This window comes from Thalassobacillus sp. B23F22_16, assembly GCF_043496955.1.
In the GTDB taxonomy this organism is placed as follows: Bacteria; Bacillota; Bacilli; order Bacillales; family Halobacillaceae; genus Thalassobacillus; species Thalassobacillus devorans_A.
The window spans coordinates 343,599-401,269 of record NZ_JBIEKD010000001.1 but is presented as its reverse complement, the minus strand read 5'-3'; the positions used below and the strand labels follow the sequence as shown (position 1 = coordinate 401,269).

The window sequence follows — 57,671 nt, the reverse complement described above, 5'->3', positions numbered from 1 at the left end:
TTTGAGGGAAGCTTTCGTTCGGTTAGGGCTTCCTCGAGAATCAGGTCCTTCAGGTGTGTATAAATCTGTTTGTAGATAGCGGGGTATGCATCCCCCTTTTTAATCTGGAAAAACAAGCGTCTCCCCTCCTTCTTTGTTTCTGGTACCATTAAATTTAAAAAACTGGTCCTTTTAATTATACCAGATAATTGTCATAATAATCTACAAATTACAGGGAGGGTTACACATGACGGATCAAACGCTAACAAGAGATGATTTACAAAAGAAAAGAAAGAAATATATACCTAAAGGATTAGGAAACGGAAATACCAATATAGCTGACTATGCCAAGGGTGCAACAGTGATTGATAACGAAGGTGGCAAATGGATTGATTTTGCAGGAGCGATTGGGACGCTGAATGTCGGGCACACACATCCCAAAGTAACGGAAGCTGTGAAAAAACAGGCCGACCGCTATCTTCATCCCGGATTCAACGTCATTATGTATGACAGCTACATCAACCTGGCTGAAAAGCTATGTACCATTACACCTGGTTCTTTCGATAAGATGGCAATTCTGTTCAACTCGGGAGCAGAAGCCGTTGAGAATGCAGTGAAAATCGCTAGAAAATATACCAATCGTCAGGCAGTTGTTTCATTTGAAAGGGCTTTCCACGGACGTACGAACCTGACAATGGGAATGACCAGTAAGGTGAAGCCATATAAATTCAACTTCGGACCATACTCCCCGGAAGTGTATCAGGCTCCATTCCCGTATATGTCAAATAAACCAGAGCAAATGACCGATGAGGAGTATATCGATTTCAGTATCAATCGCTTCAAAGAATTCTTCGTAACATCGGTTGCCCCGGAAACGGCAGCTTGTGTAGTTATGGAGCCGGTACAAGGAGAGGGAGGCTTTATCATACCTCCGAAACGCTTTGTGCAGGAAGTGCAGCAATTCTGCAGCGAGCACGGCATTGTGTTTGTCGCTGACGAAATTCAGACAGGCTTTTCCCGTACGGGTAAACTGTTTGCGAGTGAACATTTTGATATCGAACCAGACCTTATGACGCTATCGAAATCACTTGCTGCCGGTCTTCCGCTTAGTGCCGTCGTCGGTAAGGCGGAGATTATGGATGCTTCATCTCCGGGAGAGCTTGGCGGAACCTACGCCGGAAACCCGCTTGCCTGTGAAGCAGCACTAGCGGTTATTGATATTATTGAGGAAGAAAACCTGAATGATAAAGCGGAGCAGATCGGTGCTGTACTGGAAGAGAAACTGGTGGAATTGAAAGACCGTCATCGTTTCCTCGGTGATATTCGCCGGCTGGGTGCGATGGTCGCTGTAGAAATCAATGATGCAGAAGGAAATCCTGATAAAACAAGAACCGCGGCAATTACATCCTATGCGAATAATAACGGGTTACTGTTACTCTCCGCTGGTGTAAAAGGTAACGTCGTCCGTTTTCTTTCCCCGCTGGTTATCACGGATGAAGAGCTGAAAGAAGGAATAGAGATTCTGGATAGAGCATTTGACGCAGCTGCAGACTGATAAAGAAAGGAAGAGGACTTATGAGTAATACAATTAAAGTAAACAACCCCGCTACCGGGGAAGTAGTTAGAGAAGTGGCAGTCACACCTGCTGCCGATATAAAAAAAGCGATAAAAGCAGGAGACGATGCCTTTAAGTCATGGTCCAGGATAAATGCCCATCAAAGGTCCGCGCTTCTAAAAGAGTGGTCATCCAAAATCAAAGAAGAGACAGAAAGTTTAGCAGAAGTGATGACATTGGAAAGCGGGAAGCCGTTGAAAGAATCGCGAGGAGAAGTAGCCTATGCAGCGAGCTACATTGACTGGTATGCGGAGGAAGCAAAGCGTCTGTATGGCCGGACCGTTCCCGCTCATACAGAAACGAAGCGGATCATCGTTACGAAAGAACCGGTCGGACTCGTTGCGGCGATCACGCCTTGGAACTTCCCGGCAGCAATGATGACGAGAAAAGCCGCTCCAGCTTTGGCTGCCGGCTGCACGTTCATTGTAAAACCTGCCGAAGAGACGCCGCTTACTACGATGAGGCTCGTAGAACTGGCACATGAGGCAGGCATTCCGGACGATGCTGTTCAGTATGTAAATGGATACGGGAAAGATGTCGGACCGATTTTCACGGATAGCAAATTGGTTCGCAAAATTACTTTCACAGGTTCTACACCAGTCGGTAAATTGCTGATGAAAAACAGTGCCGCTACGATGAAGCATGTATCCATGGAGCTCGGAGGGCATGCGCCGCTCATCGTCGCAAAAGATGCCGATATTGATTTCGCTGTCGAGCAGGCACTTGCGTCAAAATTCCGAAACGCAGGGCAGACATGCATCTGTGCGAACCGTGTCCTGGTTCATGAAGATATTGCCAACGAATTTTCCGAGCAGCTGACCTCTCGTGTCAAACAGCTGAAGGTCGGAAACGGACTCGAGGAAAATACAGATGTTGGTCCGGTGATCAATGGGGAAGGATATGAAAAGATTAATCGACAGATTGAAGACGCTGTGGCTAAAGGTGCAAGAGTACTCTATGGACATCAATACGATAAAGATGACGACAAAGGCTATTATTTTGTACATCCGACCGTCCTTGAAAATGTCGGTGCAGAAATGGACATCATGCAGGAAGAGACGTTCGGTCCGGTGCTTCCATTGACAACGTTCCGTGAAAATGAAGAAGCGGTGGAAATTGCCAACAGCACCCCATTTGGTCTGGCTGCCTACTTCTTCACTAATGATTACCGAACCGGTATCTACTTCCAGGAACATCTGAAATTTGGAATTCTCGGCTGGAATGACGGCGCACCGTCTGCAGCTCATGCCCCATTTGGTGGTGTGAAGGAAAGCGGCATCGGACGTGAAGGTGGTCCTGAAGGAATTGAGCCATACGTAGAAACAAAATACCTGTCCATCGGGGGCATTCAATAGGCTTTATTGTTAAATGGAGGTGTAATGATGAATGTCGAAGTACTGATATTATTTTTAAACGCGACGCTTGTGACCGTCGTTTCTTCGATTGTAGTGATAGCAATTCTGCGGAAGCAGTACCTCCCTGTCATCAGGGAGTTGGAAAAGAAAGAGGAACAGGAAGTTAACGCAGAAGATGAAAATAAACACATCAAGAGTAATATTTAGGGGGGATGACATATGGCGTTAACTATATTTGCGCTCGTTTTATTACTTTACGTTCTTGCCGGGGCTTTCATAGCCCGTTATGTTAAAAATAGTGACGATTTCTATACAATGGGAGGAAGGGGATCGACATTACTGATTGTTGGTACCCTTGCAGCCACTTATCTTAGTGCCGCGACTTTATTAGGGATTGCCGGTGTGTCCTATGCAGAGGGACCTCTGGTTATCGCGACACTTGGTTCATTTGGTGCCTGGATCGGAACACTGCTTGCAGTTGTGTATGTTGGAAGAAAAATGAAAGCGTTAAATTGTAAGACGATGCCGGACTTCTTTGATAAACGGTTCAATAACAAATGGGTCAGCATTATTGCTATTGTTATAATGATTGTCGGATTAGTCGGATATGGGGTTATCCAGTTCATTGGAGCAGGACTGGTACTCGCTGAAATCACCGGGATTAACTTCAAATTGCTTATCGTGCTGTTTACGGTCGCTTTAATTGCGTTCACTGCTTTTGGTGGAATGTACGGTGTCGTAGTGACCGATACGTTAATGTTTTTCACGATGCTTGCTATTTCTGTTGTCATCGCTCCAATGATTATTGGACAGGCAGGTTTTGAACAAATGAAAGGCCTTTCCGAGACACTGCCTAACTACTGGACGATTGGCGGTACGGAAGATCGCTCAATCGGATGGTCGATTTCTCAGTTCCTTGTATGGATCCTTTTCTTTACTTGTATGCCTGCCCTTGTATCCCGTGTGTTTCCTGCCAAAAACGACTTCGTTATATTGAAAACTGCCATTATCGGTGTATTTTTTGCACCATTCATGCAGCTGACGGTTTTCATTGCTGCAGGTGGAATGCAAGTGCTGAAACCAAACATTACTCCAGCGGATAATGCTATGATTGTTGGGTTTATGGAATTCACCACCCCTGCAATTGCCGGAGTAGGCCTCGCTGCATTAATGGCTTCTATCATGTCCACGGCTTCAACCCTTTTCGTTCTCGTAGGTTTCGCGTTATCCCGAGACTTGTATGAAAGATTATTTGAAAAAGAGCTCAATGAAAAACAGAGCCTGACTGCCGCCAGAATTGGGCAGGTAATCGTAGCGGTTGTCATCTGCGCCATCGCCATCGCGCAGCCGTCCGCTATCTACTGGATTTCCATTTATGCCGGTTCCATCTTTGCTGTCGGCTGGCTGCCAACAATAGTAGCATCGTTCGAATGGAAGAAAATGAATAGTAAAGCAGCTTCCACCAGCATGGTTGCCGGGGTGGCTTCGTTCATCCTATTCGGTGAGCTCATTAAAGCGGGAATCATGACACTTCCGACTGGCGTCGATGAACTGATGCTCGCCCTTCTCGTCTCGATTGCTACGCTAATTATTGCAGCTCTCGTAACCAAACCAACCACATACGAACTGAATTACTTCACGGAGATGAAGAGTACGGGTATGGCGAAAATAACGATTCAGGAATTCATGAAACAGCCGGACGGGCTTCAAAAGATTAAAAAACAGTATAAACAGATTATTACGGTTTCTGTATTGTTCACATTTATATCCGTGGTAGTCTGGGGTTATTTCTTCATTAAACTCGGCTTGTAGAAAAGAAGGAGGGAGTAGGGGAGATGAAAACGTTGAATCATATCAACGAAGAAAGGCTATTTCGTAATTTATCGAAAAGCTCGGAAATCGGTGCTATTCCCGGGAAAGGGCTAAGGCGTTTGGCTCTTTCCGATGAGGATAAAAAAATGAGAGATGTATTCAAAGCCTGGTGTGAAAAGGCTGGCCTGAGTGTACGGGTGGACGACTTTGGAAACATGTATGCCAGAAGGAAAGGAAAGAAAGTTCTTCCTCCAGTAGTACTTGGTTCTCACCTGGACACGCAGCCGGCAGGAGGCAGGTTCGATGGTGTGCTCGGTGTGCTGCTGGCGCTTGAAGTGGTCAACACATTGAATGATCATAACATCGAAACAGACAGGCCTGTGGAAATCGTCAATTTCACGAACGAAGAAGGAGCGAGGTTCGAACCTCCTATGCTTGGGTCTGGTGGTATAGCCGGTGTATTTGATCAGGAGTATGTCTATAGCAGAAAAGATCGTGACGGACACAGCTTTCAGGAGGAACTGCAAAGAATCGGCTACAAAGGCGAAAAAGAAAACAGGCTCGGTGATTTTCACTCTTATGTGGAACTCCATATCGAACAGGGCCCTGTTCTTGAGGATGAGAACAAGCAGATCGGAATTGTGGAAGGTGTTCAGGGCATCAGCTGGATGGAAGTGACGGTTACAGGGGAAGCGGACCACGCAGGTCCTACCCCAATGCATTTACGAAAAGATGCGCTGATGGCTGCCGCGGAAATCATGCACCATCTGGAAAAGAAGGTCGCGAATACAGAGGTGACGGTAACCGTCGGCAAAATTTCGGCGTCACCTGACACCGTCAATTGCGTTCCTGGTGAGGTTTATTTCACCGTGGATATCCGCAGCACCGATGATTCTCTGAGGGAGGAAGCGGTAGAAGAAGCAAAGACTCTTATTCGGGAAGTTTGCCAGGATAGACAAGTGGACGTCGATACGACGGAACTATGGGAAACGGAAAAAATCGATTTTGACAAAGGAATTCTCGATGCCATTGAAGAAAGTGTTGAAGACTTAGGCTATTCCTCAAGAAAAATCGTCAGCGGAGCCGGCCATGATGCCAAGTATATTAACAATATTGGTCCGACTGCGATGATTTTTCTCCCAAGTGTCAACGGTAAGAGTCACGTACCATCGGAACTGACGCTGGATGAAGATATCATAAGCGGTGCCAACGTGCTCTATCAAACCACGCTGGCATTGGCTGAAGAATAGACCAGAATATCGGAATAAGGTGGGCATTAGTGATGGGAACAAACAGAGATCTGGTAAGAAAGAAAATAGATGAATTGTGGGAAGAAGAAAAGCTGTTTTTGAAAACGCTCGGAAGTTTTCCAAGTACGTTAGGAAATGAAAAAGAAGTACAGGAATTTATCTATCATTACTTGCAGGATATGGGGCTGGAGACTGAGTCGGTGGCAGTCGATCCAGAACGGTTGAAAGATTATGAAAACTTTGGGGAACCCGACTGGTCATACGAAGACCGTCCGGTAGTTGTAGGTGAATGGAAAAACACCGGACAGAAAAAAGGGAAAAGCCTGATTCTGCAAAGCCATATGGACGTAGTAAGTGCCGGCCCTGAAGACCAGTGGGATACGAATCCATATGCACCTGTCATCAAAGACGGCAAGATGTATGGCAGAGGCCTGCTGGATATGAAAGGCGGCTTTGCAGCCATCGTTTTCGCAGTCAAAGCCTTGCGTAACCTCGGCGTGGAGCTGGGTGCAGACCTGCAGATCCAAAGTGTCATCGAAGAGGAATGTACTGGAAACGGGGCGCTGGCTTTATTGGATCACGGTTATACCGCCGATGGAGCCATGATCCCGGAACCGACCAATTTGCGTCTCCTCCATTCACAAGTGGGTGTCATGTGGCTCCAGGTGAAAGTAAAGGGAGCGGGCGCTCACGTCGAACGTGCAGAAAGTGCACAGAATGCAATCATGAAAGCGCACAAACTGATGGATGCGTTGATGGATTATCGGGAGCATATCAACAGCCAGCCGAAACACCGTGATTTTGACCATCACCCGCATCCGCTCAATGTCAATGTCGGTAAAGTAGAAGGCGGAGACTGGGCTTCCAGTGTGCCGACAGAATGTACTTTTGACGCGAGAGTCGGCTTTTACCCGGGAACCGATCCAAAAACTGTTCAAAAAGAAGTTAAACAGTGGTTACTGGATGCAGCAAAGGAAGATGACTGGCTGAAAGAAGTGGCACCGGAAGTTACATTTTTCGGTTTCTCTGCGCCGGGCTACACGATTTCCAATGAAGAAGCCATCATGCAAGAGATGAGCAACTCCCATAATGCTGTCACCGGAACCCAGGCGGAGAACCTGGCTTTCACGGCAACGACGGACCTAAGAGCATACGGAGAGTTTAACATCCCGGCTACCTGTTATGGGCCGAGTGGTGCTAATATGCACGCGCCAAACGAATACATTGAGCTGGAAAGTTTAAAGACGGTGACGAATGTAATCGCTGATTTCATTCTGCGGTGGTGTGAAGAAAAGTAACCCCAATTGAGTGGGACTCAGAGGAGGAAACATGCATGAAGCCTTTTAATGTGGCCATTCCAACACCTTTTTTGAACGATGAACAGTTGAATGTGGAAGGGTTCCGCTCAATTATTACCTATTTGAAAGAGAATGGGGTGGACTCTATAGTCATATCTGGTACAACCGGTGAGCAGCATTCCCTGAGTATTGAAGAAAGAATACAAATCATCGATTATTTAAATGAGCAGAATTTTGCAGGTGTGGAGCTTATTTTTGGAGTGGCTGCCACAAGGTTGAAAGACGCACAAAGACTTGTAGCGAAACTGGAAGGATCTATTTTCGATGGAATACTGCTAGGATTTCCTCCATATATAAAACCGACACAAGCTCAGGCTGTTTATTATGTAGAAGAACTGTTAAGCCTGACTACCAAGGATGTGATCCTTTATAATAATCCTGCGAGAACCGGTTTTGACTTGAGCACGGATTCGTTCCGGGAGCTTCTTAGTAGGCACTCGAATATAGTTGGGTTGAAAGATGGCGGCGATAAAAGACGTCATGATGATATAGAATTTCCTGATAATTTTATTTTGTATGCAGCAGGAGACATGCAGGCAGACCAGCAGATAAAGGATGGCTGCAATGGGCTTTCCAGTATGGTCGGAAATATTTATCCACTGGAAATGAAAAGCATGCTGCATGACCTGTGTAATAAAGAGACCAGGTATGAAGAATACAAGAGGTTGATTGATGAAGCCACAGAGCAGCCGCTCATTGAATCTATTAAAAATCACTATAATTCACTTGGAATAGATGCAGGCATCTGCCGTTCACCATTATAATTTTATTCCTGAAAAGTGTCTGCTCCCCAATTCTTCATGGGGGTCAGGCACTTTTAAATTAGCAGGAATGGCGATTTGGGTTTGTCTCATATAAGCAGTAATTGTCTAACAACGGCGCGGGAATGTCTAATTTATTTTTGAATTTGTCTATTTAAACTTCGAAATTGTCTAATATGTTGTGGAATGTGTCTCAGTTAGTATCCGTATTTTCTAATATATCAATGTATTGTCTCATAAAAGCTCTGTTTTTTTAAATCTGAACATATGGGCGGGTGAATCATTTTTGGGGTGGAGGCACCCGAAGCGGGCTGAAGCTGAATAGGATGAGGATGTATATCAAGGAGGCGAATGACATGTATTATTACTATCCTTATCAGCCAATGACTTACCCGGGACACCGACAGCAAAATGGCGGCCAGGGTCCCATGGTGTGCTTTCCTCAAGATAGTGCGCCACAAATAGAAGGTGGAATGGAAGGTACATTTACCCCATCCGATGGGGAAGAGCTTTCGGTTGTCTGTTATCCAGTACCAGTCCAGGGAGCACCAGGCGGACCAGGCCAGGGCAACGGGCAAGGTAACGGGAACGGGGGACAGGAAGAAATTCCTTACGGTGAGATACTGGAACAACTTCCACAACCAGGCCAGGGCAATGGCAATGGAAACGGTCAAGGCGGCATGATGCCCCAGCTACCATTTCCGGGGCAGGGCGGTAATGGCCAAGGCGGAATGCCTGGATTTCCAGCTCCCGGGCAGGGGAACGGTCAGGGAATGCCTGGCGGCGGGATGATGCCTGGTTTGCCTGGACCAGGTCAAGGTGGCATGCCTGGCGGTGGCACGATGCCAGGCCAGCAAGGTAATCGGTTTGGACGAAACTCAGGAATGAGCGGTTCCTATTATTACCCCAATAACTCTTATTACTGGTAAAATAGTTCCTTTTCCTGGTCCCCAATAGATTGCTATTTATCGTCTTAGGGATCAGGCGTTTTTTTATTTATTGTACGATTCCATCCCTCATGCGAAAATAAAAGTAGCAATGTTCTAGAGGAGGGGATGTTAGTATGAAACGAGCAGGTATTATAGGTGGGTTAGGTCCCGAGTCCACTGTAGATTATTACAAGCTTTTCATTGATAAGTACCAGCAGCGTGTCAACAGCAGGCAGAAGCTCCCGGAGCTCTACATTAACAGCATCAACATGTATAATATTTTTCAATTTATTTCAGAAAATGAAATCGATAAGCTGATCGAATATGTAGGGAACGCTGCCCAGCAGCTGGAGTCAATAGGTGCTGATTTTATCGTCATTGCTGCCAACACCCCGCATATCGTCTTTGATGAAGTCCGTAAGCAGGTGAATGTTCCAATGATCAGTATTGTTGAGGCTACGTACGAGCGGACAAAGGAAATGGGCATCGAAAACGCAGGCCTGCTAGGGACAAAGTTTACGATGGAGCACAATTTTTTCAAAGATCAATTTTGGAAACATAACGAGAAAATTACGGTCCCATCGGAAGAGCAGCAGGCGTATTTGCATGAAAAAATTGTGGAAGAATTAGAAAATGGCATCGTGAAAGAGGATACGAAGAAAGACTTTATTCAGGTGGTCAATCAGATGATAGAGGAGTCAGGGATAGATGGTCTAATTCTTGGATGCACAGAACTTCCGATGATTTTAAAGGAAGGCGATGTATCTATTCCGCTTATCAATACGATGAAAATCCATGTGGATAAGATGATAGAGCAGGTTTTCCGTGAGGGATAATTTGAGCCTGGCCCCTAGGAGCTAATCTTTAGGGGCCAGGCTTTTTTATTAGTTTTTTAAAAAAGCAAATATATGATTAATAAACTGTTCTGTCTTTTCAATTTGCGTCCAGTGACCGCATTCATTGAACAAATGCAATTCAGCATGAGGTAATAGCTGAATTAATTTGTAACTGGTATCCTCAAATTTAATGACCTGGTCATTTAACCCGTGGAACAATAAGGTTTCCGTGGTGATTTTTTTTAGTTCATCATCCGGCAGCGCAAGTTCATCCAATCTTTCCTGGCGGGAATCGAAAAACATCGCTTGGAATGCTTCTTTCGTTTCTGGTTCTATACTGGCTTCATAACGTAACTGAACCAGTTCTTCATTATTGGCTGCATCCTGGTTATAGGAGAATAATTGAATCAGTTCACGCATCGATTCCATGCTAGGTTCGTATCCCCAGACACGATCCAAACCGTAGGATAATTTATGCTGCACTCCGACCGTCCCCATCAAAATTAATTTTTTTACTAAATCAGGTCTTCTGTGAGCAACATGGAGGGACAAGGCCCCGCCAAAAGAATTTCCAACTAAATACACGGCTTCATCGGAGACCGATTCTATAAAATCAATCAGATGGTTTACCCACAGATCCAGTGTATATTCATCTTTTGGCAGTTTATCTGTTTCACCAAAACCCACGATGTCTGGGGCAAACACATGCAGGGACTCACTTAAATGTGGAATAACGAGGCGCCAGTTGGCAAAAGCGGATACTCCTGGTCCGGAACCGTGGATCAGAATCATTTTTTCTTTGCCGGAACCTTCTTCATGATAGTGAGTATTGATGCCATTGACTTCCATATAATTCGAATTCATTTGCAAGTGAAACACTCCTTTAAGGCAAGTTATTAGAAAGCAAGAAAGAGGTACTTGAAAGTCCTCTTTCTTGATAGATTATTTGAAAAGTAGGTTTTAAGAATTTTTCACAGGGGTCTTTCTTTTTACTGGCGTTCCATATTCGAAAAACTCTTGAGGTAGATTAGAGCCGTGCCAAATAATCGCCTTCTCTAAATCTTTCCCTTTCCATTCCACGGTCTTCCAGTCCGGATCGAAAATCTGGTAGCCAGGGTCACCGAATAATTCAACACGATTGCCGCCAGGTTCGACCACGTATAAAAAGCAGGCTTGCGTGACACCGTGTTTCCCTGGACCAGCTTCAATTTCGTAACCACGCTCGATCAGTAAATCGGCAACATCTGATAAATGCTGGGGAAATCCATACCAGTAGCAAATGTGGTGGAGGCGTCCTTCTTCGCCTAATGCATCCCCCATAATAGCGATATCGTGAACCAGGTTACTAACGCTTAACCAGGCAGCAATATCCGAGTCATCGTCCGCTAGAATACGCTCGCGAACTTTAAATCCGAGTGCTTCCTCGTAAAAGGCTACGTTTTTATTCGTTTCTTTTGCCAGTAGATTAATATGGTCCAGCCGACGTACTGGAACACCATAATTCGGACGTCGTTGTGGACGGTTTAACAACGGTGTTTTCTCTTCCTCAGGGGCCTCGTAATAGTCAACCTCCCAGAAAATTTCTTCCTTATGGCCATCAGGGGAGTGAAATTGATAGGCAGGACCATGACCGATATCGCCATCGATCCAGCCAATCCCGTAGCCCATTTTCTCAATAGCAGCGACACGGCGCTCCAGGGCCTGAGGGGAGGTAGCCCGTAAGGCAAGGTGACCTAATCCAGCTTCCTCATTTTCGGTAATGATCAGTGTATTATGATAGTGATCCTCATACGCCCGCATATACACGGACTTTCCTTCCCGGTGGGCGACACTCATTCCCATAATGTCGGTGAAAAATGCTACGGATTCCTCTACTTTCGGGCTGTAAATTTCTACGTGTGCGAGGTGTGCAACATCAAGAATCGGTTCTTTTGTCATTTGAATTTCCTCCTTTAATATTGGTTATTTATTAGCAAAACTTTCGATTTACCACATTGGGTGCCCATCCAGACCAAGAATGGATTTTCCGTATCCAACCATTGCATCTTCATACAGATGGGTAGGGTGGGAGGCAACAGCGAGTAAGTCACGAACAAACCGTTCGGTATGCATGTCCTTATAGAGGGAATTTCCACCGAGGGTAATTAACACCCGTGTCGCTGTTTCCGCAGCTGTTTTAGCAACATAACCGCGCATCGCGAATAGCTGTTCACGCTCTTCCTCTTCTAAAACGCGAATACCGTTTTCCTGGTAATAATGCAATTTATCCATATATTCTTTTGCCACTGCTTTTAAAGCGTTCAGCTGTGTGGTTAATTCTCCTAGCGTCCGCTGGGCGCTTCCCGCGTCTTTTTCATTGGAATTTTTATTATAGATTCGAACGCGGCCTTTCGTTTTTTCTTTAAAGTTCTGCACCAGGCGTTCCAATCCACCGATGGCAACCTGCGGGAACCCGGATAAGAAGAATGCTAGATAAGGAACATTGAAGATTTGATAGTCTTCTTCGTAATTGCCATCCGGGGCTGTAGCACCTTTAACTACGCGTGATAATGGGAAGACGGAGCTTGGCTCGACATAAACATCCTCTACTTTAACCGCATTACTGCCTGTTCCGCGAAGTCCGATTGCATCCCAATTCTCAATGATTTCTGTATCTTTTTTATGAACGATAAACAGGCTTAACTCAGGCTCGTCAGCATCTCTCATTTTGTGAACGGCCCCGAGAGCAATCCAGTCACACCATAAGACACCGCTGCAGAAATTCCAGTGACCGCTGATCCGGTAGCCTTTTCCATCCGGGTCATCCGTAACCTTACCAACCGGAGCAAACACATCAGCCATTAATGAGCCACTGTTGTATAGTTCCTCACGGCCCTGTTCCGGCAAAAATGCTGGCCATGTTTCGTGGATAATAGCGAAATAAGTGAGCCAGGAGGCGGGAACACTGTAGTTGGCTATCGTTCGAATGATATCGCCAAAGGTATAGTAATCGACTTCCTGGCCGCCATAGGCTTTTGGTCGAAGCAGCTTATGAAAGCCGGCTTCTTTTATTTTTTCAATGACGACATCTGGTAATTTCGCGTCTATATCAGCTTGTAATGCATGCTGTTCAGCCAGTTCACCAACTTCTTGTGCTTTTTGCAGCAGTTCTTCCCGGTTAGCTGTTTGTTGAGTTTCTAACGTATGGATGGACAATGTTATTCCTCCTTCTTTTTTGTAAGCGCTGTCAGATTAATCAGCAGGCCTGCCTGATTGGTTATCATTATATGGACTGTGCAAACATTAAGATAGCTACTAAAAATACGAAAGTTTATTGTATTTTCAGACTATTTATACGAATTTGTATACACGGAAGGAGGAGAGACGTGTAGAAATGGAGGGGTTTCGACAGTCTTTTTGTAACAAACAAAAAACCTTAGAAAAATCTAAGGTTGGAATAATTTGGAGGGCTCCGGGGTGTGAATGGTCACACCCCGGAGCCCTCCAGAAAATGGTATATTCAGATTTTTATTTTTCCTTTGGTTTTTAAGATATTCAATGCCATATATACGGAAAATACGCTTTGTGTGTCGTTCAGATCGATGTTTAAAATATCGCTGATTTTGTCCAAACGGTAACGAAGCCCGCTGATCGACATGGTCAGAGCCTTGGCGGTGTGATTAATGTTAAGACCATTCTCTATATAAGCATAGAGCGTTTCGGTCAACTCAGAATTTTTGTCACATTCGAGTAACTCACCGACTTGTTTGTGCACGAATCGATTGATTAATGTCTCATCCGGGAGTTGAAATAAGACACTTTCAATCCCTAAGTCTTCAAAAAACTGAACCTGCTTGTTTGGATTTTTCGCTTTTAACGTTGCCAAAGTCTCGTCATATAAAATTGGCAGCTGGTCAATTTTTTCAACGACAGAACTGACACCGACAAAGAACTTATAATTGCCGAAGCGGCGGGAACAATGCTTTAACAATTGTTTGATGAATTTCAGTTGCTTCATACATACTTCTTTGAAAGAAGAATACTCAACTAAGATGATAATTTTACCTGCTTTTTGAGATACAATGGCATTTACATGTCTCTCTTTAAAAAATAAGTTAATGTACCGGATGAGATCTTCATTCACTTCAATCTCGTAATTCAGCTCGGAGCTATTGATATCTCGTTCCATTGTCAGCATCCAGTAGGAATCATCCGGGTTAAAATTCAGGTAATAGGCTATTTTATAGAGTTCTTCTTTCTCTAACCTTCTTCCTAGTATGTCACTTAAGAACCCACGTCTGATGTTCTGTTCGGTATTGACCTTGATGTTTTCATTCAGCAGTATAATGGAAGCAGTCAGGGAAGCCTGGTCGATCACCATATGCTCTAAATCATTGGGTGTATGACCATCTAAATAGAGAAACGAGCAATAACCCTTGATCTCCTGTTCTAACCAAATAGGCGTCCGAAGAATGCCGATGCCATCTGGACCACTGATAAACTTCGTCGCTTCCGTATTTATTTTCTCCAGGTCAAAATCAATCGTAACATGCTCCGATTGGACCATGATTTGATTGTATTCATTTTCAATAAATACCGGCAGACCGGTTGTTTCATATAGTAAGTCGACTATTTTTTGCAGTCCTTGTTTCGCCAGCAATTCTTCAATTAATTTCCGATGCACATGGTAAGCTTTATTTAAATTATCCCGTTCTTTTTTAAATTTTGCAGTGATTTCATCCAATTCCTGAATCATACTGTTGGACTGATAATACCGATATTCGTTTTCCAGCTCTTGTCCCCATTTTTCCATCGGCATACAAATGACTTCACATTTATCTTCGCCCATGGCACTGCATTTCGTTTCTTTTACAAGGATCGGTCTTTTCAAGACAGTGGATAGATACCCGCTCGCATATCCGCACATGGTGTGACAGACAGGCTGGTCACTGGGAATCCCGCCTTTTAAATATTCATCCGCTTCAAATGAATTGAACCAGGAGACGTCGATGGCATCCAAGTCACCCTTGTCATCATAATGGATATTATCGATTTCGACCCGATCGAGGTAGCCATGTAACTGGTGCAATTTGGGCCCGGCGTTAATTAGGTCAAGCTCTGTTTTCCACTCGCAGCTCAACGCTTTTTCTCCGTCACTCACACCATTATGCCAGCCATAGCGGACAAAAATTCCCTTGGAGCGATCGTCTCCGATTGTGGATCGCAGCTCCTTTTTTAAAGACGAAATTGCCGTAATCGGAATCGTAACCATCCGTTCATAAAAAGCATGCAATGCCTCTTCTTTCGGTAATTCAAATACGTCATTTAAATTTGTGCGGCTCAAATCAGTACTCATATGCAGCCACCCCTTCCTAATGAATGTTACTCAGTAACACTTATGATGAGGCTTCCTGTGAATAGCTTTTTAAACTTTTCACACGAAAAAACAAAGAATTTTGCTATTTATCGTAGGATTCATTTCAAAAACATAAGTGCTACTATTTAGTTAATCAACACCAGGCGAGAGGCATAAGGGGTGAGGGGAGCAATATTATTCTGACTTTTTCCTTTATCTCTTAATCTAGTATTATTTGGAAACGGTTACATTTTAAATGGACCAGATTTAAAGAGTAACCACTATATTTAAGTTGCAAAACATTATAACACACATCGCGAAAATTGTCAGAATAATTTTTACTTTCAAGAAAAGGAGAGTTATATGGTAAATCGCAGGTATTTTAAGTAGCAACAGATGGTATGAAGCGTGAGAGGAGTGTAACAGTGGGACTCCAACCCAGCTGATGCATGAATAATAAATTTTAATACTACTATCAAGGAGGTAATTTTGATGGATGATCGTCAATTCAGAAATGCAATGGGGAAGTTTGCAACCGGGGTGACAGTGATAGCGACAGAAACGGATGGACAAGTGCACGGGATGACAGCGAATGCATTCATGTCTGTTTCTCTTGATCCGAAGTTGATTGTGATATCGGTAAAAGAAGATGCAAAGATGCTGCATAAAATCAAGGAAAGCAACCATTTTTCCGTGAATGTCTTATCCTGTGAGCAACAGGAAGAATCAATGATTTTTGCCGGGCAAAAGCAACCGGAGGAAGAGTTCCAATTTGATTATCTGGAAGGAGTTCCTGTCGTGAGAAATGCATTAGTTCAGCTTTCCTGTGAAATCTATAATGAACATGTAGAAGGAGATCACACCTTGTTTGTCGGGCGTGTCACAGAGATGGAACTGAAGGATGGCGACCCATTGATCTTTAATTGTGGGAAATATCGTGAACTAAAAGAAATGGAAAGCGTATCTAACTGATCTATTTAAGGAAAGGGGAAAAAGCGGATGAAAACCATCTATTTAAATTCACAGAACCTGACTTATTGGCAGAAGCATTCCAGAGAAAATGTCATCGCTTTAGGTTTCTTTGATGGCGTGCATAAAGGGCATCAAAGAGTAATACGGGAAGCCAAAAAAGAAGCGGAAAGAAGGGGTGTGGATTTAACGGTGATGAGCTTTTTCCCCCATCCTAAAGTCGTCCTTTCCGGCGGGAAGAAGAAATTCGATTATTTGATGCCTTTGAAAGACAAAGCACAGGTGCTGGAGACATTGGGAGTGGATTGCTTCTATATCGTAGAATTTGATACACACTTTGCCTCACTTTCCCCGCAGCAATATGTAGAAAAATATCTAGTAAACTTCGATACCGTGCATGCCGTAGCAGGATATGATTTTCATTACGGCAAGATGGGAGAAGGGAATATTGATCGCCTGAAAGAGGATTCAGATGGTAAGTTAGCTGTGACCAAGGTCCATAAAATCGAGTACCTGGGAAAAAAGATAAGCTCGACACGCATTAGAAATACGATTGCTGAAGGGCGCGTCAATGACCTGTCTGCCATGATGGGGCGCTTGTATGAAGTTCGAGGTAAATTAATTAACCAGACTTTTATACCGGCAGATTATTACATGCTGCCGGGGAGCGGGGTCTATGAAGTGACAATTAACACGGGAAATGAAATCTTTTACACAACAGTAAATAACAACCGGGAAAATGATCGATTCCAAATAGTAGATGAACGATTAGCCAGGACGCTTAACGGGGCAGACGTTTCCGTCATTTGGAGAAAGTCCCTGTCCACTCAAAAAATATACGAGCATGTATGATCAGGAAAGGAAGCGTGGGAATAATGGCTGAAAAGCTAAAGTGTGCAGCTCTGGAAATCTATGAAGCAGAAAAGAATCGCAAGCCGATCGCTCCCTTAACCGACACGGATGATTCTATTTCCGTGGAAGATGCTTATCACATCCAATTAGAATATGTGGAAGAGCGGAAAAGAAATGGAGCGGTTATGAAAGGAAAGAAAATCGGACTGACAAGTAAGGCGATGCAGACGATGCTTGGGGTTGATCGACCTGATTATGGCCACATACTGGATGAAATGGTCTTTTCGGAAGAAGCTCCTATCGATGCTGACCGCTTTATTGCACCAAAAGTAGAATTCGAAATCGCTTTTGTGCTAAAAGATTCCCTTAAGGGGCCAGGGGTTACCTTGGATGATGTAAAGCAGGCAATCGATTATGTCATTCCCGCAGCTGAAATTATTGACAGCCGGATTAAGGATTGGAAAATCAAGTTCGAGGATACCGTAGCAGATAACGGTTCTTCCGCCGGTGTCGTGTTTGGTAAGGGGAAGAAAAGACTGGAAGAGCTTGACCTTCCAAATGTAGAAATGAGCGTATATCAAAATGGGAGCTTTCTCGATAATGCCAAAGGGTCTGCGGTATTGGGGAATCCTCTGGAAGCGGTAGTCTGGCTGGCCAATGCTTTAGGGGAATACGATATTACCTTGCATACGGGAGAATGTATTCTGGCAGGAGCGTTGGCTAAAGCGGTCCCGGTACAAAATGGCGATGCGTTCCAAGCTGAATTTGAAGGTTTGGGAACCGTAGCGATACAATTCGGAAAATAGATTTGTGGATGTTATCCCTTCTGCGAATGCGTATGACAGGAGAAGGATTTTTTTATACGTGAATAGAAGGAAAAGACAGAAGGGAGGATTTATTTTAATGAAATATGTACGGTTTGCAGTAAAGGAAGAAGTAATGTATGGAGTATTAGAGGGAGATACAATCACAAAATTAGACGGGGACTTTTTGCAAGGGACACCAGGTAAACTCGACACTACTTTTAATTTAAATGAAGTGAAACTTTTACCACCGGTCGTGCCAGGGCAGCTGGTGGCCATCGGATTGAATTATGCCCTTCATGCCGAGGAAAGCGGGATGCCGATCCCTGAGGAGCCGATGATGTTCATGGTCTCCCCGACAGCTATTATTGGTCATGAAGACAAAGTGACCTTACCAAATTTGGAACACAGAATTGATTACGAAGCAGAGCTCGCAGTCGTGATAGGAAAAGAAGCAAAAGATGTCTCAAGGGATGAAGCGTTGTCGTATGTATTCGGTTATACGTGCAATAACGATATTTCGGACAGGGACCTTCAAAAAAAGGATGGACAATTTACTAGAGCTAAATCCTTTCCTACTTTTAAACCACTGGGGCCGGTAATTGAAACAGGCCTGGATCCTAATCATGTAGATATAAAGCTGTCCATTAACGGTGAAGTGAGACAACACTCGAATACGAATGACCTCATTCATAAAATCGAGGACTTGATTGTCAAGGTGACAGAAGTGATGACCTTGAACCCTGGGGATGTGATTATCACCGGAACCCCTTCTGGAGTGGGACCGCTTAAGCCTGGCGATCATATCGAAATCGAAATAGAAGGGATCGGAAAGCTGGAAAACCAAGTGATTGAATAGTCTGAAGGAATCCACTTAAGCAGAATGCTGAAGTGGGTTTTTCATTTGTGTGAAAAAATCTAAGTTGTTGCATATAGCGGAATTCGAAGTTTCATAAATGTCGAAATATTTTTAGAATAGATAGTAGAGTTAATACTTCATATCCAGGTGATGGAGAGCGTGCTTTTGGCAAACATGTTACATTTGATGAAGAAACAGGGGCGAACGTAATCTTATAAAAATAACCATATAAAAGGGGTAGTAAAATGAAAAATATTACCGTACTTGGAGCAGGTGTGATGGGGCATGGCGCTGCTCAATTATTTGCCCAGGCAGGAAAAAATGTAAAAATCCGGGCCAGACGAGCGTCATCATTGGAAGATGCAAGAGAACTCATGACGAATAGCTTAAAAATCATGGTTGATAAAGAGATGCTGACAGAGGACGAGATGAATCAGACGCTGGAGCGTATCACGTATACAACCGATTTGCATGAAGCTATTGAAGGTGCTGACTTTATTTTTGAATCCATACCGGAAGATCTGGAGAAAAAACTGGATACATACGAAATCATCGAGGATAGTGTTTCAGACGAAACGATTATTTCGTCTAATACGTCCACTTTTCCACTGGAGGAATTAACTCAAAAAGCGAAGCATCCGGAAAGGTTTGTCATTACTCACTTTTTCAACCCGCCACAACTGGTACCAATTGTGGAGATTGTTAAGGGAGAAAAAACAGAGGAAACCGTCGTCGAAACAACTTATGATTTAATGAAAGAAATCGGAAAATCGCCAGTAGTCCTGAAAAAAGAAATTTCAGGATTTATCGTCAACCGCGTTCAAGTAGCTATGCTTCGCGAAGCATTCCACTTAATGGAAGAGGGAGTGGCTACGGCAGAAGATATTGATATTGCCATGAAAGGAAGCATGGGCTTTAAGTGGGCTTTCTGCGGACCGATGGAAAGTCAGGATTTAGCCGGCCTGCAAACCACACAAGCGATGGTTGGAAAGATATTAGAAGATCTATCGAATACAAGAGAAGTCCCTTCCTTCTTAAAGGAAATGGTGGAGAACGATCAGCATGGGATTAGAACGAACCAAGGTTTTTACCAATATGAGGATCACGGGGAACAAGCGATTCATACACGGGACGACCATTTCCTGGATCTCCTGAAACTTTTACAGCAAAAAAGTGATCAGCAAAATATTAACTCTTTTTCTTAATAGGAAGAGGTGGCTATAGAAATCACCAATCAATGCTCGGAAAAATCAGAAAATAAACTGGACTAGAATGCGAAATTATTGTAAAGTAATAGATGAAGCGTTTTCCAAAAACTGCATAAAAATATTCACTAGGGGTGCCTTTCCTTTAAGGCTGAGATCAAAGTATAACTTTGGGACCCTCGGAACCTGATCTGGCTTGAAACACCAGCGGAGGAAAGTGACGACGATGGCGTCGTGAAAGAGCAAGTCTATGTTTCTTTCACGATTGTCGACTTAAGTAAATGGGACATACCACTTTTCCTCCGGGGGAAGTGGTATTTTTAATGCTTAAAAAAGGTGTGCTGGGTATGAAACTGGTGGCAGTGACAAATGGAAAGATGAGAAGGCAGACGTTGTCAGCGGCAATTGCAGAAATTGAACCATTGGTAGATCTCATTATTCTAAGAGAAACTCACATGAATGATGCTGACTATCAGTCGATAGTAGAAGGGTTAATTGCAAGCGGAGTTAATAGGGACAAGCTGTGTATCCATAGTCGATTAGATGTTGCCGGTGAGACTGGAGCCCCCAATATTCACCTGAAAGAAAAGGGCTCCGGGGTGACTAAGGTGAAACAGACGGATCCTTCTCTGAAGGTTGGGGTCTCGGTTCATTCCCTTCAAGCGGCAAAACAGGCAGAGGAGGAAGGTGCCGATTATGTGATGTTTGGTCATGTTTATGCAACAAGCAGCAAAAAAGGAATGGAGCCAAGAGGCCTTGAGGAGCTCGAATCTATCACTTCTTCGATTGATATTCCTGTGATCGCGATTGGTGGTATCACTCCCGATAGAATACTAGAAATACAGGAAGCGGGTGCCGCGGGGGTTGCTGTCATGTCGGGGATCTTCGAGGCTGCACAACCGCTTCAAGCTGTAAAAAGGTATGTAAAGGAGCTAACGATCCATGAAGGAACATTATGATGTCGTGATCATTGGCGGTGGCATCATTGGTCATTCTATTTCCTACTATTTGAACAAAAGCTGGGTCCGTGCCGTTGTCATTGATAAGCAGGTGAGTGGCCAGAAATCTACGAAAGCAGCCGCAGGGATGCTCGGGGTTCATACGGAGCACCAGGCATCCGATGCCTATCATGAATTTTGTGAAAAAAGCAGAGATTTATATCAAGTCTTAAGGAAGGAACTTCATGAACTAACAGCGATTGATATCGGGCTTTCTCCGTTTGGAATGATGGAAGTCGCGATGGATGAAGGGCATAAACAGGAGCTCCTGGAGAAAAAACATGCGTTCACCAGCCTGGAATGGCTGGAAGCCGAACAGGTAAGGGATAAAGTGCCTGATCTTCCGCCGGAGGTTTCCGGGGCATTGTTTATGACTAAGGATGGCCATGTCGAACCAACTGCCACTTGCGAAGCTTTGAAACGGGCGGCCTTGCTTTATGGCGGCGACTTACTGGAAAACACAAATGTTTTTGATGTAACAAAAACGGAGGACATGTTCACGGTGCAATTAGAGAATGCTTCTGTAACAGCGAGCCGGGTTGTGGCAGCTTCCGGAGCGGACAGTGGGCGATGGTTTGAAGCGACAGGGATGAATAACCCAATCGTACCTGTGAAGGGGGAATGCTTTTCGATTCAACCAGGCAAGCATTATTTTAAGGAAGCGTTGTTCTTTAACGATTTTTACATCGTCCCGAAACCGGATGGACGTTACATCGTTGGAGCCACGTCCAAACCTGATGACTTAAGTTCAGGAACGACCGCTGGAGGACTGGCGGATCTGATGCATCGTGTGTTTGCAGTTTTTCCAGAACTGAAAGAAGAACCGATGCAGGAGTTCTGGTCAGGAATCCGGCCGGGGTCTGTCGATGGGTTGCCGATCATAGGAGAGCACCCGGCACTTACGGGATTCTACTTTGCCACCGGGCACTACCGAAATGGCATTTTACTGGCACCTGCTACGGGGCAGATGATGAAGGATCTGATTACGAAGCAAGACGTACCTCAGGCTTTCCGGGAGTTGTTTTCACCGAAGCGTTTGGATAAGAAAGGAGCATCCAGTTATGAATATTCAACTTAACGGAAGAAGCATTGATTTACCTGACCATATCACAACAGTATCGGAACTGCTTGATTCCTATGACATTAAGAAAAAGATTTCCGTGGTGGAGCACAATAAAGAAATTATCCGCAGACTTGATTATGAACATACGAAACTTGCCGATGGAGACAGGGTTGAAATCGTACATTTTGTTGGAGGAGGATGAACATGTTAACGATTGGTGAAAAGACATTTCAATCAAGATTGATGCTGGGGACAGGGAAGTATCCGAGTTTTGCAGAACAAAAAGAAGCAGTGGCCGCTTCCGAAACGGAAATTCTTACGTTCGCTGTCAGGAGAATGGATATTTTTGATAAAGACGAACCGAACCTGCTGGAAGAATTGGACCTTGATAAGTACAGCCTGCTTCCGAACACGGCTGGTGCCAAGACAGCGGAAGAAGCAGTCAGGATCGCGCGCCTTGCCCGTGCCTCCGGTTTATGTGACATGATCAAAGTCGAAGTGATCGGCTGTGACAAAACGCTATTACCGGATCCGTTTGAAACGATGAAGGCGTCCGTGCAGCTGTTGGAGGAAGGATTCACGGTGCTTACGTATACATCGGATGACGTTGTGTTAGCGAAACGGTTAGAGGAAGCGGGCATTCATGCGATCATGCCAGGGGCTTCTCCCATCGGATCCGGCAGGGGAATTATCAATGAGATGAACCTGCAATTTATTATCGAACAGTCAGAAATCCCGGTCATCGTCGATGCAGGAATCGGTTCTCCGAAGGATGCCGCTCATGCGATGGAGCTTGGGGCCGATGGTGTCCTACTGAATACTGCCGTGTCTGGTGCCGGTGATCCGGTCAAAATGGCAGAGGCTATGAAGCTCGCTATTCAAGCAGGAAGACTCGGGTATGAGGCAGGAAGAATCGGGAAGAAGGCGTACGGAATAAAAAGCAGTCCGGAAAGCGGGCTGGTCACCTGATGGCAGAACGGTACTCCCGTCAGGAGCGGTTTGCCCCGATCGGGAAAGAAGGACAAGCGCTTTTAGCTGAAAAACATGTACTCATCGTCGGAGCAGGCGCTTTAGGCAGTGCCAATGCCGAAATGCTGGCGAGAGCTGGGATTGGTAGGATTACGATTATCGACCGCGATTATATTGAGTGGAGCAACCTTGCGAGACAACAGCTGTACACGGAAGAAGATGCTGCAAGCTCGAGGGCGAAAGCAAAAGCAGCGGAAGCCAGGCTGAAAGCGATCAACTCTACGATCGAAGTAGTAGGAATTGCTGAAGAATTTGACCCGGAAAATGCAGAGCTGCTGTTGAAAGATGTAGACATGGTGATTGATGGGACCGATAATTTCAACACGCGTTTCATCATTAATGATGCCGCCTGTAAATATAAGGTTCCCTGGATCTATGGCGGGTGTGTCAAAAGCGATGGCATATCGCTTTCGATCCTGCCTGGTCAAACCCCGTGCCTCCAATGCCTGATCGATCAGCTGCCGCAGGACGGGGAAACTTGTGAGACTGCCGGCATTATCGGACCGGCTGTCCAGGTTACCGCCGCCTATCAGACGGCAGAATGTCTGAAGTTCCTTACGGGGCATTCGATGTCGACGCATCTGGTTTCTTTTGATGTGTGGGGGAGGCAGTACAGTTCAATTGATGTAGCAAAACTCAAAGACCCACAGTGTGCTTCTTGCTCTGCGGAAGCTCAGTTTCCTTATTTGAAAAAGGAAAAAGGCATCCGAACCGCCGTCCTGTGCGGAAGAGATACGGTCCAAGTCCGACCGGGCCGGAAAGAAAACGTCAACCTGGAGCGGTTAGCCCAGCGGATCGAACCGCTTGCCGGGGAAGCCAGGGTAAATGAGGTACTCCTCCGGTTTCATATGGAGGAGAAGCGATTCGTCGTTTTTAAGGATGGAAGAACATTAATCCATGGTGTGGAAGATGTGCAGGAAGCGAAAAAGTTGTATCATCGCTATGTGGAAGCGTAAGTCAAAGACACCCCAGGTCCTCCAGAAAATGGTAACACACTGTTGGAAGATAGCTGGCATAATAAACGAGTTTTCGACAAGAATCGCTCTGCATAAATACCTAGTAATTTACAACTTTCCACCTGTTTTTCAAAATTTGGAATTTTATGAATATAAATGTCATAGAGAGAGTGATAGAATGGTCCTCAAATCTACTAGGGAGGATGATAGATTTGAGATCAGTTCGAAGTTTATTGTCGGTTGCATTTGTTTTCCTTCTTACATTCGGGTCAGCCACCTCAGTTTTTGCGGCGAAGCCTGGACTGCCTGCTTTTCCGGATCCAGTGGATGAAGAGTCCTGGGAGCTGCCGGAAGACATGACGTGGGACGATTATCAGCCGGTACCGGGAATTGATTGGCGTAATGCCGATGTGGAACCGGACAGGGTGCTGAAAGGAGCACTAGTCGTGGTGGACTTTCCGGATCGGGAGTTTATTTTGAGTCAGGCGGAAGGATCTGAACTGGCCGGTAATCCGATCAACGGCAATATACCGAGAGAGGATATTCCGGAGTTCTGGGAAGACTTTTTGACAGAGCCGAGTGCATTAAATAACTACCGTACGATTGATGAATTCTGGAGAGAGAATTCTTATGGGAAATGGGCGGTTGAGATCGATGCCTTCGGTACATACAGGATGGACCACACAGAGTTTGAATATGGAATGGGAGAGTTCGGCCAGCAGGAGAATCTGCCGCCTGGCTACGATGAAACCTATGATTTGAGAAGCGATGCTTTGGAAATAGCGGAAGAAGACATCGAAGCATCTGGTGAGGAATACGATTTTACGTTCGTGCTTCATGCCGGCTACGATGAGTCCGGTGTCTGGCAGGAATTTGGCGAAATGATGTTCATGAATCCGGAAGATGTGACCGACAAATTCGGTCCGCCGGCAGAATTTCCAGACATGCCTAACTGGGCGAATACCCGCTATGTCGATTGGACTTCCTGGGTAGCTGCCAAAAGCCTATGGTCACGCGCAGGCAGAGGCGTATCCATTCAGGGTGAGAATGACGGGATGGGGACGTTCGCCCATGAGTTCGGACATATCATGAATCTTGGCGATAACTATAACAATCCATATGGAAACCCGGTTTCCAGGTCTTATTCTGGTCCATGGGAATTGATGAGCCGGGGAAGCTTCAACGGCCCGGGCGGCCCGCATACCCGCTGGATGGTCATGCCGACAATGGGGGCATCGGCACCATCGCATCATATGCTGCGTAATAAAATCAAGCAAGGTTTTCTGACAGAAGATCAATACTTGAATGTTGACCGTGATGAATTGGCAGAAACAGGACCGGTATTTGCCGATATCACAGCAAGGGAAGTTCCTGTCGGGGAAGAATTTGACCGTGATGGATTGCTAGGTATCAATATTGAAATGGAAGACTTAGCACCAGCAAACTCCCTGGAAGATGACTGGCGTGCCGATATGCAGCGAGGGGAAAAGTGGTACGACAACTACACGATCGAAGTGGTTGACCGTGTCGGATTCGACTCCTTCCAGACAGATTCTGGTGTATTGATGGCAAAAACGAAAAACTCGGAGAGACCACCAAACATCTGGGCAATCGATTCCCATCCGGAAGACATCGAACAAGTGGACTTTGTCAGACCGGATGGATCCATTGCCATGTATTCTAAGGGAGATTATCGCCAGCTCGCAGATGCCCTTTTCAAAGCTGGTACGGATGAAGGGGTAGTCGATGAATATGTCGATGAACATAATCGCCTTCACTTCTATGTATTGGATAAGAATAAAGACGAGGAAGGTGTCCTTTCCTATCGAGTGGCTGTCCGTCATCTCGATGGCGCCGGCGACTTTGAACGCGGTGTCGAAGCGGAAGCAGGAGAAGTGAATCGAGCGGTCCCAGGACGAGTTGCTACGTATAACTTCTCTGTCACCAACACTGGTGAAGAAACAGACATTTTCCGTGTCGATGCTGACGTAGAAGCAGATTGGGATACCATGCTTCAGCATGATGTCGTAGAAGTAGCACCAGGTGAAACGGTGGAAGTACCTGTTTATGTACAGATCCCTGATAAGCGTTCCAAGCCGACAGAACTGACATTCACGGCGACTTCTGAGACTGATGAAGCAGCATCTGTATCGGTCATACGCCGTGTTGGTGCTGGTGGTGTAAGGTAAATAGAAAACTAGATTTGTAGGTACCTGGCTCAGCATTTGGGCCAGGTATTAATATATTAATGGGGATGTTATTTAAACATAATTTCTATTTAATTCTTTAATATCTCATGAACTTTTGTAAGTAATAAAAACTAATTCTTTATACCTATTTATGGTGGGTTTAACTATCTATTTTTCAAAAATCACCCCAAAATGACTATGAATAAGTTTTGTAACATGATACTATTCTCATGCGATAATTTAAGGAGGGATTTTTGGAATGAAGAAATTTTTAATTGTTGGACTAGCTGTAATATTAAGTTTAACACCTTTGAGTTTGAACTTTCCAACTAGTGTTTTTGCACAGCTAGACGATCAAAGAGTGGAAGTAAGTAAAAAGGATAAAATTTGGCTAGAAGGGTTTGGTTTCTCAGAACAAGAGATTAATAGTATGTCAAAAACATCACTACATAATATTAAAGAACAGTTTAAAGGTGTTAATGGGACTGTTAAGAGTTCTAAAACAGAGTATTTTAAGGTAAAGGTATATAAAGAGAATGGTAAAACTAAATCCAAAATGATTAAGAAATCTAAAAAAGAAGCATTAGAGGCAGTTGAGAAAATCAAGGAAGAAAAGAAAAAAAACAACCCAAAAAGTAGCTTTATTGAGACAAATTCAGCATCAGCGGCTTATGATACCGAGAACGATGGTTGGATAACTCAAACTTTATCTGTCTCATATTTAAGTAATGGAGAGTATTTAGCAAAAACTAGTTATAATTGGTTACAAAGACCTGGAGTTGGTTTCCAAGACGCCATTGGCATAACACATGGAAATAATGTTGATAAGATTTCAGGTTCAGAATTTGCTGAGCATTCTTATAGAGATGGGTTAGGTAGACATTACGAGTTTGATTATAGTGCAGATAAAAAGAATTACTATGGTTATGGTGATAAGTTTGATTTGAAAGTAGTAGGTACCAATGAAGGGGCTTATGACCACCAAGGTTTTATGTATTTTAAGTTTAAAAGAAATCTTAGCAGCTCTAACACTGCAGATTTATATGGCCACTATGCCCATGCTCTTACAAGTTCATATTTCAGCATTTCTTTATCATACGGAGGTCTTTCATTATCTGGAGCTGGTGAATCTAACGCAACAGATACCCATGTCGATCTTACCTATTAATTAAAGACGATAATAAGCTTACCTATTGTAAGATAGGATGAGCTTATTGTCCTTTATATTTCTTCTAATTGGGATATTGTATTTTTCGTAATAGAAACTTATGTTAAGCTGAGGATATTGCCTACTATTATATACAACTTACATAAGAAGGAAATTTTTTACAGGAGGATAAGTATGGGACGCTTTATAGGGGTTTTTTTTATTGTAATAGTTGCAGCGATACTTTTACATTTTATACTGCCACCCTTTATTTGGAGACTGACAAGTGATATTGATTTTGCTTCATATAACTCGTCGATTTTAATTATTTTAGTATCTATCGTAATAGCTCAGCTATCTTATATAATTAATATACTAAAAAATAAAAAAGATTAAATATGTTAGTAGAATTACCTATTGATAAACCTCGCTCATTAAATGAGTGAGGTTTTTTATGCTTGCTTTGTGCTCTCCACCAGGTATTTTAAAATCTCACCCCAGAACCTCCAGTTAATGGTAAAATCACAGGAAAGGAGAGTGGTTGTGTGGGGAATAAGAATCTGATGGAGCAAATCAAAGAATTAGAGGAGAGTCATTTGAACCTGGATGTGCGGAAATCTTCAGAAGAGCTGGATAAGATTCTGGCGGATGACTTTTTTGAAATTGGCAGTTCAGGGAGAATGATTTATAAGGAAGAGTGTATTACCAGCGGGGTGGATATCGATGAACTGGAGCTTTATGAGTTTGAGCTTCATCCGCTGGGATCTGATGTTGTGTTAACTACTTATTTCATCCATAACAAAACGAAAAATCGCAATACGCTTAGGAGCTCGATTTGGAGGTATCAGGAGGAAAGATGGCGGTTGTATTTTCATCAGGGGACGGTTACGGATAGGCCGATACCTAATTAGAGAAGTAGAATAGGAAATCCCAACTTAGGGATTTCCTGTTTTTCTTTCAGCTGACTGTATTCGTTTGTATACTCTGTTTCATGCAATCCATCGCTTCATCCAGCTTGTTTATAGACAATTTTAAAACAAAATAGCGCTCAATTTGGGTCTCTTATTACAAATGATCACCCTTACAATTACTAAAGCTGTTAGTTAGCAAACTATTTTTTTGAAATTTTATTTTCTGAATATTCTGTTGACAATGATCAAAATTTGTTTTAAACTCCTAAATACATATTCGCAATGTGAATTTACTGTTCACATTATGAACAGAGTGGAGGTGTTAATACTTTACGATATTTATATAAATAGGGCTATTTAGAAAACTTATAAACAAAATTGGCACCAACTATTAACGACTGTTTTTTGCTACATAAGTGGAATAAATGGTGACAAGGATTGCAGTAAAGGAACAATGGAAGCAAATTAGGTTAATTTTTTTTAGAAAATAATGAAAGCGTTAACAAAATGGGAGGAGTAATATCTATGAAGAAATTTTGGTCTGTGATAGCAGCCGTTTGGTTATCGATTATTTTAGCGGCATGTGGAAGTAATGAAACTGCCAGTGACAATGCAGAAGCGAGCGATTGGCCAAATGAAGAAATTACTATGGTTGTTCCTTATAGCTCAGGAGGGTCAGCTGATCGACAGGCAAGAGCTTTAGCACCTATTTTAGAAAAAGAACTTGGTACATCTGTTGTAGTTGAAAATAGAGAAGGTGGGGGTGGAGCTTCAGGCACTAACACCCATAAAAATGGTGACCCAGCTGACGGGACACACATCGTGTACCAATCCCATCCACACTTTGAAGCTGGCATTGTCAGGGAAGCTGGTTATGAATTTGAAGACTTCGACATATTAGGAATTACACACTCTTCGCCAATAACTATTTGGGTGGATAAGGATTCTGAATATCAGACAATGGAAGATTTACTTAAAGGCATAGAAGAGAACCCGGGTAAATTGAGTTATGCAATGATTTCAGGTTCCTGGTCTGACATAGCTGTAAAAATGGTTACTGATAAACTCGACATGGATGTGAGAGCTGTCCCTTATGATGGCGGTGGGCCAATGAGGACAGCATTGATGGGAGGAGAGGTCGACTTTATTGCTTCTGATATTGAAGGAACTATGGCAGGAGCAGGAGAAGATTTGCGCCCGTTGGCTGTTTACAGTGAGGAGCCTTATGAGCATGCATCTGATGTTCCGCTGATAAATGAAGTATTAGCAGATATGGGACATGATATCAACTTACCAGCAGTATCCAACCGACGTTTTATTCAAGTAAAGAAAGAATTCCAGGAAGATCATACTGAAAGATGGGATAAACTTGAAGCAGCAATAGAAAAAGCTGTGACAAGTGAAGAATTTAAAGAATGGGGAAAAAATCAAGATATGTATTTAAAATGGGTACCTTCAGACCAGGCAACAGAAAAGCTGAGCGAAACAGTCGAAGTCATCTATGAATATAAGGATTTGTTCCAGTAATCTTTGAGCGAAGGGAACAATTGTCATGACACATGAGCTTAAGAACCTACTTTTTTTACTGTGTATTGGAGCTTTTGCGTTAATTTATTTTTTCGATGTAAGAACTTTACCAGACCCAGAAGAAAAGAATTTGGTAATGTGGCTTTTGATAGGGTTAGGGTTCCTGCTGGTATTCGATGCTGGCAGGTCCCTTTATAAAGGATTTAGAAGCAAAGAGAGCGGGTTATTATTTTTTAAGGATTGGTGGAAATGGGGAAAAAGCAAAGAAGCTATCCTTGTTTATAGTGTCGTTGGTTATGTTGCGTTGATACCTGTCATCGGCTTTTTTGTAACATCTTTCGTCTTTGTGCTTGTATTGAATCTCGTGCTGAAAAATCGAAAATGGTGGGAATCAATAATAATTCCAACTATTCTATTAATTGCTGTATATATAATGTTTGTGTGGTTCCTGGGAGTGGACCTCCCTCAGGGATTCATCATTTAACGTAGGACTCAAAGGCAGGTGAGTTAAATGGAAATAATAGATATAACGGCGTCCTTAGAAGCAATAAATATGCTGGCTAGCATAAATGTAGTGCTTTATATTTTATTAGGTTTGATTCTAGGAGTTATTCTAGGCGCTATCCCAGGTGTTTCTGGAACGCTTGGGATAGCCTTACTATTGCCTGTCACCTATCATATGGAACCAATAACGGCTATCATGTTTCTATCGGCTATTTTTACGGGTTCAGTCTATGCAGGGGGTGTAACAGCCATAATGCTTAATATACCAGGTGCTCCTGGGGCGGTGGCTACAACCCTGGATGGCTATCCCCTTACAAGACAAGGACGTCAAAATGAAGCCCTTGGTATGGGGCTTGTTTCTTCAGTAATTGGCTGTTTATTGGGGTATATTCTTGTATTTTTATTTTTAAAGCCCCTTGGAGGTTTTGTATTGAATTTCCAGGCGCCCGAAATGATGATTCTGACACTATTCGCTCTGTCGATTATTAGTACTATACAAGGTGATATTGTAAAAACGCTGATAGCAGGTTTTGTCGGCCTTCTTTTGGGAACAATTGGATCTACGGCTTTTGGGCGTCCGCGGGGCACATTTGGCATCACGGAATTGTATGAAGGAATCGAAATCGTTCCAGCCTTGATGGGCTTACTGGCTATATCAGAACTATTTTTCCTGGTACAGCGGAAGTTTATTGTGGACGATGAGAAAAATATGTCCGAGAAGAATTTCAGACAGATATTAAAAGGGATGGTCACTGGAATCAAAGATAAATGGAACGTTTTTCGCTCCGCATTAATAGGCGTGTTTATTGGACTATTGCCCGCGGCAGGCTCTACGGTGGCATCACTTGTAAGTTATTCGCAGGCCCGTACTTTTTCGAAAGAAAAGTCTTCCTTTGGTAAAGGTAATCCCTCAGGATTGATTGCTGCTGAGTCTGCTAATAATGGCTCCGAAGGTGGAGGTATGGCGACGATGCTGACATTTGGCATTCCTGGTGGCAGTGCTACAGCCGTACTAATGGCAGCTTTTATGATACATGGGCTGACTCCCGGTCCATATCTGATAAGGGATCATATGGAGTTGACTTATGCAGTTATTATCGGAAACTTCTTTCAAGGTTTCTTACTGATTGGCGTAGGTCTATTATTTGTCTGGTATTTTAGTAGAGTTGTACTAGTACCTACACGTCTGTTGATTCCTATTGTCATGTTGTTTTCAATTGTAGGAGCTTTCTCAGTGCGAGGTGTTTATATTGATGTGGTGCTTACTTTAGTATTCGCTGTGCTGGCTCTTGTGATGAGAAAGTTGGATTATCCTATTATCGCTCTTCTGCTTGGATTGATTTTAGGTGCCACCATAGACGGAGAGCTATCACGTACTATCATCTTGTACGAAGGAAGGTATATGGAACTCCTTCAAAGGCCTATATTTATGACCATGACCATTATTACTGTACTTTTATTTATTTACCCTCTTTTACAAAAGTTGTGGAAGAAAGAAGAGTCAGCTAACTCTTAACTTCTGATACGGGGTGTGTGTAATGCAAGTGGTTTCTTTTGGAATCTTCACGACTTTTGCTATTATAGGCTCCCTTTTAGGGATATTTCTTAGGATTCCCATGGGGGCAGTCTTAGGGGCCACACTTATGGTAGGTGTTGGAAAAGCAATGCACTGGCTGGAATTTGAACCCTCCAGCACCTTATCTTTCTTTGTGCAAATAGCCCTTGGTATCATGATTGGACTCAGCTTTACTAAGTTATCAAAAAAACAATTTTCGCGACTTAACAAAAGTATAGTTTTCGTCATACTAGTAATCATTATGATGACAGTAGGTACGGGTGCTATTGTCAGTTCCTTTGATGAGGTGAGTTTGCCAGTTGCCGTTCTATCTTCAGCTCCAGGTGGGATGGTAGAAATGGCAACGATGGCTGGAGCGCTTGGGTTAGAGGTCCCGGCAGTCATATTCCTTCATTTTGTCCGTTTACTGATAGTTATGGTGACTTTCCCTTACATCATTAGTATTTTCACGGACACATCTGCTAAAAAGCAATCTACTAAGAACAAGCAAATGCCAAATAAGCCTGATATAAAAGAGGAATATCCTTTTATACCCTTAAAATACTTGTTGTTAATAGTAGCAGCTTTAATAGCAGGATTGGCGGGATTTATGACGGGTTTCCCTCTAGGAACCTTATTGGGTGCCATGGCCATAGTTATTTTTATAAATTTCAAGACTGAAATGTATTCACCATTACCCATACGTGTGAAAAGAATGATCCAGACATTTATTGGCGGCAGTATAGGTCTCACGTTTACGGCTGAAACCTTTTATGTACTACATACACTGATTATCCCTGCATTATTGATTTCCTTGCTAACGATCGTAAGTGCTATATTGCTGGCTATGATTTTGACGAAACTATTGAAGGTAGATAGAACTACTTCAATATGCGGACTTGCACCGGCTGGAATGAGCGAGATGGTGTTAATTGCAGAAGAAGAGCAAGCGAATGTCCCTACAGTTGTAACGATGCACTTATTTCGCATCTTAACCATTGTCACTATCATTCCAATCATTGTTCAGCAATTAAATTAGGAGCCTGTCCCAAAAATGGGGATGGGTTCTTCTTTTTCACTCCCTAATTATTAGAAAATTCTATAATTGGCATTGACAGTGAATGCGTTTACATTTATACTCCGAAGTAACTTATTCATATAGTGAACTTTAAGTTCACATTACGAACGAAACAATTTATCAACAATAAAAATTTAAAAAACTGCAGGTGAAGCTGAATGACAAAAACGAAAGAAACCGTGCAATCGGTGGATAGGGCAGTCGACTTACTATACTGTTTTTCTTTAAACAAACCAGAACTTACAGTCAACGATTTCGTCAATAAGACGGGACTTAACCGTACGACCGTCTTCCGGCTGTTGACATCTTTAAAAGAAAAGGGGCTGATCGTAAAGAATGAGGAAGAGGGTGTCTATCGTCTAAGTCTAGCTTTTGTAGGATTCGGACAGATAGTAGCTGAAAATCTTGATATCCGGAAAGAGTCACTTCCGGAGCTGAAGAAGCTATCTTCTCTAACAAACGAGACAGTCAGTCTGAATGTACTTCAGTCCAACAGACGAGTGTGCGTTGAGAAGGTGGATGGGAGTGAGGATATCAGACAGTTTGTAAAACTTGGATATCCTTATCCGTTAGTAAGAGGTGCATCAGGAAAGGTTCTCCTGGCTCATTGTGAAGAAAATGTGATTGAAGAAGTGATTCAGGAATGGAAGGAAATGAACGGGGATGAATTTGACAGTGCATCCTTCTTAAAGGAACTGCAGGATATAAGAAATGCCGGTTATTGCTTAAGTAAAAATGACCGTGTGCTGGGTGCCTATTCTATTTCTACTCCTATATTCAATATGCAAAAGGAATTAATAGGAGGACTTTCTATCTCTGGTCTAGCCATGCGCTTGACAGAGGAGAAAGAAGAGATGTTCATCTCTAACGCAATTAATGGGGCAAAAGAAATTTCGAAAAAAATGGGATATATAAGCTGAAGTTGGGAGGAGAAAATATGAGTCAGACATTAATTGAAAAGATAATTTCCACTCATGCAGACTCACAAGTTAGTCAAGGAGAAATAGCGGTAGTCAATGTAGATGCGGTCATGGCATCCGATACTACGGCACCGTTGACCATTAAAGCTTTTGAAGAAATGGGTGGAGAGAAAGTATGGAATCCTGAAAAGGTAGTGTTGGTCATCGACCATGCGGCACCGGCACCAAATGAGCGGATTGCTAACTTACACACCATGATGAGGGAATTTGCGAGTGAACAGAATGTAAAACTATATGATGTAGGAGAAGGAATCTGCCACCAGCTTATGGTGGAAAACCAACATGTGAAGCCTGGTGACTTGGTATTAGGAGCTGATTCACATACATGTACATATGGGGCACTCGGGGCTTTTGCAACAGGGGTGGGCTCCACGGATCTAGCAGGTGTCCTGCTTACCGGTAAGACATGGGTCAAGGTGCCCGAAACGATAAAAATCAACTTGAAAGGTTCCTTGCAGCCAGGGGTTTCAGCCAAAGATCTAATTTTACATTTGGTTGGAAAAATGGGAATTGAAGGGGCAACCTATAAAGCGATTGAGTACACAGGTGACGCAATTGAATCGATGACACTTGATAGCAGGATGACAATTGCAAATATGTCGATTGAAATGGGCGCAAAAGCAGGATTCGTCAATACTAGAGGGCTAGATTTAGGCTATGAGTTCGATCACTTGGAGGCTGATGCCGATGCGGTGTATGAGCAGGTGATTGATGTGAATGTTTCCGAATTGGAAGCACAGATATCTATCCCTCATTCACCAGATGATGTGAAAGCTATCTCTGAGGTAGTGGATGTACCTATCCAGCAGGCGTTTCTAGGAAGTTGCACAAATGGCAGATTAGAAGATTTGCACGAAGCAGCAGAAGTATTAAAAGGGAGAAAGGTTCATCCTGATGTACGAATGCTGATAGCTCCCGCTTCGAAAGAAGTCTATACGCAGGCATTAAAGGATGGAACGGTGGAGGTGCTGACGGATGCAGGTTGTACATTCCTTACTTCCGGTTGTGGTCCTTGCGTGGGCACTCACATGGGTGTACCAGGGAAAGATGAAGCCGTCATTTCTTCGAGCAATCGTAACTTTAGAGGGAGGATGGGAAATCCAGACTCGAATGTCTACTTAGGATCTCCTGCAGTAGTAGCAGCATCGGCTTTAAATGGTAAAATCACAGATCCTAAAAAAGTAGAGCAAGAGGGGGTATTGCAATGAATTTGAAAGGCACTGCTCATGTATATGGAGATAATATCGATACGGACCGCATCATACCTGGAAAGTACACGAAAACTCTTAATCTGCAAGACTTGGCAGATCATGTGCTGGAAGATTTAGATCCTGAATTTCGTTCCAGAATGAAAGAAGGCGACATTGTGGTAGCGGAGCATAATTTTGGCTGTGGATCATCCCGGGAACAGGCGCCCCTCGCACTAAAAACTGCCGGCGTTTCGGTTGTCATTGCAAAATCATTTGCCAGAATTTTTTTCAGAAATGCTATCAATGTCGGGCTTCCAGTTATTGAAATACCAGACCATGATATTAAACAAGACGATGAAGTTTCCGTGGATCTAACAGCTGGTGACGTTGACAATTTGACTCAAAATAAAGCATATAAGGGTACGCAAATGCCGGATGTCATGATTAACATCTTGAATGACGGAGGGCTGACAAAGTTTTTAAAAAAGCACGGAGATTACGTATCTCTTTAATGGAATGGAAGAATTTAAGAGGGGAGACACGCACATGACAAATAATACTGAGAAAAAGGGTCCTCTTAACGGGGTCAGAATACTGGATTTATCTACGATGATTGCTGCGCCATTCGGTGCGACATTACTCGGTGACTTTGGAGCCGAAATTATCAAGGTGGAGATGCCTGGGAAGGGAGATTCGTTAAGGGATATGGGCCCTTTTCATGGGGAGGAACCGCTCCGCTGGCCTGGTCTGGCCCGAAATAAGAAATCAGTTACACTGGATTTGCATAAAGAAGAAGGGCAGCAAATCCTTAAAAATCTGGTAAAAAAAACAGACGTCATTATCGAAAATTTCCGTCCAGGTACGCTGGAAAAATGGAATGTAGGCTATGAAGAATTGAAAGCGGTTAACCCGGAACTTATCATGATCCGAGTTACAGGATATGGACAGACAGGGCCATACTCCAGCAAGGCGGGTTTTGGAACGCCAGCTACTGCCTTTAGTGGATTCACTTACTTACATGGATACTCGGACCGTCCGCCGATAAGTCCGTCCTTTTCCCTACTGGATTATATTACAGGGATTTACGTAGCATTTGCTACGACAACTGCTCTCTACCATCGTGATAGTCATGAAGAAGGAACAGGGCAATTTGTCGATATGGCTTTATATGAATCTGTTTTCCGTATGATGGAATTCCTGGTCGCTGACTATGATCAGAATGGAATTATTAAAGAACGATCACCAGGGTTGAGCGGGCATTCCAGCCCGGCGGGGACATTCCAGACGAAAGATGGCCATTGGGTCGTGCTGGTAACCAGTTCCGACCGTACCTTCGAACGTTTAGCAAAAGCGATGGAAAAAGAAGATATGCTGGAAGACGAACGTTTTTATACCAACTCTGTCCGGTTGAAACACTTTGAGCTTACCAATGGAATTGTTGCTGATTGGGTAAAAACAAAAAGCCGATCCGAGTTGCAAGAACACTTGGACGCATATGGGGTACCTGTCAGCCCGATTAATAGTATTGAAGATATTTTCAAAGATGAGCACTTCAAAGAACGAGAAAATATCATTGAGGTCGATCACCCGAGATTAGGAAAAGTGAAAATGCCAGGTGTGGTGCCGAAGTTCTCGGAGACACCAGGTTCCGTACGGCAAGTCGCTCCTGACTTGGGTGAGCATACCGAAGAAGTGCTGACCAATCTCCTGGAAATGGACGAAGAGGCAGTGAAGAACCTGAGGGAGAATAAGGTGATCTAATCATAATACAGGGAGGTCATAAACAGCATGGCTAATGTGACAATTACGGAAGTATGCCCACGGGATGGTTTTCAAAGTTTGCCAGAAACGATTCCTACTGATGAAAAAGTTTCCTATATCAATCGGATGATCGATTGTGGTTTCAAGCAAATTGAGGTCACTTCCTTTGTGCATCCCAAAGCCGTTCCGCAACTGAAAGATGCAAGTGAAGTGCTTGAAAAGATTAATCGCCCTTCGGGTTTGAAATTGCGTGCCTTGATTCCTAACTTAAAAGGACTGGAACGTGCAATCGAGGCGAAGGTTAATAAGGTGAAACTTATGCTTTCTGCAACAGATTCGCACAGTAGGCATAATGCGAATAGGACGACATTTGAAGCGATGAATGGGTTCGAACCATTGGTCCAACGAGCAGCGGACAGCCCTGTCCATGTCGGTGGCTCTATCTCAGTTGCTTTTGGCTGCCCTTACGAAGGGGAAGTTCCGATTGAGCGACATATAGAAATCACGAAACGGTATGAACAGATGGGCGTTACCAATATTTCGTTAGCAGATACGACAGGTATGGCTAACCCGGTCAAAATTAAACGCGTAGTGAATGCACTGCGGGAAGAATTCCCTCATTTCCATTTTTCTTTGCATCTACACAATACAAGGGGGATGGCTTTTGCCAATGCGGTAGCAGGATATGAGGTTGGTATTACTGACTTTGATAGTGCAGTTGCAGGGCTTGGCGGATGTCCATACGCCCCTAATGCCAGTGGCAACATTGCAACAGAAGATCTTGTTCACGGATTTGAAGAGATGGGGATCGAAACAGGCGTCGATCTCGACCGTGTGATTGATGCCGCTAAATCATTGCAACACAGGTTCCCGGAACACTCTGACAGTTTTATTTTAAAAGCAGGCAAGTGTTCAGAATTGCATATCGCTCCAAAAGAACAAGTCAAAATAGGCGACTAAGATAATGGAAAGGGTGTAAGGTGTGAAATTTGATTTATTAATAAAAAACGGAGAAGTAGTTTTTCCACGACAAGGCGTAAAACAGGTAAACCTGGGAGTCACGGATGGAAAAATCTCTGGAATTTTTGAGAATACAGAACAAGTGGAAGCAGAAGAAGTAATGGATGCTTCAGGGCTTCATATTTTTCCAGGTCTGGTCGATGCCCATGAACATATCGGAATCTATAATTCTACGGAAGAGGACTTCTTAGATACGAAACAACATGCTGTCGGTGGTGTGACAACCGTAGTCAATATGGATCGCCAGCCGATCAGTTACCTGGATTTTGTTCCTGAAGTAAAAGAAATCGGAGAGAGAACCAGCTACATTGATTTCACCTACAGCTTAGGAATTCTGACCGAACAGCATATTGATGAGCTAGAAGAAACAGTGGAGAAATGCGGAATCACTTCATTTAAATTCTTTAGAAATTATGAAAAGCAATTGAACGACAAATTCAACATTGATAATGGAATCGATTTATCCTCTTATGACCTTATGCGGATCCTGGAAAAGTTTAAATCCATTTCACCTAAACTACTGCTTGCGATCCATTGTGAAAACATGGACATCAACCGCACGTTGATTAAGAAGTATAAAGAAGAAGGGGCCAATGACGGACTGAAAACCTGGTCAGAGACAAGCCCGGGTTATGCAGAGGCAGAATCATTGCTCAGTACCCTTTATTTAAATCAAGTAGTCGGAGGAAATGTTTATATTGTCCATCTTTCATCAGCAGCCAGTGTCGATGTGTTGGAAAGCATGCCAGGACTTCATGAATCAGGCGTAATCGTGGAAACCTGTCCACATTATCTCTGTTTATCTGAAGAAGATAGCCTGGATGCAAAAGTCGGACCTCCCATACATAGCAAAGCCGATGGAGAGAGGCTGTGGGAAGGGATCATCAACGGCACAATTAATTCAATCGGAACAGACCATGTCCCTAACTCTTATGACAAAAAATATGGAAAAGGCGATGGCGTGTTTGACGCTCTTTATGGCTTCCCTAGTGTTGGCTGCCTGCTGCCGATAATGATAACGGAAGGTCATCAAAAGAGAGGGTTGCCACTGGAAAGAATCGCTGACATTACCTCTCATCAGGTGGCACAATCATTCAACCTTGAAAACAAAGGTAGAATCGAAGTTGGCGCTGATGCCGATTTTGCCATTGTCGACCTGAATAAAAAGAAAACGATTACACCTGAACAGATGCATGCAGAAAGTGATTATTCTGTTTATCAAGGACGGGAAGCGGCTGGATGGCCAGTTTACACCATCAGCAGGGGAGAAGTGATCGTCAAGGATGGAGAACCAACGAAAGAAAATGGAAGAGGTAAATTTGTCAGAAGATTCATTTAGTTCAGGGTGAAACTAACGCATAAGAGGGGGGCTTCATTTGAGTGTTATTCCATTTGGAATTTGGTTCATGTGGATATTTAACGTTGGTCTTTCAGTCATAGCGATTATCATTGCAGTTATTCAAAACAAAAAGGAGGGAGGTAAGATAAAGTGGAGATGACAACATGGGTCCTGATCATCTACCTACTACTTACCTTCGGGATTGCGGCTTATGGATTTAAAGTCACCTCTTCCTCTGATGACTACTGGGTAGCTGGACGTTCATTGGGTGTTATTGTAAGTGTTGGAACCTTTTTCGCTACATTAATAAGTTCCTGGTCCGTGTTAGGAGCTCCGGGATATTTCTACAGTATCGGCTGGGCAGGATATTGGCAGTTCGGCGGTACTATCCTGACTTCAATCTTTGCAGCCGTCTGGTTCGGGGCAAAAATCAGAAGTACAGGCTATGTTACGCTTCCGGATATTCTAGCAGCGAGGTATTATAGCAACAAAGTAAGAGTGTTAGGTGCTGCTCTTATATTGGTGGCAAGCATGATTTTCCTGACTGTTCAAACGTTGGGAGCAGGCGTGATCCTGAACCAAATCACTGGAATCGATAAGAATATTGGTGTCGTCATCGGAATGGTAATTTTCTTGTTATTTACGGTGACGGGAGGAATGCACTCGGTAGCCTGGACTGATTTAGTACAAGGACTATTGATATTCTTTGGTATATTGGCTGCCGTTATCGTCGGTTTAGTGAAAATTGGCGGACTTGGAGAAATGCATGTTCAATTGGCGAATCAGCACCCTGATTTCCTTGATCCTTTCGCTGGCGGAAAAATGGGGCTCCTTATGATACTTAACTGGTTTGTTATTTGGGGAGTAGGAAATATAGGAACACCGCAATTTATGAGCAGATTCTTGTCTGCTAAAGATACCAAAGTGGTTCGGATAAGTCAGGGAATTACAGCATTGACGTTTGCGTTATTCTACTTACTGATCGGGACACTCGGAGGATTAGCAAAGCTATTATATCCAGGGATAACTGATATGGATACAGTTGGGCCGACATTTGTGACAGGCATGCTGCCTCCATTGTTGGGAGCATTAATTATGAGTGCCTTGATGGCTGCTGCCATGTCTACCGCAAGTTCCGTTCTACTGGTAGCTTCTACGACATTTGTGAGAGACTTCTTTCAATCATTCACTAAAAAAGATGTCAGTGAAAAGAAGCTTGTCTTATACTCACGGGTCGTAACGGTATTTGTTTCTATTATTGCGATGGTTTTTGCGCTTATGGAAATATCGACAATTTTCTGGCTGCAGCCAAATATGGTGGCAACCATGGGAGCAGCAATCGGTACTGCACTAGTAGCTGCTTTTGCATGGAAACGTGCTAATAAAGAGGGCGCCCTTGCAAGTATTACAGCTGGTACTGTCGTTACAACTGTATGGTTTGCCTTGAAATTGCAGGAAACTACTGGATTTCATCCTGTTATACCGGGAACAATAGCAGCCATCGTATTCATGGTTGGGGTTAGCTTAATAACGAAAGCACCACCACAGCACGTGATTGATGAGTTTTTCAATAATAAGCAGGCAACCAATACGGATGAGAAAGGATCGAAGGTAGTCTAATCTTTTTGTAAAGGGGAATGTGTTATGACTAGAGTAAGACCATGGGAAAGTTTACTAAGTGATACAGATAAAGAAGTAGTCCAGAGAGGCGGATATGGAAAGAGCAGAGGGCTTGGTAAGAAGCCACTCGTTATGGTGATCGATGTACAAAACAACTATGTCGGAGAAGACCAGCCAATCCTTGATCAAATTGGGGAATGGCCGTCCGGTGGTGGAGAAGCTGGATGGAGAGCAATAGAAAAAATCGACACGTTGTTGGATAATGCCAGAGAAGATAACATTCCTATTTTATATACGCGCAATGTTCAGAAAAATATCAGCTTCGACAGCTTCAGTAACAAGACGGACCGTGATCAAACGAAGTATGTAGATGGTCACTTCGGTACGCAAATTGTTGACCGGATTGCGCCAAAAGATGGGGAGCTGGTGATTGATAAAGCCTATGCCAGTGCTTTTTATGCAACGCCATTAGTAAGCTGGTTAGTAAAGTTAGGTGTCGATTCCTTGATTATTGTCGGTGGCTCTACAAGTGGCTGCGTACGAGCAACCGCAATCGATGCAGTGAGCAGGAACTTCAATGTTGCTGTTGTTGAGGATTGTGTATATGATCGAATTGAACTGTCTCATAAGGCAAGTTTGTTTGATCTATGGATGAAATACGCAGATGTTATTAATTTGGATGAGTCCCAGAGTTACCTTAGTGAGTTGAAAAATTAATGAAGTATTTATTTTTAATGCCTGCCCCCACTCAGCTGACGCTTTGCTGTAGTGGGGGCAGGCATTTTTTAGTACTCTTCACCCCAGGTCCTCCAGTAAATGTAAATCCCTATTTGCCTATTTTTTTAATTTACTAACTTTTTAAAAAGAGATTGACGGAAGACCTGATTATGATAGAATAAAGCCTAGTTTATTTATATGTATTATCAATATTCTTATCTGGAGAGGTTGAGGGACTGACCCAATGAAGCCTCGGCAACCGGCTAATTTTGCACGGTGCCAATTTCAGAGGAAGGCGAAAGCCGTTCCGAAGATGAGAATCGATAGTCAAGCGTTAAGACGCTTGTATTCGACTCTTCTCTCTTCGTGAGGGAAGGGTTTTTTTATTGGAAAAGGGAGGGCAGGCAACATGTTGGAGCAAGAAAAATTTTATGGATAGGAGGAATTTCCATATGGTAATCGCAATGATGACTTGGGTAGGAACAATGATTTTCTCTTTTCTGTTAGGTACGTTCCTCTGTTATAAAGTTGAAAAGTCAGGCGTGAAAAGATGGGGAGCCACGGGGAAGTTGTTTAAGTACAAATAAGAGTTAGGAAGGAGGTTGTTCATATATGTTCTGGTATGTAATCGTATTTTGTTTTTATATTATTTTTCTTATATGGGCTAATGTGAAAAGTCTTAAAACGGCAGAATCGGTAGATGATTATACTACTGGCGGGCATAGAATGGGATTATTACTTGGGATTGGAACGACTGCGGCAACCTGGGTAAGTGTAGCTTCCGTTGTAGGGGTTCCAGGATATTTATACAGTTCAGGTGTTGCTGCGGTGATAGGCTGGGTAGCAGGCTGGTGCTTTGGGGGAGCTTTAATCCCCATTGTTGCTTACAAAATAAGGAGGCCGGAAAAACCGGCCAGAACATTCCCAGAGTATATCAGGCATCGGTTTGAGCCCTTTCAGAAAAAGAGTACATTGCAGGCGATTGTTGGCATTTTAATGTTTATTGGTTATTTACTGTTAGTCAATATTCAGGTGACTGGGTTTGGCATTGTGTTTTCCAGCATCACGGGTATTGAATATAAACTGGCGATATTTGGGTTTTTATTATTTATTTTAATTACAAGTGTAGGAGGTTTCTGGTCTGTTGCTGCCACAGATACATTAAACACCATCTTGATTATGGTCGGGGTGTTACTGGCAAGTGGCGTCATATGGTCACTCACGGGTGGGCTTGGTAATATAGTAGAAACGCTTGCGACGACTACTGCGCCTACCATTGAGGGGGGACCACCACTTGAAGAAGGAATTTTGTTGTCTCCTTTAGGAACGTTTGGCTTGGGGGCGCTGTTTTCCATATTTATCTCTAATTCATTAGGAACACCATCCTCACCGCACTGGGTCACCCGGATGCTTGCTCCTAAAAATGTAAAAGTAGCGATCCTGCAAGTGATGGGCACCATCCTTGTGCTCACCTTCATTATGGGCCCATTAATCATTATCGGGTTAGGGGCAAAAGTTCTCATACCAAGCATACCTGCAGGAAAAACGACAGACTATATTATTCCGCTAGTGATTCAGGAATACACACCGCCGATCATCGGTGGAATTACATTGGTAGCGATTTGTGCCGCAGCGATATCTACGGCGAATTCCATGCTTCTGCACTGTGCCACTTCTCTATATTATGATGTGTACTTGAATATATCTTCTAAAAGGATCAGTGATAGAAAGTTTAAGAACTGGCTTCGACTGAGTATCTTAGGCATTGCAGCTGTAGCAGTTGTATTAGCTATTAATCCACCGTGGTTCTTGGCGATGGGATTCGTCTATATTTATGGAGGATTTGGAGCAGCCTTCTTCCTGGTAGTTATCCTGGGACTTTATTGGAAGAGGATGAACAGAGCTGGAGCCTATGCAGGCATTACCATCGGAGCAGTGGTGTATGTGGTGGCTAAGGCAATGGGGTTTACCGTGCCATTTGTAATTGCTGTGGCTGCGTCACTAATAGGAGTATTAATCGCTGTCTATTCTACTAAAAAAGCTCCTCTTGAAGCATATGAACCTTATTTTAAGGCAGAGATCAGCGATTCAACAAGAAGGGTATTGAATGATGTTAGAAATAGTTCCCATGAAGAATCGCAGGATAGATCTAAAATAGGATAAGAAAGATTTTTGGAGCTTGCCTGCTTAATCATGGATAGGTAACGCAAGAGACCAAAAATATTCATATAATTACCAGGGTTAGAAGTAGAGTTAACTACAATCAACAAGGGAGGCTTCCGATGATGGAGGCCTCCCTCTAATTTACTTAATTGGTATATCCTGAATTCCACACAAAAAACCAAAGGCCTGTAATCAAAAACACCAGCTTGCGCGTAAGCTGGTGTCTCCTATGGAAGTTAACAACTGCCTCCAATACCCGGCATTGCTTTGATTTCGATTCCGTGCGGGGAATCTCCAACTTTAATTGTTTCCGTAACTTCTTTTGCCTCTATATCAATGACGGCTACCTGGTTAGTTCCGCTTAAAGTGACATAGGCTTTTGTCTGTTTCCTGTTGAAGGAGATGTGCTTGGCACCCTTCAAATCAGGCAGGGTAGCGATTACTTCGTTCGTCTTCAAATCTATCATTTCCACCTGGTTGCTTTCCATTTCCGTTACAACAGCGAGACTTTCGTCTTCCGTAACCACAACATCCGTGGCATTGCCATTAGTGCTAATGACAGAAATCTGTTCAAAGCTTTCCGTATCATAAACCTCCAGTTGCTTGGCTTGGCTTGCTGCTACGTATAGTTTGCTGCCATCCTCATTTGTTCTGACGACCCGAGGAACATCTCCTGTATCAATCGTATGGATGACTTCGTTATTCGTTGTATCAATAACATAGACCTTTGCATTTTCATGATCGGTGACAAACAGTTTTTCTCCGGAGAGGGTAAGATAGTTCGATTTGGCCTGTGCTCCAAGATCAATTTTCTCTTTGACTTCCTGTTCGTTTGTATTAATGACGTCCACAAACTGATCACCGACGGTAGAAACGTAGAGTGTCTGGTTATCTTTGCTCAATGCTAATCCATGCGGGAGTGGACCTACTTCGATTTCCTTTTCCTGTTCCAGTGTCTGTGTGTTGATGACCCCGACCGTTCCACTGTTCTGGTTGGCGACGTAGGCGTTTCTCATCGTACTGTCAAAAACTAGATTGGTAGGCTTTTCTCCTGTATCAATCGTTCCAATTGGCTGGCTTTCTACAATGTCAATGATCGTGATATTATTCTGCGATTCACTCGGTACATAGAACTGAACATTCGTCAGCTGTCCAGCCTCTGCCCGCATCGATGCCTCTTCTTTAGAAATCATGGCGCACCCTGTTAGAAATAGCAGTGTAAACAGAAAGAGCGCGAACAATTTATTCTTGAAAATCATAAGATGATATACCCCCGAAAATTTATTTGCCGTTAATCCCTTGTAATCTCATCGGAATAACTGTAATATATTTGTTACAAAAAACTATAATACATCCTGAGGAGGAAGTAAAGTTGAAAAAGAGCCTATTTTTATTTACAACTATAATTCTTTCGGTCGTATTGATCGGTTGTTCTCAAAATAAAGAAACGAATGCGGACAGCTCAGAAGAAAAAGAAGCAACAGCAGCAGAATATGCAAATAGTGAGTTGCTTGTCGATACCGATTGGGTAGAAGATAATGCAGAGAATGTAACACTGATTGATACAAGGAGAGAAGGGTACGAGGGCGGTCACATTCCAGGTGCTATTCCATTTTCTACTTCCGACCTTGTGGATCCAGACGCGGAATTTGATGGCGTTTTGCTTGAGGCAGAAGGCTTCGCTGCAAAAATGCAGGACATCGGTGTCAACCAGGACGAAACGGTTGTCATTTATGACGATGGATCAAGCTTAAGTGCAGCCCGTTTGTTTTATGCCCTGGAATTCTATGGACATCAGGACGTGAAAATCTATAACGGCGGATTCACTGAATGGCTGAACGCCGGTAAAGATACATCCACGGAGGCACCGGAACTACAAACAGGCGATTTCGTTGCTACAGCGAATCAAGAAAAAATGTGTGACATTGAAACATTACAGTCATCCGTTGATGATGAAAATGTCGTTATTCTGGATACGCGATCAGAAGCGGAATATACAGGAGAAGAAGTAAGAGCAGAACGCGGAGGTCATGTACCAAATGCGGTCCATATCGAATGGAGTGAAGCCATTACAGAAAAAGATGGCGTTCCAACTTTCAAATCAGCAGAAGAACTAACGGCACTATATGAAGAAAAAGGCGTAACCAAGGACAAAACGATTGTTCCATACTGCCAGACCAATGTACGCGGAGCACACACGTATTTTACCCTTCGTCTATTAGGCTATGATTCTATCAAACCATATGAAGGATCCTGGGCAGAGTATGGCAATGTAGCTTCTACAACTATCGAATAAAAGGTGATTATGATGGCATATGAAAAAGAAGGCGTCACCCAAATCGACGTCACCGAACTGAAACAGGCATTGAAAGATGATCAAACGATCGTGATTGATATTAGAGAACACGAAGAATATGTGGAAGCCCATATTCCAGGGCTTCCGCTTATCCCTATGAGTGAGATTGTCGACGTAGTTGATGACTTTGAAAAGGATAAAGAGTACGTACTTGTTTGCAGAAGCGGACGGCGCAGCCATGAAACCTCGAAGTTTTTCAAAATGAACGGCATTGAACAAGTCAAAAACTATGAAGGCGGCATGCTTGCCTGGGATGAAGACGTGCAGACAGGCGAAGAGAATATCATCAAAGATGTAAAAGATCTTTATAAAGGAGGAGCTTAAGATGGCTTTAAGCACAGAAGAATTGAGCACAGTGAAACCTGATTATACGGTGGATGGGATTGGAGAAGTTTGCCCTCACACCTTGAATATCGCATTAAAAGCATTGAAAAAAGCAAAGCCAGGTGAAATCGTCATGGAAGTGACGGATCACTCCATCGCGACGAAAACTATTCCGGCAGCTGTAAAAATGAACAAAATCGCTGAAGTATTAGGTATCGTATCTGAGAACGGCGAGTATAAAATCTACCTGAAAAAGTTGTAACGCAGAGAGGAATCGATACACATGTTTTTTATCTTGGATATGTTCATCCTTGCTGGAATATTCGGCTTTCTATACGGTTTTCTGCTGCAAAAAGCAGATTTCTGTTTCACAGCATCGTTCCGTGACTGGATCAGTGTCCGAGATAGCCGAATCGGGAAAGGGGTCCTCGTCCTGATTGCTACCGCTATGCTCGGATTTGGACTTATGTTGACCCTTGGCTTCGCTTCGGTCGAGCAAGTCTGGTCGATGCCAATCGGCTTTTCTAACCTGATCGGCGGTATTCTGTTCGGTATCGGAATGACGATTGCCGGCAGCTGTGCTTCCGGAGCCCTATATCGTGCAGGTATGGGTTACATCCAGTTCTGGATTGTCATCGCCTGTATGATTGCCGGGAACCTGTTGTTTGCTCTTGTATATGATCCATGGGCAGCCGACTATGTCATGGAGCCATTAGCATTGACCGAAGAAGGATTCAGCCTCTTCCAAATGAATCTGCCATTTCTGCTGATCCCTTTCATGATAGTCGCATTAATGCTGTTTATCGCATCTCGTCAGTTTGGATGGACCGGCATATGGCAAGGTGCTAAAGAATCCTTGCAGGATATGAAAGGAAATCCACTAACGAAAAGCCACTGGGACATCCGGTTTGTTGCTGTACTGCTTGGGATACTTGCAACCATTCAATTTGTAGTCATGTCATCGATCAGCATCACAGGACCGGAAACCCGGATCGGCGGGGTACTCTTATCCTTCTTTTTCGGAGAGGATTTCATTTACCAGAACACCTACCTGAACGGCATGTTCGCAGACTTTCCAGTGATCGGCCTTGGACCGGAAGAAACCCTGGTCATTTTCATGATCATCGGAGCGTTCGTCTCAGCCTTATTAAGTAAAAGCTTCCGGATCAGAAAGCCGAAAGCCTCAAGGCTTCCTTACGCCATTGGCGGCGGGTTGCTGATGGGAATATCCTCCCGGATGGCACCAGGCTGTAATATTGCCAATGTGGTAGCCGGAATGGGCGGCCTTTCCATTAGTAGTTTGATTGTCATTGTCGGTATGGCTGGCGGTGTGTTCATTGCTACAGCCTATATCTTTAAAATGCCGTTGATGTTATTCCAAAAGATGGACTTTGATTTTGATGAAAGTGCATAGTTTATTAAATAGGCAGCCTGGATCCGATTGAATTGGATCCAGGTTGTTTTATATTTGAGGTTAGCCTCTATAGTGAAGTAGAGCTTAGCTGAGCTAGTTGGTATTTTTATACCATCTAAACCTTGGAATAGCTAGATTATAGAGGTGGTTATCAAGTGTTTTTTTGAAATAACTGAAAATTCTATCGACGTAAGCGTTTGCATGATTTATAGTTTTAGTTACAGGTAAACGATTACGTAAACGTTTACGTTTGCCCCGGTTTTTAATAGAAATGAGGAGTTAGCTATGGCATCAATTAAAGACGTAGCAAACAAGGCACAAGTATCTACAGCAACGGTTTCCCATGTCATCAACGGCACGCGCTTCGTAGCGGATGAAACGAAGGAAAAGGTCTTTTCGGCTATGGAAGAACTGAATTACCGGCCTAATCGGATCGCCCGCAGTTTGAGAAGCCGTAAATCATACACCATTGGGCTCTTAGTTCCATTAGTGGCAGAAGATACATCTAATTTCTTTTTTATGTCGATTGCTAACGGGATAGAGCAGGTTTTGAAAGATAATGGCTATAATTTGATATTAAGTAATTCGAATGAAGATGTAGATACCGAACGGGATCAGATAAGAGTATTTAACAGCCAGTTCATTGATGGGTTAATCATTGCCCCGGTCAATGGCGAAGATTGTAACTATGAGAAAGAGCTATCAGGTGATTATCCGGTCGTATTCATTGATCGTCATCCTGCTGAATTAAAGGGTGATATGATACTGGTCAATAATCGTCAAGGTACCTATGAGGCTGTGACAAAGTTAATTAATAAAGGTCACCAAAAAATTGGCTTCATCACAGGGTCGCTGGGGATTACGACAAGTGATGAGCGGCTGGAAGGCTATAAAGAAGCACTTGAAAACCATCAGCTTCCAATTGATGAAAACTATATGAAAGAAGGGCCGGCTACTTTCCAACAGGGATATCAGCTGGCGAAGGAATTACATGAAGCAAAGGTTACGGCACTTTTTGTCGCGAATAATGTTATGACAATGGGAGCGGTTTCCTATCTTCAGGAAAAAGAAGTGAAGGTTCCAGAAGAGATGGCAATTATCGGTTACGATGATTATGACTGGATGAAAATCACCTCGCCACCGTTATCCGTAGTGAGACAGCCAGCCTTCGAGCTTGGAAAAGCAGCAGTAGAACAATTATTGAAGAGGGTGGAAGGCTCACAGGATGATTCTGTGGAGATCATGCTGGATTCTGAGTTGATTTTAAGGGGTTCCTGTTAAAAGGCTCCTTTTCTTTTTAATCATTAGGTAAACGATTACGTAAACGTTTTTTTAAGGAGGTGTCCGCAAAACAACAAATTATTTGGGGTTTTGTAGTAAGGAAGATATGTACCATAACAAAGGGAGGAAAGAATAATGAAAAAAATTACTTACATGTTCCTGGGCCTGATGCTTTTGTTGGCGGTAGCTGCCTGTTCTAATGGCAGTGGTGGAGCGGAATCAGATGGTGGTAATGCAGGCAATGAAGAGTCAGGGGGTTCGGAGACGAGTGACACAGTTGAGACTGGTGAAGTGGATACCAGTGTCGAAGCGACTGGCGACGAAGATGTAGTATTGGAATTCTGGATTCACCAAACAGGGGAAGATGAAACAAATGCTTATATAGAATTGATTGATGGTTTTAATAAAGAGCATGAGGATATCCATGTGAACGCGGAAGTCATCATAGACGATGGTGCAAGTGCTTATAGCGATAGCATTAATGCAGCTCTTGTAGCCGGGAATCTTCCGGATGTCATGGCGATTGATGGACCATACTTATCAAGTTTTGCCGATGCAGGGGTTATTCAGCCTATCGATGATTATGTTGATCAGGAAACTGTCGATCAATACGTTGATTCTATTATTCAGCAAGGAACTTATCAGGATCAATTGTATTCACTGGGTGCGATGGAAGCTTCCGTCATGCTTTACTACAATAAGGACATTTTAGAAGAAGAAGGAATCGAGCCTGCTCATTCACTGGATGAAGCCTGGTCATGGGATGAATTGTTGGAAAATTCTAAAAAGATGACGACAGAAGACCGTTATGGATTAAACCTGTTTATGAATTATGGTGTTGGAGAATGGCTGACATTCATGGGTGCTCCACTTGTCTGGTCTAATGGCGGTGATCTGATTTCCGAAGATGGAAAAGAAGTGGACGGGTATTTGAACAGCCCGGAAACATTAGAAGCTCTAAATTATGTCAAAGAATTGTTTGCTGAAGGCGTTGTCACGGAAAGCCCTGGTGAGATGCAGTTTGAGGAAGGAAAAGCAGCACTTGCTCTTGGTGGACCATGGATCGCAGTTTCTGCTGAAGAAGCCGGGATCAACTGGGGTATGATGCCTTATCCATATAAAGATGAGAAAGTATCTCCTTCTGGAAGTATGGCATATGCGATCACAACAAACACAGAAAACCCTGAAGAAGCAACCGAGCTGATGAAATGGATGACGAATGAAGAAGCCACGATTAAGATCTCAGAAGCCACAGGTATGCCGCCGGCTCAGGAGTCTGCATTTGAGAGTATGGATAAGTTCAATGAACTACCTTGGAGCGTGATGAAAGAGCAGGTTATTGAAACAGCACATGCCCGTCCGTCTACGCCGGCTTATCCAGTGTTAACTGATGCCTTTGCCCAATCCTTCCATGCTGCTGCGCTTGGAGAAGATGTGGAAAGCGTGGTAGAACAGCAAGTTTCACGGGTAGAACGTGAGCTGAAGCGATTCAACAAGTAAGACAGAAATCATTCAGAGCTTCCCTTGTGAAAGGGGCTCTGGATTGGCTGTAGGTCAGATGGAAAATGATAGGTTCACGAGGATAGATGAGGGAGGTAGAAAAAAGTGAAAGGGAATGATAGCTCAGCAGAAAAATTGGAAAATGAGCGCCATTTTCACCAAACGGCAAAGCAACCGCAATTGAAACCAACCCCTCCTCCACGAAAAAAAAGAAAACTGAAATCCCAGGCTTTTAGAGAGTCGATGACAGGATACTTCTTTCTTGCTCCGGCCTTGGTCCTGCTGGGTGTTTTTCTTTTATATCCGATGGGAGCGGCATTTTATTATAGTTTCACAGATTTCTATATTCTTACCCCTGACGACGTATCTTTCATTGGGCTGGAGAACTTTAAGTATATTGTGGAAGATGCCCAGTTCAGGCAGGCATTTTGGAATACGGTCTATTTCTCAGTGATTGTTGTGCCAGTCCAGTTATCTGTAGCGTTGGGTTTAGCTTTATTGATCAATAAAAAGCTTCGTTTCCGGGTATTTTTCCGGACGGCATTCTTCTCTCCGGTAGTTATGTCACTTGTCGTCGTCTCTATTTTATGGACGTTTATGTACAATCCAAATGAAGGTCTTATCAATCAATTATTGCAAACCGTGGGGATCCCGCCACAGCCTTTCTTAACCAGTCCGGATCAGGCGATGAATTCGATTATTGTGATGTCTGTATGGCAAGGAGCCGGGTTTCAGATGATGATTTTCTTAGCGGGACTTCAAAACATCCCGAATCATTTGTACGAAGCAGCAGATATTGATGGTGCGAGCAGTTGGCAGAAGTTCTGGCATATCACGCTTCCAGGCCTGCGAAACATTGCATTGTTTATTTTTATCACAATCAGTATTGCGGCTTTCAAACTATTGGTGCAGCCGATGATCATGACCCAAGGTGGTCCATTAGGTACGACCAAGTCACTGGTCTATCATATCTATGAAACTGGCTTTAACTACCGAGACGTTGGGTACGCTTCGGCTATGGCGGTAGTCTTTACGGTTATCGTATTGGTTATTACTATTATCCAGCGTGTACTGATTAAAGAGGAACGGGGGTAAATCCATGAGAAAAAAACGAATGATCAATAAAGTCATCTTGTATCTCTCGCTTATTATCCTGACATTCATTTTCCTCTTCCCATTGGTATGGATGCTTGTATCCTCGTTAAAAAATGAATTTCAGATTTTCCGGGACATGCAATCGCTGCAGGCATTTCTTCCGCCAGCTCCAGCTGATGTCGAGGGCGGTTATTTTCATAACTATGTGGCAGCCTTCCAACGGGTCGACCTGCTTAGGTATATCATCAACAGTCTGATCTATACGGTTGGCATCATCATCTTCGGATTGATTGTCAACTCGATGGCAGGCTATGCTCTGGCAAGGTTCCGCTTCCCACTTGCAGGTTTTTGGCTGGGAGTCATCATCGCTACATTGATTATTCCTCCAGAAAGTATTTTCCTGCCGCTCTATGTACTCGTTTATGATCTTGGGTGGGTGAATACCTACACCGGTCTGATTGTGCCGTTCATTGCCAATGCTTTTGCTATCTTTCTATTTCGGCAGTTCTTTCTGGATTTCCCGAAAGAACTGGAAGAGGCGGCCAAGATTGACGGCTGTTCCCAGATCGGCATCTTTTTCCGGATTATTGTTCCGTTATCAAAACCGGTGTTCGCTACGGTGGCTATCGTGTTGTTTATCAATCACTGGAACGACTTTTTATGGCCGCTTGTGGTCGCCTCGGATGAAAGTATGCGTACCATTCAGATCGGCCTGCAATATTTCATGAACGAGCCGCCGATCAAATGGGGGCAAGTGATGGCGGCACTTACGGTGGCAACGATACCAATGCTGTTAATATTCGCTTTTTTACAAAGGTATTATGTCCAGGGACTTACACATACAGGATCCAAGAACTGACAACTATGCAGGGGAACAAGAGAGGAGTGTCACATATTCATGATTCAAAACCAAGGAACAACTACGACGAACAGCTACTACCAGGAACGATTTCGGCCACATATCCATTTTACGCCTGAGAAGATGTGGATGAATGATCCGAATGGGCTGGTGTATTACAAAGGGGAGTACCACCTTTTCTATCAATACCATCCGGACAGTAAAAAGTGGGGGCCGATGCACTGGGGCCACGCTGTCAGTAAAGATTTGTTGACATGGGAACATCTACCGATCGCTTTGTATCCCGATGAGCTGGGAATGGTGTTTTCCGGGAGTGTTGTTGTTGATTGGGACGACACCACTGGTTTCTTTGATGGAAAAGAAGGGCTGGTAGCTATTTTCACCCATGCAGATGGCGACCTCCAGCGTCAGAGTATTGCTTATAGTAAAGATCAAGGACGATCCTGGGAAAAATATGCCGGCAATCCGGTCATTAAAAACCCGGGCATCCAGGATTTTCGCGATCCAAAGGTGATCTGGCATGAGGAAACAGCCAAGTGGGTGATGGTACTTGCTGCCGGCAGAAAAGTTCAGTTTTACACTTCCCCGGATTTGAAACAATGGACCTTCGTCAGTGAGTTCGGCGAAGGCTGGGGTGCACGAGAAGGCATATGGGAGTGTCCGGATATTTTCCCGCTTAAAAACGAAAAAACTGGCGAAAAGAAATGGGTACTGCCGATAGGTATTGATGCTGGAGGACCAGCAGGAGGATCGGGTACGCAATATTTCATTGGATCTTTTGATGGCAAGACATTCACACCGGAACAATCCAAACAAGAAGTACGCTGGCTTGATTACGGAAAGGACTTTTATGCCTCACAGTCATTCTCAAATGTTCCAGGTGATCGCAGGGTGGTCATCGCCTGGATGAATAACTGGCAATACGCCAATGAAGTACCGACAGATCCATGGAGAAGCGCCATGAGCCTTCCACGTGAACTAAATTTAATTACCGTGGATGGCGAGGAATGTGTGATCCAGAAACCTGTCCATGAGTTGGAAAGCTTACGTAACAGCAAACCTGCTTCAGAAACCTTTACAGTCAACAGCTCTGAAAAGATTACGAAAAGGCAGCCGTCTTTACCCTTTGTATTAGAGATGAAAGTAGAAGCGGGAAGCAGCCAAAGGTTGGAAGGCCGTGTATTTGTCACAGGCGACGATCCTGGTTTCCTGTTTGGTATCGATTTTTCCAAGGATGTCCTCTATGTCAGACGGGGATATACGGAAGAAGGATTTTCCAAATATTATAACGGAACATTTGAAGCTCCCTTACGTAAGGGCAGGTCCGATTACCAGCTGACCGTTATTTGTGATTACTCATCGGTTGAGATATTTACCGATGATGGCAAGGTGGCCTTAACCAATCTGCACTTGCCCTCCGAAGCAATATCCTACGAAATTGTCATGGAGGCCGTCGGTGGGACAGCTGATGTAAGCGATTATAAGGTAAGTGAACTTTCTCCACGTTGGCAGCAAGCTAACAGATAACAGACAGAAGGAGTGTCAGGAATGAAAGGGACCGGTGCAATTATTTATGTCATTTGTGATTGGCTGATGCGTTTAGCTCTGCTGAATGTACTATGGATCGGATTCAGTCTACTGGGAGCAGGAATCCTGGGCTTTTTCCCTGCCTCCGTGGCAGGCGTTGCGTTACTTAACGAATGGCTGTCCGGTCGTCGTCCGGCTCCATTATCCTTTTACTGGAACATCTATAAACGTACATTCACCGCCGCAAACGCCATTTTTATTCCTGCGCTCCTTATTTTCGTTGTCTTGATGCTGAATACCTATGCCAGTCTCCATTTTGATGGCGTGTGGTTTTATGTATTTGTAAGCAGTACGTTGTTCCTGTCCGGAGGGGCAGCATTTATCCTGCTGTTATCCCTGCTTCCTCTCAGTCAAGGGGAGAAAGCGATCGCAGCTGTCAAACGGGCCTTACACTTATTGATGTACTATCCTGGCCGTGTCGTAATGATGGTGATCGGAATGGTACTCCTTGGTCTATGCATCAGACTGGTACCAGGTATCTTACCTTTGTATTCGATTAACATCGTACTTGGTCTGGTTATCTATTTATTTTCCTTTTATAAAAACTCACCGAAACCCGCCTGATTGCGTTTATATTCAGGCGGATTTCCCCCTTTCTTCAGCATCAGCTTTTGCCACGACAACCGAGTATTTTTAACCCATTTTTATTTTTTTACACCATACGTAATCGATTAAATGAAAGAGCCATATTCAAAAGGAGGAACACTATTGAATGCTAAAGTAGCTAAAAGTATCTCTGTGTTAATCATTTGTACGCTTGTGTTGGCTTTATTCCCTCCGACTCTCCTTAAAGCGAAGACAAATCAGGAGTCATCAGCTGATAATCCGTCAGAAACTTACCGGTCTCAATTTCATTATTCTCCCTCAGAAAATTGGATGAACGATCCCAATGGACTGGTTTACTATGATGGGGAATATCATTTGTTTTATCAGCATAATCCTACCGGTAACCAATGGGGCCCGATGTATTGGGGACATGCTGTAAGTGAAGATTTAATAAACTGGGAAGAACACCCTATCGCGCTCTACCCTGATGAAAATGGTTTTATTTGGTCGGGGAGTGTTGTAGTGGATAAGGGCAATACAGCTGGGTTTCAATCAGGTGATGAAGCCCCCATGGTTGCTATGTTCACCCATGAAAAGGGAGGACATCAGACACAGAGTCTCGCTTACAGTAATGATAAAGGGCGGACTTGGAATAAATACGAAGGTAACCCTGTGATTGAAATGCCGGAAAATACAGACGTATTCCGAGATCCAAAGGTCTTTTGGCATGAAGAGACTGAAAAATGGGTCATGATAATATCAGCAGGTCAAAGTGTAGAAATCTATCGATCGGCTGATTTGAAAGAATGGGAACATACGGGTTCCTTCCCGCGTCCGGAAGATGCAGGAAGCGGGGTATGGGAAGTTCCTGATTTAGTAGAATTACCTGTCGATGGCGACGAAACCAATAAAAGGTGGGCATTGCTGGTAAGCGTCAGTGAAGGAGCAGCTGCAGGGGGCTCTGGGATGGAGTATTTTGTCGGTGACTTTAACGGAAAAACATTTACCAAGACCCAGGAAGCTACCCCGGTTGATTATGGGGCAGATATGTATGCAGGAATCACATGGAGTAACATCCCTGAAGCGGATGGACGCAATATTATGCTTGGCTGGATGAATAACTGGCAATATGCACAGGATATCCCAACCGAAGGCTTCCGTGGTGCTATGTCTCTACCTCGGGAACTAGGCCTTTCATCTGGAAGCGATGGATCACTCTCTCTGACACAGAAGCCTGTTTCTGAGTTTGATAGCTTGAGAGGAGAGAGCACAGAGTGGACAGATGAATTGATCGATGGAAATGGCAAGCAGCTCCTATCTGAGACAGAAGATTTAATAGAAATTGAAGCTGAGTTTGATATGAAGGAAACTTCAGCAGAAGAATTCGGTTTCCAGTGGAAGAATAGCAATGAACAATCAATGGCAGTTTCCTTCAATACCCAAACTCAACAATTGAATGTAGACCGGTCAGAAGCAGGGGAATCCAGCTTTTCGGATGATTTTGCCAAGAAACACGAAGCACCCATGCAGATAGAGGATGGGAAAGTAAACCTACGTATGATTGTTGACCGGGCATCCATTGAGGTGTTCGGAAATGATGGAAAAACCGTGCTGACGGATCAGGTATTCAGAGACGAATCTCCATCTTCCTTAGAACTTTACACAGTCAATGGAGATGTTCAAGTAAACACAATTAAAATTACAAAATTAAACAAAGCCGACATCCGGGTGAAAGAAGATACGATACCGAAAGATGTCCCATCTACTTTGGAAAATGGAAACTTTGAAACGGGGGATTTGAGTGGCTGGAAACAGCAAGGAAATGCGTTTGCAGGTGCTGTGTCCGATGCCGAAAATTACTGGGACACTCATCCGTTTCAGCAGGAGGGGAAGTACCATGTATGGGGATTTGCTGGAGAGTCCAGCGACCCTGATTTCCGGACAGGGACGTTACAGTCAGACTATTTTAAGCTCGCGGGAAATGGGAAAATTGAATTTTTGATAGGTGGCGGGCAGGATATCGAGAAGTTATATGTTGCTCTTGTCCGGGCAGAGGATGGCAAAGAGCTGTTTAAAGCCACAGGAGCCAATGAGGAAAAATACCGACGTGTGTCCTGGGATGCCAGTAAATTTGTGGGGGAAACCCTTTATCTGAAGGTAGTTGATTACCATACGGATGGTTTTGGTCACATTAATGTAGATGATTTTCAAGTCTATCATGAGGGGGAAATGCTTGGAGACACGATTGAAAATGGCAATTTTGAAACAGGCGACCTGACAGGCTGGACGATTGAAGAAGGAGACGCATTCAGCGCTGAGGATGTCACTTCCGATACAGATTGGGGATGGGGAGGTCCATTCAATCATCAAGGCGATTATCATTTATGGGGAGCTAAAGATGGAGGAGATGAACAGACGGGTGTGCTTAAGTCGTCTCCGTTCATCCTCTCAGGAACAGGGAAGATTTCCTTTCTGATAGGAGGAGGAAATGACATTGATAATTTATATGTCGCCCTTGTCCGAGCCTCGGACGGAAAGGAATTGCTGAAAGCGACCAATACGGAATGGAACGATGACGAAAGCTATACACCGGTCTCCTGGGATGCTTCCGATTACCTCGGAGAAGAACTGTATATCAAAGTAGTAGATAAAGCAACCGGTGGCTGGGGCCATATTAATGTAGATGATTTTCAGGTGAAACAAACCGGTCTGCTGGCCCATTGGCCATTGAATGAAGCAGAAGGAAGCGAAGCGAAAGATGAAGTTACAGGTAAGATGGATCCTGTCTCGTATGTATTCAATGATGCAAAATACAAGCCTTCCACGGACCCGTTATGGCGGGAAGGGTTAGTTGGAAACGCGCTGTTGTTTGATGGTTATTCAACCTGGATTACCCGTGATGCTGAAAGCATGATCCAGCCTGAAGATGCCCTTACGATTGAGGGATGGGTAGCCCCAAGGTCGTACGAATGGGGAGATCTGGGACAGGTCTCTGCGATTGTGAATCAGCATGATAAAACAAAAAATGAATAATGAAGATTGGA

54 protein-coding genes and 2 riboswitches (2 of these 56 cut by a window edge) are annotated in these 57,671 nt (G+C 43.6%); of the genes, 48 read left to right on the top strand and 6 right to left on the bottom strand.

Annotated elements, in window-relative coordinates; genetic code table 11:
- Positions 1–116, bottom strand: the 5' portion of a protein-coding gene (gene gabR / locus ACGTNI_RS01950) for a MocR-like transcriptional regulator GabR (RefSeq protein WP_394459625.1). The gene continues 1,297 nt to the left of window position 1, outside the view; 116 of the gene's 1,413 nt are visible here — the first part of the coding sequence; it begins with the start codon at positions 114–116; its stop codon lies off the left edge, out of view.
- Positions 117–226: 110 nt separating this feature from the next.
- Here gabR and gabT point away from each other — a divergent pair, with 110 nt between their 5' ends.
- The 9 genes from gabT to ACGTNI_RS01905 all read left to right on the top strand — a co-directional run bounded on the left by gabT (position 227) and on the right by ACGTNI_RS01905 (position 9,895).
- Positions 227–1,534, top strand: coding sequence for a 4-aminobutyrate--2-oxoglutarate transaminase (gene gabT / locus ACGTNI_RS01945; protein WP_085507074.1), 1,308 nt, complete (start codon positions 227–229; stop codon positions 1,532–1,534).
- Positions 1,535–1,554: 20 nt separating this feature from the next.
- Positions 1,555–2,949 carry an NAD-dependent succinate-semialdehyde dehydrogenase gene (locus tag ACGTNI_RS01940; RefSeq protein WP_394459623.1) on the top strand — a complete coding sequence of 465 codons (1,395 nt, stop codon included), beginning with the start codon at positions 1,555–1,557 and terminating at the stop codon, positions 2,947–2,949.
- Between the two features lie 27 nt (positions 2,950–2,976).
- Complete coding sequence (locus tag ACGTNI_RS01935; protein WP_394459621.1) at positions 2,977–3,156, top strand: hypothetical protein; 180 nt, start codon at positions 2,977–2,979, stop codon at positions 3,154–3,156.
- A gap of 12 nt (positions 3,157–3,168) precedes the next feature.
- A complete protein-coding gene (locus ACGTNI_RS01930) occupies positions 3,169–4,761 on the top strand; it encodes a sodium:solute symporter family protein (RefSeq protein ID WP_394459619.1) in 1,593 nt (530 codons plus the stop codon).
- Between the two features lie 23 nt (positions 4,762–4,784).
- Entirely contained in the window at positions 4,785–6,011 is a 1,227-nt protein-coding gene (locus ACGTNI_RS01925) for a Zn-dependent hydrolase (protein ID WP_394459617.1), read from the top strand.
- Positions 6,012–6,043: 32 nt separating this feature from the next.
- Complete coding sequence (locus ACGTNI_RS01920) at positions 6,044–7,309, top strand: M20 family metallopeptidase (protein WP_394459615.1); 1,266 nt, start codon at positions 6,044–6,046, stop codon at positions 7,307–7,309.
- A 35-nt stretch (positions 7,310–7,344) separates the two neighbouring features.
- The gene (locus ACGTNI_RS01915) at positions 7,345–8,133 is read left to right on the top strand and encodes a dihydrodipicolinate synthase family protein (RefSeq protein ID WP_394459613.1); all 789 of its coding nucleotides are present in this window, start codon (positions 7,345–7,347) and stop codon (positions 8,131–8,133) included.
- 353 nt (positions 8,134–8,486) lie between these two features.
- A complete protein-coding gene (locus ACGTNI_RS01910; RefSeq protein WP_394459611.1) occupies positions 8,487–9,059 on the top strand; it encodes a hypothetical protein in 573 nt (190 codons plus the stop codon).
- A 134-nt stretch (positions 9,060–9,193) separates the two neighbouring features.
- Positions 9,194–9,895: an aspartate/glutamate racemase family protein gene (locus ACGTNI_RS01905; protein WP_394459609.1), complete on the top strand. Its 702-nt coding sequence runs from the start codon at positions 9,194–9,196 to the stop codon at positions 9,893–9,895.
- A gap of 48 nt (positions 9,896–9,943) precedes the next feature.
- Here ACGTNI_RS01905 and ACGTNI_RS01900 read toward each other — a convergent pair whose 3' ends face one another.
- The 4 genes from ACGTNI_RS01900 to ACGTNI_RS01885 all read right to left on the bottom strand — a co-directional run bounded on the left by ACGTNI_RS01900 (position 9,944) and on the right by ACGTNI_RS01885 (position 15,230).
- Complete coding sequence (locus ACGTNI_RS01900) at positions 9,944–10,765, bottom strand: alpha/beta fold hydrolase (protein ID WP_394459607.1); 822 nt, start codon at positions 10,763–10,765, stop codon at positions 9,944–9,946.
- Between the two features lie 90 nt (positions 10,766–10,855).
- Positions 10,856–11,833 (bottom strand): catechol 2,3-dioxygenase, encoded by a 978-nt coding sequence (locus ACGTNI_RS01895; RefSeq protein ID WP_394459604.1) that lies wholly within the window; start codon positions 11,831–11,833, stop codon positions 10,856–10,858.
- A gap of 48 nt (positions 11,834–11,881) precedes the next feature.
- Positions 11,882–13,090 (bottom strand): acyl-CoA dehydrogenase family protein, encoded by a 1,209-nt coding sequence (locus ACGTNI_RS01890; protein WP_394459602.1) that lies wholly within the window; start codon positions 13,088–13,090, stop codon positions 11,882–11,884.
- Between the two features lie 304 nt (positions 13,091–13,394).
- The gene (locus tag ACGTNI_RS01885; RefSeq protein ID WP_394459599.1) at positions 13,395–15,230 is read right to left on the bottom strand and encodes a helix-turn-helix domain-containing protein; all 1,836 of its coding nucleotides are present in this window, start codon (positions 15,228–15,230) and stop codon (positions 13,395–13,397) included.
- 492 nt (positions 15,231–15,722) lie between these two features.
- Between ACGTNI_RS01885 and ACGTNI_RS01880 the strand changes: the two genes are divergently transcribed.
- The 27 genes from ACGTNI_RS01880 (at position 15,723) to ACGTNI_RS01750 (ending at position 43,665) form a co-directional block, all read left to right on the top strand.
- The gene (locus ACGTNI_RS01880) at positions 15,723–16,202 is read left to right on the top strand and encodes a flavin reductase family protein (RefSeq protein WP_394459597.1); all 480 of its coding nucleotides are present in this window, start codon (positions 15,723–15,725) and stop codon (positions 16,200–16,202) included.
- 27 nt (positions 16,203–16,229) lie between these two features.
- The gene (locus ACGTNI_RS01875; protein ID WP_394459594.1) at positions 16,230–17,051 is read left to right on the top strand and encodes an adenylyltransferase/cytidyltransferase family protein; all 822 of its coding nucleotides are present in this window, start codon (positions 16,230–16,232) and stop codon (positions 17,049–17,051) included.
- Positions 17,052–17,074: 23 nt separating this feature from the next.
- Positions 17,075–17,857, top strand: a complete 783-nt coding sequence (locus tag ACGTNI_RS01870) for a 2-keto-4-pentenoate hydratase (RefSeq protein WP_394459592.1) — start codon at positions 17,075–17,077, stop codon at positions 17,855–17,857.
- Positions 17,858–17,954: 97 nt separating this feature from the next.
- Positions 17,955–18,713: a fumarylacetoacetate hydrolase family protein gene (locus ACGTNI_RS01865; RefSeq protein WP_394459590.1), complete on the top strand. Its 759-nt coding sequence runs from the start codon at positions 17,955–17,957 to the stop codon at positions 18,711–18,713.
- Between the two features lie 245 nt (positions 18,714–18,958).
- Entirely contained in the window at positions 18,959–19,918 is a 960-nt protein-coding gene (locus tag ACGTNI_RS01860) for a 3-hydroxyacyl-CoA dehydrogenase family protein (RefSeq protein WP_394459587.1), read from the top strand.
- 120 nt (positions 19,919–20,038) lie between these two features.
- Positions 20,039–20,151, top strand: a riboswitch (TPP riboswitch).
- A gap of 90 nt (positions 20,152–20,241) precedes the next feature.
- Positions 20,242–20,877, top strand: coding sequence for a thiamine phosphate synthase (locus tag ACGTNI_RS01855; protein WP_394459585.1), 636 nt, complete (start codon positions 20,242–20,244; stop codon positions 20,875–20,877).
- Positions 20,861–21,994 carry a glycine oxidase ThiO gene (gene thiO, locus ACGTNI_RS01850; RefSeq protein ID WP_394459583.1) on the top strand — a complete coding sequence of 378 codons (1,134 nt, stop codon included), beginning with the start codon at positions 20,861–20,863 and terminating at the stop codon, positions 21,992–21,994. Before ACGTNI_RS01855 ends, thiO begins: the two co-directional genes overlap by 17 nt.
- The gene (gene thiS / locus ACGTNI_RS01845) at positions 21,978–22,181 is read left to right on the top strand and encodes a sulfur carrier protein ThiS (protein ID WP_394459580.1); all 204 of its coding nucleotides are present in this window, start codon (positions 21,978–21,980) and stop codon (positions 22,179–22,181) included. The genes thiO and thiS overlap by 17 nt, the downstream gene beginning before the upstream one ends.
- Positions 22,178–22,948 carry a thiazole synthase gene (locus ACGTNI_RS01840; RefSeq protein WP_394459578.1) on the top strand — a complete coding sequence of 257 codons (771 nt, stop codon included), beginning with the start codon at positions 22,178–22,180 and terminating at the stop codon, positions 22,946–22,948. The genes thiS and ACGTNI_RS01840 overlap by 4 nt, the downstream gene beginning before the upstream one ends.
- Positions 22,948–23,964, top strand: a complete 1,017-nt coding sequence (locus tag ACGTNI_RS01835; RefSeq protein WP_394459576.1) for a ThiF family adenylyltransferase — start codon at positions 22,948–22,950, stop codon at positions 23,962–23,964. The genes ACGTNI_RS01840 and ACGTNI_RS01835 overlap by 1 nt, the downstream gene beginning before the upstream one ends.
- 212 nt (positions 23,965–24,176) lie before the next feature.
- A complete protein-coding gene (locus ACGTNI_RS01830; RefSeq protein WP_394459574.1) occupies positions 24,177–26,153 on the top strand; it encodes a M6 family metalloprotease domain-containing protein in 1,977 nt (658 codons plus the stop codon).
- Positions 26,154–26,412: 259 nt separating this feature from the next.
- Positions 26,413–27,321, top strand: a complete 909-nt coding sequence (locus tag ACGTNI_RS01825) for a hypothetical protein (RefSeq protein ID WP_394459572.1) — start codon at positions 26,413–26,415, stop codon at positions 27,319–27,321.
- A gap of 524 nt (positions 27,322–27,845) precedes the next feature.
- Positions 27,846–28,211 (top strand): nuclear transport factor 2 family protein, encoded by a 366-nt coding sequence (locus ACGTNI_RS01820; protein ID WP_394459570.1) that lies wholly within the window; start codon positions 27,846–27,848, stop codon positions 28,209–28,211.
- Positions 28,212–28,736: 525 nt separating this feature from the next.
- Positions 28,737–29,738, top strand: a complete 1,002-nt coding sequence (locus ACGTNI_RS01815; protein WP_394459568.1) for a tripartite tricarboxylate transporter substrate-binding protein — start codon at positions 28,737–28,739, stop codon at positions 29,736–29,738.
- A 25-nt stretch (positions 29,739–29,763) separates the two neighbouring features.
- Complete coding sequence (locus ACGTNI_RS01810; RefSeq protein ID WP_394459566.1) at positions 29,764–30,222, top strand: tripartite tricarboxylate transporter TctB family protein; 459 nt, start codon at positions 29,764–29,766, stop codon at positions 30,220–30,222.
- Positions 30,223–30,249: 27 nt separating this feature from the next.
- Positions 30,250–31,758, top strand: a complete 1,509-nt coding sequence (locus ACGTNI_RS01805; RefSeq protein WP_394459564.1) for a tripartite tricarboxylate transporter permease — start codon at positions 30,250–30,252, stop codon at positions 31,756–31,758.
- A 22-nt stretch (positions 31,759–31,780) separates the two neighbouring features.
- Positions 31,781–32,836, top strand: coding sequence for an AbrB family transcriptional regulator (locus tag ACGTNI_RS01800; protein ID WP_394459562.1), 1,056 nt, complete (start codon positions 31,781–31,783; stop codon positions 32,834–32,836).
- Positions 32,837–33,033: 197 nt separating this feature from the next.
- Positions 33,034–33,795 carry an IclR family transcriptional regulator gene (locus ACGTNI_RS01795; protein WP_394459560.1) on the top strand — a complete coding sequence of 254 codons (762 nt, stop codon included), beginning with the start codon at positions 33,034–33,036 and terminating at the stop codon, positions 33,793–33,795.
- A gap of 17 nt (positions 33,796–33,812) precedes the next feature.
- Positions 33,813–35,063 carry a 3-isopropylmalate dehydratase large subunit gene (locus ACGTNI_RS01790; protein WP_394459558.1) on the top strand — a complete coding sequence of 417 codons (1,251 nt, stop codon included), beginning with the start codon at positions 33,813–33,815 and terminating at the stop codon, positions 35,061–35,063.
- Positions 35,060–35,557, top strand: a complete 498-nt coding sequence (locus ACGTNI_RS01785; protein ID WP_394459556.1) for a 3-isopropylmalate dehydratase small subunit — start codon at positions 35,060–35,062, stop codon at positions 35,555–35,557. The genes ACGTNI_RS01790 and ACGTNI_RS01785 overlap by 4 nt, the downstream gene beginning before the upstream one ends.
- A gap of 34 nt (positions 35,558–35,591) precedes the next feature.
- The gene (locus ACGTNI_RS01780) at positions 35,592–36,806 is read left to right on the top strand and encodes a CaiB/BaiF CoA transferase family protein (protein WP_394459554.1); all 1,215 of its coding nucleotides are present in this window, start codon (positions 35,592–35,594) and stop codon (positions 36,804–36,806) included.
- A gap of 27 nt (positions 36,807–36,833) precedes the next feature.
- Positions 36,834–37,766 carry a hydroxymethylglutaryl-CoA lyase gene (locus tag ACGTNI_RS01775; protein ID WP_394459552.1) on the top strand — a complete coding sequence of 311 codons (933 nt, stop codon included), beginning with the start codon at positions 36,834–36,836 and terminating at the stop codon, positions 37,764–37,766.
- 22 nt (positions 37,767–37,788) lie between these two features.
- The gene (locus ACGTNI_RS01770) at positions 37,789–39,165 is read left to right on the top strand and encodes a dihydroorotase (protein WP_394459550.1); all 1,377 of its coding nucleotides are present in this window, start codon (positions 37,789–37,791) and stop codon (positions 39,163–39,165) included.
- Between the two features lie 156 nt (positions 39,166–39,321).
- Positions 39,322–40,785 (top strand): sodium:solute symporter family protein, encoded by a 1,464-nt coding sequence (locus ACGTNI_RS01765; RefSeq protein WP_394459841.1) that lies wholly within the window; start codon positions 39,322–39,324, stop codon positions 40,783–40,785.
- 24 nt (positions 40,786–40,809) lie between these two features.
- On the top strand, positions 40,810–41,502 hold the full coding sequence (locus tag ACGTNI_RS01760; RefSeq protein WP_394459548.1) for an isochorismatase family protein: 693 nt from the start codon (positions 40,810–40,812) through the stop codon (positions 41,500–41,502).
- 212 nt (positions 41,503–41,714) lie between these two features.
- Positions 41,715–41,822: riboswitch (SAM riboswitch) on the top strand.
- 132 nt (positions 41,823–41,954) lie between these two features.
- Positions 41,955–42,089 carry a hypothetical protein gene (locus ACGTNI_RS01755; RefSeq protein ID WP_394459546.1) on the top strand — a complete coding sequence of 45 codons (135 nt, stop codon included), beginning with the start codon at positions 41,955–41,957 and terminating at the stop codon, positions 42,087–42,089.
- 25 nt (positions 42,090–42,114) lie between these two features.
- On the top strand, positions 42,115–43,665 hold the full coding sequence (locus tag ACGTNI_RS01750) for a sodium:solute symporter family protein (RefSeq protein ID WP_394459544.1): 1,551 nt from the start codon (positions 42,115–42,117) through the stop codon (positions 43,663–43,665).
- A 236-nt stretch (positions 43,666–43,901) separates the two neighbouring features.
- Here the strand turns inward: ACGTNI_RS01750 and ACGTNI_RS01745 are convergent, their stop codons facing one another.
- On the bottom strand, positions 43,902–44,924 hold the full coding sequence (locus tag ACGTNI_RS01745; protein ID WP_394459542.1) for a YVTN family beta-propeller repeat protein: 1,023 nt from the start codon (positions 44,922–44,924) through the stop codon (positions 43,902–43,904).
- Positions 44,925–45,037: 113 nt separating this feature from the next.
- Between ACGTNI_RS01745 and ACGTNI_RS01740 the strand changes: the two genes are divergently transcribed.
- The 12 genes from ACGTNI_RS01740 to ACGTNI_RS01685 form a co-directional block, all read left to right on the top strand.
- A complete protein-coding gene (locus tag ACGTNI_RS01740; RefSeq protein ID WP_394459540.1) occupies positions 45,038–45,961 on the top strand; it encodes a rhodanese-like domain-containing protein in 924 nt (307 codons plus the stop codon).
- 12 nt (positions 45,962–45,973) lie between these two features.
- A complete protein-coding gene (locus ACGTNI_RS01735; protein ID WP_394459537.1) occupies positions 45,974–46,345 on the top strand; it encodes a rhodanese-like domain-containing protein in 372 nt (123 codons plus the stop codon).
- Between the two features lies 1 nt (position 46,346).
- A complete protein-coding gene (locus ACGTNI_RS01730) occupies positions 46,347–46,607 on the top strand; it encodes a sulfurtransferase TusA family protein (RefSeq protein WP_062444693.1) in 261 nt (86 codons plus the stop codon).
- 21 nt (positions 46,608–46,628) lie between these two features.
- Positions 46,629–47,759, top strand: coding sequence for a YeeE/YedE family protein (locus tag ACGTNI_RS01725; RefSeq protein WP_394459535.1), 1,131 nt, complete (start codon positions 46,629–46,631; stop codon positions 47,757–47,759).
- A 285-nt stretch (positions 47,760–48,044) separates the two neighbouring features.
- Complete coding sequence (locus ACGTNI_RS01720) at positions 48,045–49,040, top strand: LacI family DNA-binding transcriptional regulator (protein ID WP_394459533.1); 996 nt, start codon at positions 48,045–48,047, stop codon at positions 49,038–49,040.
- A 135-nt stretch (positions 49,041–49,175) separates the two neighbouring features.
- Positions 49,176–50,540 carry an ABC transporter substrate-binding protein gene (locus ACGTNI_RS01715; RefSeq protein WP_394459531.1) on the top strand — a complete coding sequence of 455 codons (1,365 nt, stop codon included), beginning with the start codon at positions 49,176–49,178 and terminating at the stop codon, positions 50,538–50,540.
- Between the two features lie 105 nt (positions 50,541–50,645).
- Complete coding sequence (locus ACGTNI_RS01710; protein ID WP_394459529.1) at positions 50,646–51,635, top strand: carbohydrate ABC transporter permease; 990 nt, start codon at positions 50,646–50,648, stop codon at positions 51,633–51,635.
- Positions 51,636–51,639: 4 nt separating this feature from the next.
- Positions 51,640–52,494 carry a carbohydrate ABC transporter permease gene (locus ACGTNI_RS01705; protein WP_394459527.1) on the top strand — a complete coding sequence of 285 codons (855 nt, stop codon included), beginning with the start codon at positions 51,640–51,642 and terminating at the stop codon, positions 52,492–52,494.
- Positions 52,495–52,533: 39 nt separating this feature from the next.
- Complete coding sequence (locus tag ACGTNI_RS01700; protein ID WP_394459525.1) at positions 52,534–54,021, top strand: glycoside hydrolase family 32 protein; 1,488 nt, start codon at positions 52,534–52,536, stop codon at positions 54,019–54,021.
- A 21-nt stretch (positions 54,022–54,042) separates the two neighbouring features.
- Positions 54,043–54,645 (top strand): YesL family protein, encoded by a 603-nt coding sequence (locus ACGTNI_RS01695; protein ID WP_394459524.1) that lies wholly within the window; start codon positions 54,043–54,045, stop codon positions 54,643–54,645.
- Positions 54,646–54,789: 144 nt separating this feature from the next.
- Positions 54,790–57,660 carry a glycoside hydrolase family 32 protein gene (locus ACGTNI_RS01690; RefSeq protein ID WP_394459522.1) on the top strand — a complete coding sequence of 957 codons (2,871 nt, stop codon included), beginning with the start codon at positions 54,790–54,792 and terminating at the stop codon, positions 57,658–57,660.
- Positions 57,638–57,671: the 5' end (the start) of a GatB/YqeY domain-containing protein gene (locus tag ACGTNI_RS01685; RefSeq protein WP_394459520.1), read on the top strand. 242 nt of this gene lie beyond the right edge of the window; only the first 34 of its 276 coding nucleotides appear in the window; its start codon is at positions 57,638–57,640; the stop codon falls past the right edge of the window. The genes ACGTNI_RS01690 and ACGTNI_RS01685 overlap by 23 nt, the downstream gene beginning before the upstream one ends.

What these genes read in the sequence shown, in the direction of transcription:
- gabT (WP_085507074.1), top strand. Translation starts at nt 227, where the DNA reads ATGACGGATCAAACGCTAACAAGAGATGATTTACAAAAGAAAAGAAAG.
- ACGTNI_RS01940 (WP_394459623.1), top strand. Translation starts at nt 1,555, where the DNA reads ATGAGTAATACAATTAAAGTAAACAACCCCGCTACCGGGGAAGTAGTT.
- ACGTNI_RS01935 (WP_394459621.1), top strand. Translation starts at nt 2,977, where the DNA reads ATGAATGTCGAAGTACTGATATTATTTTTAAACGCGACGCTTGTGACC.
- ACGTNI_RS01930 (WP_394459619.1), top strand. Translation starts at nt 3,169, where the DNA reads ATGGCGTTAACTATATTTGCGCTCGTTTTATTACTTTACGTTCTTGCC.
- ACGTNI_RS01925 (WP_394459617.1), top strand. Translation starts at nt 4,785, where the DNA reads ATGAAAACGTTGAATCATATCAACGAAGAAAGGCTATTTCGTAATTTA.
- ACGTNI_RS01920 (WP_394459615.1), top strand. Translation starts at nt 6,044, where the DNA reads ATGGGAACAAACAGAGATCTGGTAAGAAAGAAAATAGATGAATTGTGG.
- ACGTNI_RS01915 (WP_394459613.1), top strand. Translation starts at nt 7,345, where the DNA reads ATGAAGCCTTTTAATGTGGCCATTCCAACACCTTTTTTGAACGATGAA.
- ACGTNI_RS01910 (WP_394459611.1), top strand. Translation starts at nt 8,487, where the DNA reads ATGTATTATTACTATCCTTATCAGCCAATGACTTACCCGGGACACCGA.
- ACGTNI_RS01905 (WP_394459609.1), top strand. Translation starts at nt 9,194, where the DNA reads ATGAAACGAGCAGGTATTATAGGTGGGTTAGGTCCCGAGTCCACTGTA.
- ACGTNI_RS01895 (WP_394459604.1), bottom strand. Translation starts at nt 11,833, where the DNA reads ATGACAAAAGAACCGATTCTTGATGTTGCACACCTCGCACACGTAGAA.
- ACGTNI_RS01885 (WP_394459599.1), bottom strand. Translation starts at nt 15,230, where the DNA reads ATGAGTACTGATTTGAGCCGCACAAATTTAAATGACGTATTTGAATTA.
- ACGTNI_RS01880 (WP_394459597.1), top strand. Translation starts at nt 15,723, where the DNA reads ATGGATGATCGTCAATTCAGAAATGCAATGGGGAAGTTTGCAACCGGG.
- ACGTNI_RS01875 (WP_394459594.1), top strand. Translation starts at nt 16,230, where the DNA reads ATGAAAACCATCTATTTAAATTCACAGAACCTGACTTATTGGCAGAAG.
- ACGTNI_RS01870 (WP_394459592.1), top strand. Translation starts at nt 17,075, where the DNA reads ATGGCTGAAAAGCTAAAGTGTGCAGCTCTGGAAATCTATGAAGCAGAA.
- ACGTNI_RS01865 (WP_394459590.1), top strand. Translation starts at nt 17,955, where the DNA reads ATGAAATATGTACGGTTTGCAGTAAAGGAAGAAGTAATGTATGGAGTA.
- ACGTNI_RS01860 (WP_394459587.1), top strand. Translation starts at nt 18,959, where the DNA reads ATGAAAAATATTACCGTACTTGGAGCAGGTGTGATGGGGCATGGCGCT.
- ACGTNI_RS01855 (WP_394459585.1), top strand. Translation starts at nt 20,242, where the DNA reads ATGCTTAAAAAAGGTGTGCTGGGTATGAAACTGGTGGCAGTGACAAAT.
- thiO (WP_394459583.1), top strand. Translation starts at nt 20,861, where the DNA reads ATGAAGGAACATTATGATGTCGTGATCATTGGCGGTGGCATCATTGGT.
- thiS (WP_394459580.1), top strand. Translation starts at nt 21,978, where the DNA reads ATGAATATTCAACTTAACGGAAGAAGCATTGATTTACCTGACCATATC.
- ACGTNI_RS01840 (WP_394459578.1), top strand. Translation starts at nt 22,178, where the DNA reads ATGAACATGTTAACGATTGGTGAAAAGACATTTCAATCAAGATTGATG.
- ACGTNI_RS01835 (WP_394459576.1), top strand. Translation starts at nt 22,948, where the DNA reads ATGGCAGAACGGTACTCCCGTCAGGAGCGGTTTGCCCCGATCGGGAAA.
- ACGTNI_RS01825 (WP_394459572.1), top strand. Translation starts at nt 26,413, where the DNA reads ATGAAGAAATTTTTAATTGTTGGACTAGCTGTAATATTAAGTTTAACA.
- ACGTNI_RS01815 (WP_394459568.1), top strand. Translation starts at nt 28,737, where the DNA reads ATGAAGAAATTTTGGTCTGTGATAGCAGCCGTTTGGTTATCGATTATT.
- ACGTNI_RS01810 (WP_394459566.1), top strand. Translation starts at nt 29,764, where the DNA reads ATGACACATGAGCTTAAGAACCTACTTTTTTTACTGTGTATTGGAGCT.
- ACGTNI_RS01805 (WP_394459564.1), top strand. Translation starts at nt 30,250, where the DNA reads ATGGAAATAATAGATATAACGGCGTCCTTAGAAGCAATAAATATGCTG.
- ACGTNI_RS01800 (WP_394459562.1), top strand. Translation starts at nt 31,781, where the DNA reads ATGCAAGTGGTTTCTTTTGGAATCTTCACGACTTTTGCTATTATAGGC.
- ACGTNI_RS01795 (WP_394459560.1), top strand. Translation starts at nt 33,034, where the DNA reads ATGACAAAAACGAAAGAAACCGTGCAATCGGTGGATAGGGCAGTCGAC.
- ACGTNI_RS01790 (WP_394459558.1), top strand. Translation starts at nt 33,813, where the DNA reads ATGAGTCAGACATTAATTGAAAAGATAATTTCCACTCATGCAGACTCA.
- ACGTNI_RS01785 (WP_394459556.1), top strand. Translation starts at nt 35,060, where the DNA reads ATGAATTTGAAAGGCACTGCTCATGTATATGGAGATAATATCGATACG.
- ACGTNI_RS01780 (WP_394459554.1), top strand. Translation starts at nt 35,592, where the DNA reads ATGACAAATAATACTGAGAAAAAGGGTCCTCTTAACGGGGTCAGAATA.
- ACGTNI_RS01775 (WP_394459552.1), top strand. Translation starts at nt 36,834, where the DNA reads ATGGCTAATGTGACAATTACGGAAGTATGCCCACGGGATGGTTTTCAA.
- ACGTNI_RS01765 (WP_394459841.1), top strand. Translation starts at nt 39,322, where the DNA reads ATGACAACATGGGTCCTGATCATCTACCTACTACTTACCTTCGGGATT.
- ACGTNI_RS01760 (WP_394459548.1), top strand. Translation starts at nt 40,810, where the DNA reads ATGACTAGAGTAAGACCATGGGAAAGTTTACTAAGTGATACAGATAAA.
- ACGTNI_RS01755 (WP_394459546.1), top strand. Translation starts at nt 41,955, where the DNA reads ATGGTAATCGCAATGATGACTTGGGTAGGAACAATGATTTTCTCTTTT.
- ACGTNI_RS01750 (WP_394459544.1), top strand. Translation starts at nt 42,115, where the DNA reads ATGTTCTGGTATGTAATCGTATTTTGTTTTTATATTATTTTTCTTATA.
- ACGTNI_RS01745 (WP_394459542.1), bottom strand. Translation starts at nt 44,924, where the DNA reads ATGATTTTCAAGAATAAATTGTTCGCGCTCTTTCTGTTTACACTGCTA.
- ACGTNI_RS01735 (WP_394459537.1), top strand. Translation starts at nt 45,974, where the DNA reads ATGGCATATGAAAAAGAAGGCGTCACCCAAATCGACGTCACCGAACTG.
- ACGTNI_RS01730 (WP_062444693.1), top strand. Translation starts at nt 46,347, where the DNA reads ATGGCTTTAAGCACAGAAGAATTGAGCACAGTGAAACCTGATTATACG.
- ACGTNI_RS01725 (WP_394459535.1), top strand. Translation starts at nt 46,629, where the DNA reads ATGTTTTTTATCTTGGATATGTTCATCCTTGCTGGAATATTCGGCTTT.
- ACGTNI_RS01720 (WP_394459533.1), top strand. Translation starts at nt 48,045, where the DNA reads ATGGCATCAATTAAAGACGTAGCAAACAAGGCACAAGTATCTACAGCA.
- ACGTNI_RS01715 (WP_394459531.1), top strand. Translation starts at nt 49,176, where the DNA reads ATGAAAAAAATTACTTACATGTTCCTGGGCCTGATGCTTTTGTTGGCG.
- ACGTNI_RS01705 (WP_394459527.1), top strand. Translation starts at nt 51,640, where the DNA reads ATGAGAAAAAAACGAATGATCAATAAAGTCATCTTGTATCTCTCGCTT.
- ACGTNI_RS01700 (WP_394459525.1), top strand. Translation starts at nt 52,534, where the DNA reads ATGATTCAAAACCAAGGAACAACTACGACGAACAGCTACTACCAGGAA.
- ACGTNI_RS01695 (WP_394459524.1), top strand. Translation starts at nt 54,043, where the DNA reads ATGAAAGGGACCGGTGCAATTATTTATGTCATTTGTGATTGGCTGATG.